This window comes from Labrys sp. ALF-8 (assembly GCF_059699065.1).
Genome location: NZ_AP048537.1, coordinates 2,589,202 through 2,646,872, shown reverse-complemented (window position 1 = coordinate 2,646,872; position 57,671 = coordinate 2,589,202). Strand labels below are relative to the sequence as shown.

Annotated in this window: 45 protein-coding genes (2 of these 45 only partly in view); 34 read left to right on the top strand and 11 right to left on the bottom strand. The window is 64.7% G+C overall.

Annotated elements, in window-relative coordinates:
* From AC6H34_RS12190 to AC6H34_RS12110, 17 genes are all read left to right on the top strand, one after another.
* Positions 1-1,241, top strand: partial view of an FGGY-family carbohydrate kinase gene (locus tag AC6H34_RS12190; RefSeq protein WP_497538983.1) — the 3' portion only. Its footprint begins 322 nt before the window's first position; only the last 1,241 of its 1,563 coding nucleotides appear in the window; its start codon lies beyond the left edge, outside the window; it ends in the stop codon at positions 1,239-1,241.
* Positions 1,238-2,743 carry a glycerol-3-phosphate dehydrogenase gene (locus tag AC6H34_RS12185; RefSeq protein WP_497538982.1) on the top strand — a complete coding sequence of 502 codons (1,506 nt, stop codon included), beginning with the start codon at positions 1,238-1,240 and terminating at the stop codon, positions 2,741-2,743. Before AC6H34_RS12190 ends, AC6H34_RS12185 begins: the two co-directional genes overlap by 4 nt.
* A 113-nt stretch (positions 2,744-2,856) precedes the next feature.
* Positions 2,857-3,789: a sugar phosphate isomerase/epimerase family protein gene (locus tag AC6H34_RS12180; protein ID WP_497538981.1), complete on the top strand. Its 933-nt coding sequence runs from the start codon at positions 2,857-2,859 to the stop codon at positions 3,787-3,789.
* A 259-nt stretch (positions 3,790-4,048) separates the two neighbouring features.
* On the top strand, positions 4,049-4,816 hold the full coding sequence (locus AC6H34_RS12175) for a triose-phosphate isomerase (protein ID WP_497538980.1): 768 nt from the start codon (positions 4,049-4,051) through the stop codon (positions 4,814-4,816).
* 39 nt (positions 4,817-4,855) lie between these two features.
* A complete protein-coding gene (gene derI / locus AC6H34_RS12170; RefSeq protein ID WP_448149723.1) occupies positions 4,856-5,308 on the top strand; it encodes a D-erythrulose-4-phosphate isomerase in 453 nt (150 codons plus the stop codon).
* Between the two features lie 518 nt (positions 5,309-5,826).
* Positions 5,827-6,483 (top strand): DUF2291 family protein, encoded by a 657-nt coding sequence (locus AC6H34_RS12165; protein WP_448149724.1) that lies wholly within the window; start codon positions 5,827-5,829, stop codon positions 6,481-6,483.
* Positions 6,480-8,021: a sugar ABC transporter ATP-binding protein gene (locus AC6H34_RS12160; RefSeq protein WP_497538979.1), complete on the top strand. Its 1,542-nt coding sequence runs from the start codon at positions 6,480-6,482 to the stop codon at positions 8,019-8,021. The genes AC6H34_RS12165 and AC6H34_RS12160 overlap by 4 nt, the downstream gene beginning before the upstream one ends.
* A gap of 22 nt (positions 8,022-8,043) precedes the next feature.
* The gene (locus tag AC6H34_RS12155) at positions 8,044-9,135 is read left to right on the top strand and encodes an ABC transporter permease (protein WP_448149726.1); all 1,092 of its coding nucleotides are present in this window, start codon (positions 8,044-8,046) and stop codon (positions 9,133-9,135) included.
* A 74-nt stretch (positions 9,136-9,209) separates the two neighbouring features.
* Entirely contained in the window at positions 9,210-10,163 is a 954-nt protein-coding gene (locus tag AC6H34_RS12150; RefSeq protein ID WP_497538978.1) for a D-ribose ABC transporter substrate-binding protein, read from the top strand.
* 282 nt (positions 10,164-10,445) lie between these two features.
* Positions 10,446-11,300 carry a DeoR/GlpR family DNA-binding transcription regulator gene (locus AC6H34_RS12145; RefSeq protein ID WP_448149728.1) on the top strand — a complete coding sequence of 285 codons (855 nt, stop codon included), beginning with the start codon at positions 10,446-10,448 and terminating at the stop codon, positions 11,298-11,300.
* Positions 11,301-11,552: 252 nt separating this feature from the next.
* A complete protein-coding gene (locus AC6H34_RS12140; protein WP_497538977.1) occupies positions 11,553-13,088 on the top strand; it encodes an FGGY-family carbohydrate kinase in 1,536 nt (511 codons plus the stop codon).
* Positions 13,085-13,861, top strand: a complete 777-nt coding sequence (locus AC6H34_RS12135) for a DeoR/GlpR family DNA-binding transcription regulator (RefSeq protein ID WP_448149730.1) — start codon at positions 13,085-13,087, stop codon at positions 13,859-13,861. Before AC6H34_RS12140 ends, AC6H34_RS12135 begins: the two co-directional genes overlap by 4 nt.
* A complete protein-coding gene (locus AC6H34_RS12130; RefSeq protein ID WP_497538976.1) occupies positions 13,858-15,576 on the top strand; it encodes a glycerol-3-phosphate dehydrogenase/oxidase in 1,719 nt (572 codons plus the stop codon). The genes AC6H34_RS12135 and AC6H34_RS12130 overlap by 4 nt, the downstream gene beginning before the upstream one ends.
* 174 nt (positions 15,577-15,750) lie before the next feature.
* The gene (locus AC6H34_RS12125; RefSeq protein WP_497538975.1) at positions 15,751-16,461 is read left to right on the top strand and encodes a ribonuclease activity regulator RraA; all 711 of its coding nucleotides are present in this window, start codon (positions 15,751-15,753) and stop codon (positions 16,459-16,461) included.
* Positions 16,462-16,579: 118 nt separating this feature from the next.
* The gene (tsaD, locus tag AC6H34_RS12120; RefSeq protein ID WP_448149733.1) at positions 16,580-17,674 is read left to right on the top strand and encodes a tRNA (adenosine(37)-N6)-threonylcarbamoyltransferase complex transferase subunit TsaD; all 1,095 of its coding nucleotides are present in this window, start codon (positions 16,580-16,582) and stop codon (positions 17,672-17,674) included.
* Between the two features lie 5 nt (positions 17,675-17,679).
* Positions 17,680-18,666 (top strand): NAD(P)H-dependent glycerol-3-phosphate dehydrogenase, encoded by a 987-nt coding sequence (locus AC6H34_RS12115; RefSeq protein WP_497539881.1) that lies wholly within the window; start codon positions 17,680-17,682, stop codon positions 18,664-18,666.
* A gap of 101 nt (positions 18,667-18,767) precedes the next feature.
* On the top strand, positions 18,768-19,118 hold the full coding sequence (locus AC6H34_RS12110; RefSeq protein ID WP_448149734.1) for a RidA family protein: 351 nt from the start codon (positions 18,768-18,770) through the stop codon (positions 19,116-19,118).
* Between the two features lie 172 nt (positions 19,119-19,290).
* On the opposite strand, the gene AC6H34_RS12105 is transcribed toward AC6H34_RS12110, so the two are convergent.
* Positions 19,291-20,247 (bottom strand): tyrosine recombinase XerC, encoded by a 957-nt coding sequence (locus tag AC6H34_RS12105; protein WP_497538974.1) that lies wholly within the window; start codon positions 20,245-20,247, stop codon positions 19,291-19,293.
* 183 nt (positions 20,248-20,430) lie between these two features.
* Positions 20,431-21,714, bottom strand: a complete 1,284-nt coding sequence (locus tag AC6H34_RS12100) for a multidrug effflux MFS transporter (protein ID WP_497538973.1) — start codon at positions 21,712-21,714, stop codon at positions 20,431-20,433.
* Positions 21,715-22,018: 304 nt separating this feature from the next.
* Between AC6H34_RS12100 and AC6H34_RS12095 the strand changes: the two genes are divergently transcribed.
* The 13 genes from AC6H34_RS12095 (at position 22,019) to AC6H34_RS12035 (ending at position 38,095) form a co-directional block, all read left to right on the top strand.
* Positions 22,019-23,734, top strand: a complete 1,716-nt coding sequence (locus tag AC6H34_RS12095) for a VanW family protein (protein ID WP_497538972.1) — start codon at positions 22,019-22,021, stop codon at positions 23,732-23,734.
* Positions 23,735-23,848: 114 nt separating this feature from the next.
* Entirely contained in the window at positions 23,849-24,031 is a 183-nt protein-coding gene (locus tag AC6H34_RS12090) for a hypothetical protein (protein ID WP_448149738.1), read from the top strand.
* A gap of 303 nt (positions 24,032-24,334) precedes the next feature.
* Positions 24,335-25,021 carry a response regulator gene (locus AC6H34_RS12085; protein WP_448149739.1) on the top strand — a complete coding sequence of 229 codons (687 nt, stop codon included), beginning with the start codon at positions 24,335-24,337 and terminating at the stop codon, positions 25,019-25,021.
* A gap of 802 nt (positions 25,022-25,823) precedes the next feature.
* Positions 25,824-26,342, top strand: a complete 519-nt coding sequence (gene tssB, locus AC6H34_RS12080; RefSeq protein ID WP_448149740.1) for a type VI secretion system contractile sheath small subunit — start codon at positions 25,824-25,826, stop codon at positions 26,340-26,342.
* A gap of 41 nt (positions 26,343-26,383) precedes the next feature.
* On the top strand, positions 26,384-27,880 hold the full coding sequence (gene tssC, locus AC6H34_RS12075) for a type VI secretion system contractile sheath large subunit (protein WP_448149741.1): 1,497 nt from the start codon (positions 26,384-26,386) through the stop codon (positions 27,878-27,880).
* A gap of 117 nt (positions 27,881-27,997) precedes the next feature.
* Entirely contained in the window at positions 27,998-28,486 is a 489-nt protein-coding gene (locus AC6H34_RS12070) for an Hcp family type VI secretion system effector (protein ID WP_448149742.1), read from the top strand.
* A 102-nt stretch (positions 28,487-28,588) separates the two neighbouring features.
* Complete coding sequence (gene tssE / locus AC6H34_RS12065; protein ID WP_497538971.1) at positions 28,589-29,143, top strand: type VI secretion system baseplate subunit TssE; 555 nt, start codon at positions 28,589-28,591, stop codon at positions 29,141-29,143.
* 4 nt (positions 29,144-29,147) lie between these two features.
* Positions 29,148-31,115, top strand: a complete 1,968-nt coding sequence (gene tssF / locus AC6H34_RS12060) for a type VI secretion system baseplate subunit TssF (protein WP_448149744.1) — start codon at positions 29,148-29,150, stop codon at positions 31,113-31,115.
* Complete coding sequence (gene tssG, locus AC6H34_RS12055; RefSeq protein ID WP_497538970.1) at positions 31,112-32,140, top strand: type VI secretion system baseplate subunit TssG; 1,029 nt, start codon at positions 31,112-31,114, stop codon at positions 32,138-32,140. The genes tssF and tssG overlap by 4 nt, the downstream gene beginning before the upstream one ends.
* A gap of 5 nt (positions 32,141-32,145) precedes the next feature.
* Positions 32,146-34,779: a type VI secretion system ATPase TssH gene (tssH, locus tag AC6H34_RS12050; protein WP_497538969.1), complete on the top strand. Its 2,634-nt coding sequence runs from the start codon at positions 32,146-32,148 to the stop codon at positions 34,777-34,779.
* Between the two features lie 128 nt (positions 34,780-34,907).
* Positions 34,908-36,242: a peptidoglycan-binding domain-containing protein gene (locus tag AC6H34_RS12045; RefSeq protein WP_497538968.1), complete on the top strand. Its 1,335-nt coding sequence runs from the start codon at positions 34,908-34,910 to the stop codon at positions 36,240-36,242.
* A 482-nt stretch (positions 36,243-36,724) separates the two neighbouring features.
* Positions 36,725-37,561 (top strand): peptidoglycan-binding domain-containing protein, encoded by an 837-nt coding sequence (locus AC6H34_RS12040; RefSeq protein WP_497538967.1) that lies wholly within the window; start codon positions 36,725-36,727, stop codon positions 37,559-37,561.
* Between the two features lie 243 nt (positions 37,562-37,804).
* A complete protein-coding gene (locus AC6H34_RS12035) occupies positions 37,805-38,095 on the top strand; it encodes a PAAR domain-containing protein (protein WP_448149749.1) in 291 nt (96 codons plus the stop codon).
* Positions 38,096-38,164: 69 nt separating this feature from the next.
* On the opposite strand, the gene AC6H34_RS12030 is transcribed toward AC6H34_RS12035, so the two are convergent.
* The 6 genes from AC6H34_RS12030 to tssK are packed head-to-tail and all read right to left on the bottom strand — an operon-like array spanning position 38,165 to position 48,411.
* Positions 38,165-40,573 carry a serine/threonine-protein kinase gene (locus AC6H34_RS12030; RefSeq protein WP_497538966.1) on the bottom strand — a complete coding sequence of 803 codons (2,409 nt, stop codon included), beginning with the start codon at positions 40,571-40,573 and terminating at the stop codon, positions 38,165-38,167.
* Between the two features lie 22 nt (positions 40,574-40,595).
* Positions 40,596-41,366 carry a PP2C family protein-serine/threonine phosphatase gene (locus AC6H34_RS12025; RefSeq protein ID WP_448149751.1) on the bottom strand — a complete coding sequence of 257 codons (771 nt, stop codon included), beginning with the start codon at positions 41,364-41,366 and terminating at the stop codon, positions 40,596-40,598.
* Positions 41,363-42,034, bottom strand: a complete 672-nt coding sequence (gene tagF, locus AC6H34_RS12020) for a type VI secretion system-associated protein TagF (RefSeq protein WP_448149752.1) — start codon at positions 42,032-42,034, stop codon at positions 41,363-41,365. The genes AC6H34_RS12025 and tagF overlap by 4 nt, the downstream gene beginning before the upstream one ends.
* 4 nt (positions 42,035-42,038) lie before the next feature.
* Positions 42,039-45,593, bottom strand: coding sequence for a type VI secretion system membrane subunit TssM (tssM, locus tag AC6H34_RS12015; protein WP_497538965.1), 3,555 nt, complete (start codon positions 45,591-45,593; stop codon positions 42,039-42,041).
* Positions 45,593-47,065, bottom strand: a complete 1,473-nt coding sequence (gene icmH / locus AC6H34_RS12010) for a type IVB secretion system protein IcmH/DotU (RefSeq protein ID WP_497538964.1) — start codon at positions 47,063-47,065, stop codon at positions 45,593-45,595. The genes tssM and icmH overlap by 1 nt, the downstream gene beginning before the upstream one ends.
* 11 nt (positions 47,066-47,076) lie before the next feature.
* Entirely contained in the window at positions 47,077-48,411 is a 1,335-nt protein-coding gene (tssK, locus tag AC6H34_RS12005; protein ID WP_448149755.1) for a type VI secretion system baseplate subunit TssK, read from the bottom strand.
* Between the two features lie 313 nt (positions 48,412-48,724).
* On the opposite strand from tssK, the gene AC6H34_RS12000 reads away from it, so the two are divergent.
* Positions 48,725-49,159, top strand: coding sequence for a DUF1036 domain-containing protein (locus AC6H34_RS12000; RefSeq protein ID WP_497538963.1), 435 nt, complete (start codon positions 48,725-48,727; stop codon positions 49,157-49,159).
* A gap of 19 nt (positions 49,160-49,178) precedes the next feature.
* Positions 49,179-51,614 carry a M23 family metallopeptidase gene (locus AC6H34_RS11995; RefSeq protein WP_497538962.1) on the top strand — a complete coding sequence of 812 codons (2,436 nt, stop codon included), beginning with the start codon at positions 49,179-49,181 and terminating at the stop codon, positions 51,612-51,614.
* Between the two features lie 54 nt (positions 51,615-51,668).
* Here AC6H34_RS11995 and tagH read toward each other — a convergent pair whose 3' ends face one another.
* The 3 genes from tagH to AC6H34_RS11980 all read right to left on the bottom strand — a co-directional run bounded on the left by tagH (position 51,669) and on the right by AC6H34_RS11980 (position 55,598).
* Positions 51,669-52,991, bottom strand: coding sequence for a type VI secretion system-associated FHA domain protein TagH (gene tagH, locus AC6H34_RS11990; RefSeq protein WP_448149758.1), 1,323 nt, complete (start codon positions 52,989-52,991; stop codon positions 51,669-51,671).
* Positions 52,992-53,039: 48 nt separating this feature from the next.
* Positions 53,040-53,594, bottom strand: coding sequence for a DUF6931 family protein (locus AC6H34_RS11985; protein WP_497538961.1), 555 nt, complete (start codon positions 53,592-53,594; stop codon positions 53,040-53,042).
* Positions 53,595-53,840: 246 nt separating this feature from the next.
* Complete coding sequence (locus AC6H34_RS11980; RefSeq protein ID WP_497538960.1) at positions 53,841-55,598, bottom strand: type VI secretion system Vgr family protein; 1,758 nt, start codon at positions 55,596-55,598, stop codon at positions 53,841-53,843.
* A gap of 281 nt (positions 55,599-55,879) precedes the next feature.
* On the opposite strand from AC6H34_RS11980, the gene AC6H34_RS11975 reads away from it, so the two are divergent.
* Both AC6H34_RS11975 and AC6H34_RS11970 read left to right on the top strand, forming a co-directional pair.
* The gene (locus tag AC6H34_RS11975; protein ID WP_497538959.1) at positions 55,880-57,253 is read left to right on the top strand and encodes a sensor histidine kinase; all 1,374 of its coding nucleotides are present in this window, start codon (positions 55,880-55,882) and stop codon (positions 57,251-57,253) included.
* 218 nt (positions 57,254-57,471) lie between these two features.
* Positions 57,472-57,671: the start of a type VI secretion system protein TssA gene (locus AC6H34_RS11970; RefSeq protein WP_497538958.1), read on the top strand. Its footprint extends 1,084 nt past the window's final position; 200 of the gene's 1,284 nt are visible here — the first part of the coding sequence; its start codon is at positions 57,472-57,474; its stop codon lies off the right edge, out of view.

The window sequence follows — 57,671 nt, the reverse complement described above, 5'->3', positions numbered from 1 at the left end:
GGGCGGCGCCCACCGTGCAGAGACTGAGGGCACTGCCTTCCGACCGGGCCCGCTTCGAGGCGACCGGCACGGGCCTCAACGCCTGCCAGCAGGGGACACAGCTCGCCCATATGGCGACCATCCTGCCGGACCTGCTGGAGAAGGCGGAAGTCGCCCTGCATTGCAAGGACTGGCTCTACCTCAATCTCACGGGCGTGCGCGCCACCGATCCCTCGGAGGCGAGCTTCACCTTCGGCAATTTCCGCACTCGCAGCTATGACGACGAGGTGATCGACGCCCTCGGGCTCGCGCCGGAGCGCCGCCTGCTGCCGCCGATCGTGGACGGTTCGCGCACCACCCATGCGCTGTCTGCCGAAGCGGCCTCCGCCACCGGCCTGCTCGCCGGCACTCCGGTGTCCCTCGGCTTCGTCGATATCGTCGCCACCGGCCTCGGCGCCGGCCTCTACACGGGCGAGGCCGCCGCAGCCTGCACCATCCTCGGCTCGACGGGCATGCATATGCGCGCCACCGCCGACGATGCCGTCTATCTCAATGCCGAGAACACCGGCTACGTGATCGCCCTGCCCATTCCCGGCATCGTGGCGCAGATCCAGTCGAACATGGCCGCGACCCTCAACATAGACTGGGCCCTGCGCCTGGCCGCCGATCTCCTGGCCGAGACGGGACAGCCGATGACGCATGCCCAGCTCGTCGCCCGCATCGACGGCTGGCTCGCGGCCAGCAGACCCGGCCGGCTGATCTACCATCCCTACATCTCCGAAGCCGGCGAACGCGGCCCCTTCGTCAATTCACATGCGCGGGCGGGCTTCATCGGGCTCAACGGCACCCATCGCTTCGCGGACCTGCTGCGGGCTGTCGTCGAGGGGCTCGGCATGGCCACGCGCGATTGCTACGAAGCCATGGGCGCCATGCCCTCCGAAATACGCCTGACCGGCGGCGCCGCCCGCTCTCCGGCCCTGCGCGCGGTCCTGGGATCTTGCGCCGGCGCCTCCATGCGGGTCTCCGCCCGTGAGGAAGCCGGAGCGGCCGGCGCGGCGATGATGGCGGCCGTCGCCGTGGGAGCCTACGGCTCGATGACCGATTGCATCGGCGAATGGGTCACGCCGCTGCTCGGCACCGCCGAGCCGCCCGACCCGGCGCTCACCGAAATCTACGACCACCTGTTCCCCGCCTACCAGACGGCGCGCCGCGCGCTCGAACCGGTGTGGGACATGATGCAGCAGCGAGAGGAGTTGGCATGACCGAAACCGTGGATCTCTTCATCATCGGCGGCGGCATCAACGGCGCCGGCATCGCGCGCGACGCCGCGGGCCGCGGCCTTTCCGTGATGCTGTGCGAAAAGGACGACCTGGCGCAGGGAACCTCGTCCCGCTCGGGCAAGCTCGTGCATGGCGGCCTGCGCTATCTCGAATATTACGAGTTCCGCCTGGTGCGGGAGGCTCTCATCGAGCGCGAGGTGCTGCTCGCCAGCGCCCCCCACATCATCTGGCCGATGCGCTTCGTGCTGCCGCACAGCCCGGAGGACCGGCCGGCATGGCTGGTCCGGCTCGGCCTCTTCCTCTACGACCACCTCGGCGGCCGCAAGCGCCTGCCCGGCACCCGTACGCTCGATCTTCGCCGCGATCCCGAAGGCGCGCCCATCGAGGACCAGTTCACCAAGGGCTTCGAATATTCGGACTGCTGGGTGGATGATGCGCGCCTGGTCGCCCTGAATGCGCTGGACGCGGCCGAGCGCGGGGCGCGGGTCTTCACCCGCACGACCTGCTCGAGCGCCCGGCGCGAAGGCGACCTGTGGCGGATCGAGATGACCGACACGCGCGACGGCTCGCGCCGCGCCGTGATGGCCCGGGCACTCGTGAACGCGGGCGGTCCCTGGGTCAACGACATCATCCACCGCGTGGCCGGCGCCAATTCGACCCGAAAGGTGCGCCTGGTGAAAGGCAGCCACATCATCACGCCGAAGTTCTGGGACGGCGCCAACGCCTACCTCGTGCAGAACCACGACAAGCGCGTGATCTTCATCAATCCCTATGAGGGCGACAAGGCGCTGATCGGCACCACCGACATCCCGTATGACGGCGCGCCGGAGAACGTGGCGATCGACGAGAACGAGATCGACTACCTCCTCAAGACGGTGAACCGCTACTTCAAGCAGAAGCTGCGGCGCGGCGACGTGCTGCACAGCTTCTCGGGCGTGCGCCCCCTCTACGACGACGGGCAAGGCAATCCCTCCGCCGTGACGCGCGATTACGTATTCGACCTCGACACGACCGGCGGCGCGCCGCTGCTGAACGTATTCGGCGGCAAGATCACCACTTTCCGCAAGCTGGCCGAGCACGCCCTTCAGCGCCTGCAGCCGACCTTTCCTCAGATGGGACCCGACTGGACATCCGCAGGCATCCTGCCGGGCGGCGACATCGAGAAGGGCGACCTGCCGCGTTTCCTCGATCGCCTGGCGGCGGACTATCCGTGGCTGCCGCGTGACCTCGCCCACTACTACGCCCGTACCTATGGCGCCCGCACCGCACGCCTGATCGCTGGCGCCGGCAGCCTGGCGGACCTGGGGCAGGCCTTCGGGCCGCGCCTTCATGAAGCGGAGGCCCGCTATCTCATGGCGCATGAATGGGCGGAGACGGCGGATGACATCCTCACTCGGCGCACCAAGCACGGCCTGCACATGACCGGGGACCAGAAGGCAGCCTTCGCCGCCTGGTTCGAGCGCCAGCCGGCACATGCGGCGTGAAGGGACATGCGAAACGCCGATCTATCGCCACTCGGAGTTCCGCGCCACCGCAATCCGGGCCGTAGCCCGGCGAGCGGCTTTCTTCCCCTCATGCTCGTGCCATCGGAGTCCCCATGGGCCTGACGCTCTCCCTCAACACCAATCCGCTCGTCAACCGCTTCGCGGAGCCCGATGACCTCGTCGACACCGTCGCGCACCGGCTGAGGATCCGCGACCTGCAGTTGACCCACGAGTTCATCAACCCCTCATGGCCGGCTCCCGTCATCCGCCGGCTCACGCGCGAGATGCAGGCTGCCCTCGCGCGCACGGGCGTGCGGGTTACCTCGGGCATGACCGGCCCCTATGGGCGGCTCAACCATTTCGGCCATCCGGACCGGGATGTCCGGCGCTATTACGTCGACTGGTTCAAGACCTTCGCCGACATCACCGCCGATCTCGGCGGCAGTTCGGTCGGCACGCAGTTCGCGATCTTCACCTATCGCGACTATGACGATCCGGCACGGCGTGAAGAGTTGATCCGCATCGCCATCGACTGCTGGGCCGAGGTTGCCGATCACGCCAAGGCGGCGGGCCTCTCCTATGTCTTCTGGGAGCCGATGTCGATCGGCCGCGAATTCGGCGAGACCATCGAGACCTGCCTCGCCCTGCAGAACCGGCTGACCGCCGCCGCGATGGCAGTGCCCATGTGGATGATGGCCGACATCGACCATGGCGACGTCACCAGTTCCAACCCGGACGACTACGACCCCTATGCCTGGGCCCGTGCCGTGCCGCCCGTCTCGCCGATCATCCATATCAAGCAATCGTTGATGGACAAGGGCGGGCACCGGCCCTTCACGGCGGAGTTCAATGCCAGGGGCCGGATCCACCCCGAGCCGCTGCTCGCCGCCTTCCGCGAGGGAGGAGCGGCGGACAATGAGATCTGCCTCGAGCTCTCCTTCAAGGAACGTGAGCCGAATGACCGGCAGGTCATAGAGCAGATCGCCGAATCCGTGGCCTTCTGGGCGCCCCATATCGATACGGGGGCGGCTTCGCTGAATCTGTGAAGGGGCGGAGGTCGCCCCCAAAGCCTGGCGTGCAGTGCGTCGTGAAATGCCGCCCCTTTTCATGAGACCCGTCGCTTTTTCGATTGCATATGTGATATAAAATGTTATTTATCACTCCATAGGCGTTGTTAATCACAACAAGAAACCAAACGCGCCGGTCGAGGAAGCGATGGCTCTGAAGATTGGATGTTGGGTGGTTGGTAGCCTGCGGGCGGGCGCGAAAATGCGCCTCGCATGCGTTTGACAGGAGCCCCCGAGCATGACGACATCTCCCTTCTGGGTCGGCACCAGCTGGAAAATGAACAAGACCCTTGCGGAGGCGGAGACCTTCGCCGAGGGGCTGCTCGCGGCGGAGGCGAAGGCCGATTCCCGCATCCAGCGTTTCGTGATTCCGCCCTTCACAGCCGTGCGCGAGGTGAAGCGACTGCTCGCATCGACCTCCGTGAAGGTCGGGGCCCAAAACATGCATTGGGCGGACCATGGGGCCTGGACCGGCGAGATCTCGCCCCTGATGCTTCTCGATTGCGGGCTTGACCTGGTCGAACTCGGGCATTCCGAGCGGCGCGAGCATTTCGGCGAGACGGACGAGACGGTCGGCCGGAAGGTGGCCGCGGCCGTCGGGCATGGCCTGATCCCGTTGATCTGCATCGGCGAGACGGCTGAGGACAAGGCAAGCGGGCGGGCGGACGAAGTGCTGGAGAAGGAAGTGCGCGGGGCGCTCGCCACCCTTTCTCCCAACCAGTTCGCTGCCCCCATCCTCCTCGCCTACGAACCGGTCTGGGCCATCGGCGAACACGGCGTCCCGGCGAGTGCCGACTACGCCGACGCCCGCCAGGCCCGCATCATCTCCGTGGCGCAATCCGTGCTCGGGCGCCGAATTCCCTGTCTCTATGGCGGCTCCGTAAACCCGGGCAATTGCGCTGAACTAGCCACTTCTCCCCATGTCGATGGCCTCTTTATCGGGCGATCGGCCTGGAACGTCGCCGGTTACCTCGACATCCTCGCCCGCGTCGGCGCGGTGCTCTGAACCCGGGTACAACCCATCTCCTCGTGAAAGGGACGTGTCATGAAACTCGCAATTGCCGGAGACAGCGCCGGAGCCGATCTCGCCCATACCCTGGCGGAGCACCTCAAGGGCCGCTTCCAGGTTTCGGAAGTCTCGAAGGCGCCGGACAACGCCAGCGAATTCTACGCCAATCTCTCCGATCGCGTCGCTTCAGGCGTGCTGAAGGGTGAGTACGACCGGGCGATCCTCATCTGCGGCACAGGCATCGGCGTGTCCATCTCCGCCAACAAGGTGCCGGGCATCCGCGCCGCGCTCTGCCACGACACCTACTCGGCCGAGCGCGCCGCGCTTTCCAACAATGCGCAGATCATCACCATGGGCGCGCGGGTCATCGGCCCCGAACTCGCGAAGTCGATCGCCGACGCCTATCTGGCCCAGACCTTCGACGAAAACGGCCGCAGCGCCTCGAACGTCGCCGCCATCAACGAACTGGATTCGAAGTATCACGGGTGACCGCAGGGTTGGAGGCGGTGGCGCGTCTCGGGCGCCGCCTCCGCCGCGTCGCCGACCGAAATATCGTGATTATCTCGTATCTCAGAAGATTGATAACACAATAATATCGCGGTCGATCCACACAATCGTGAAGGCCTCGAAAATGACGGCAGCTTCGCATCGGCAGGCCAAAGCCTGCATCGGACGAAGGCTTCCGGGACACAAGCCATGGGCGCTCTCACAGAGATTTCAGTCGGAATGGCTCCTATTTGGCCATTTCACTCCGGATTCCCCGATAACTTCACGTCGGGATCCTCAACATTGAAGAGTCTGTCCCAAGGCAGCGGCCGGCTTCACATGGGCGCATTCTCGTCCAGAGCGCCGCTTTCGGCCTTCTATCGCAAGTCTGAGATATCTAACGCAAGAAGCGAAAGAAGCCGGCCAAGAGCCGCAGAAATTGCATTCCCTGCTTCGAGGGCCGGCGCCGCATTCCCTTCCATCCCGCTGCCCCAGGGCTTTTCAGCACAGGTGGTCCTACCATGAGCGTTTCCGCAAGCACGTCACTCAAACCGCGCCGCCGGCCTGGACTGCGATGGGCGCTGGCCGCCGTCGCGGCACTTGTCCTCGTCGCCGCGATGGCGCTCGACACCAAGGTCGTCGTCATCGGTTCAGCGGCCGACGTACAGGCGGACGTCTTCTCGCCGGAGGCTTTCGGCACTTCCGAATTCCCGAAAATCCAGGCGGCCATCGTTGACAAGGCCGTCGCCGCCGACGTCTTCGCGGCCGCCGTCGCCGCCAACAAGGACGAGGCCGGCAAGAAATATGGGGTGCCCGGCAGCGTCGGGCCGGAAATCTCGATCAAGCTCACCGGCGTCGCCGGAGCCGGCAAATCCGGCATCTACACCATCACCGTGCCGGGCGTTCCCCCGGAAGTGGTGATCCGCGTGCAGACGGGCCCTGCGATCAACGGTACCGACATCCGCGACGCCACCGGGACGATCAGCTTCGGCCAGTTCACAAACCAGATCGAATACCAGAATGCCGGTTCGGCCCTGAACAAGGAGATGAAGAAGCAGGTCCTGTCGAAGATCGACAACTCCAACCTCACCGGCAAGACCCTCGACGTCGTCGGAGCCTTCCAGCTCATAAACCCCAAGAGCTGGCTCATCACGCCGGTGAAGCTGGAGGTCCAATGAGCGCCGTGGCCGAACAGCTGGCGGGCTCCGGCGAGACCGTTCTCGCGGCTCGCAACGTCACCAAGATCTATGGCAGCACGCACGCCCTCAAGGGGGTGAACTTCGATATTCATCGCGGCAAGGTCACCACCCTCTTCGGTGAGAACGGGGCCGGCAAATCCACGCTGATGAAGATCCTCTCGGGTGTCGTCTCGCCGACCTCCGGCAGCATCGTGCTCGACGGCCGGGAAGTCTCCTTCGCCTCCTCGACCGACGCACGTGACCAGGGCATTTCGATCATCCACCAGGAACTGAGCCTCGCGCCCAACCTGAGCGTGCGCGACAACATCTTCATGGGCCGCGAGATCGTCACGCCGACCGGCGTCGACTTCGCGGAGGAGGCGCGCCAGGTGCGTGTCCTCATGAAGGAACTGGCCGAGGACATCGATCCCCTGACCCGCGTGGAGGACCTGCGCCTCGGACAGCAGCAGATCGTCGAGATCGCCCGCGCGCTTTCGGTGAATTCGCGGATCCTGATCATGGACGAACCGACCTCTGCGCTGAGCGCCAGCGAGGTGGAGGTTCTGTTCAAGGTCATCCACGACCTCACCCTGCGCGGCGTCTCCATCGTCTACATCTCGCATCACCTTGAGGAAGCGCTGCAGATCACCGATTTCGCGGTGGTGCTGCGAGACGGCGCCATCACCGCCACGGCGCCGCGCAAGGACATCGACCTCGAATGGATCGTGCGCAACATGGTCGGCGAGAATTTCGACCTCGGTTCTCCCCCCACCGGCTATGCCTTCGGCGAGATCGCGCTTTCGATCCGCGACCTCTCGGTGGCCGACGCTTCGGGCGTCGGCTCGGTGGTGGACGGCATGTCGCTCGACGTGAAGGCCGGCGAGATCGTGTGCATCTACGGGCTGATGGGCGCGGGCCGCACCGAAATGCTCGAATGCGTCGCGGGACGCGTACCGAGAACGGGCGGCAGCGTGTTCCTGGAAGGTCAGGAGGTGTCCGACCTGAGCATCGCCGAGCGTATCGAGAGAGGCCTCGCCCTCGTGCCCGAGGATCGTCAGCGCGACGGCCTCGTGCAGACCATGACGGTAGGCTCCAACCTGTCGCTCGCCAGCATCGGCGACTTCGTGCGCGGCCTCCTGCTGTCCCCGGGGCGCGAGCAGGCGCTGATCGGCCAGTCGATCCGCGACACGCATATCAAGACAGCCGGCGGCGAGGCCGCCATCGGCTCGCTCTCCGGCGGCAACCAGCAGAAGGTGGTGATCGGCAAGATCCTCGCCACCCATCCGCATGTGATCCTGCTGGACGAACCCAGCCGAGGCATCGACATCGGCGCGAAGGCCGAGGTGTTCCGTATACTCGCCGAGCGGGCCAGCCAGGGCCTGGCGGTGGTGTTCTCCACCTCGGAAGTCGCCGAATGCCTCAGTATCGCGCACCGCATCATCGTGATGCGCCGCGGCAAGATATCCGCCGAATTCGGCTCCGACGTGACCAAGGAGCAGATCATGGCCGCCTCGGGCGAAGCCGTGGTCGTCGGCTGATCAAAAAGAACGGAGCCAGACCATGACCCAAGTCGGTCCTACTCTCAAATCCAACCAAGCGGCCTCCGTCTCCCAGGGATTCGACATCGGCCGCCTTCTGCTCGAAGGGCGCGCCTTCTTCGCGTTGATCGCGATCATCGTCGTGTTCTCCTTCCTGTCGCCCAACTACTTCACCGTCGCCAATTTCCTTACGATGGCCCAGCACGTCGCCATCTTCGGCATCCTGGCGGTCGGCATGCTGCTGGTGATCCTCAATGGCGGCATCGACCTCTCGGTCGGCTCGACCCTGGGCTTTGCCGGCGTGGTGGCGGGCTTCCTGATGCAGGGCGTCACGCTCACCTGGTTCGGCATCATTCTCTATCCGCCGGTATGGGCGGTCGCGGTGCTGTGCTGCGTCGTCGGCGCGGTGATCGGTCTCATCAACGGCGTGCTGATTGCCCGCTTCCGCGTTCCGGCCTTCGTCGCCACGCTCGGCGTGATGTATGTGGTGCGCGGCTTCGCGCTGCTGATGACCAACGGCCTCACCTACAACAATCTCGGCGGCAAGCCGGAGCTCGGCAACACTGGCTTCGACTGGCTGGGCTTCAACCGCCTGGCCGGCGTCCCGATCGGCGTCATCGTGCTCTGCGTGATCGCCCTGATCGTCAGCCTGGTGCTCAACCGCTCCCCCTTCGGCCGCTGGCTCTACGCCTCGGGCGGCAATGAGCGCGCCGCCGAACTGTCGGGCGTGCCCGTCAAGGCGGTGCAGATCACGGTCTACATGCTCTCGGGCATGTGCGCGGCCATCGGCGGGCTTATCCTCTCCTCGCAGCTCACCTCGGCCGGCCCCACCGCCGGCACCACCTACGAGCTGACCGCGATCGCCGCGGTCGTCATCGGCGGCGCGGCCCTTACCGGCGGACGCGGCAACATCCGCGGCACGCTGCTCGGCGCCTTCGTGATCGGCTTCCTCTCCGACGGCCTCGTCATCATCGGCATCTCGTCCTACTGGCAGACTGTCTTCACCGGCGCGGTCATCGTGCTCGCGGTGCTGCTCAATGCCATCCAGTATCGCCGCCGCACCAAGCGCCCAGCCGCCGGCGGCCAAACCACTTCTCCGAAACAAGGGGGTTAAGCCGACAAGTCATCCCTTGAGAGAAGACGAGCGTTAGCAACCGTATATCGCCACACTATAAGGAAATGTCCAAAATGACGAGCAAGACAAAGCTTCTGATGGCCGCAGCCTTCGCGCTGACGATGCCGCTGATGAGCGCGACCGGCGCCTGGGCCAGCGGCCTGATCTCGATCATCGTCAACGATCCGGCCAACCCCTACTGGCTGACCGAGGGCAATGTCGCCGCCGCCACGGCCAAGAAGCTCGGCTATGACGCCAATGTCGGCGCGCACAAGGGCGACACCAACGTCGAGAGCAACCTCATCGACACCGCCATCACCAACAAGTCCGTCGCCATCATTCTCGATCCGGCCAACGCCTCCGGCTCGATCGGCGCCGTGAAGAAGGCCGTGGCCGCGAACATCCCGGTGTTCCTGGTGAATGCCGAGATCAACCAGGAAGGCCTCGCCAAGGGTCAGCTCGTCTCCAACAACGCCCAGGGCGCGGCCCTCGGCGCGCAGGAATGGGTGAAGCTCGTCGGCGAGAAGGGCAACTATGCCGAACTGCTCGGCGCGCCCTCCGACAACAACGCCGCCACGCGCTCGAACGGCTACGAGACCGTCCTCACCCAGTATCCCGACCTCAACAAGGCCGCCTCGCAGGTTGCCAACTGGGACCGCACCCAGGGCCACGACAAGATGCAGAGCATGCTGCAGGCCAACCCGAACATCATCGGCGTGATCAGCGGCAATGACGAAATGGCCCTCGGCGCCATCGCCGCCCTGAAGGAAGCCGGCAAGCTCTCCAGCGTCAAGGTCGGCGGTTTCGACGGTTCGCCCGATGCGGTGGCCGCCATCAAGGCAGGCGACCTGCAGTACACCGTCCTGCAGCCGGTGGCCGTGTTCTCCGTGAAGGCTGTCGAGCAGGCCGATTCCTTCATCAAGACCGGCAAGACCGGCGCCGCCTCGGAGAAGCAGCTCTTCGACTGCGTCATCATCAACAAGGACAACATCGACAAGTACACGGCGGCCTTCACGCTGTCGAACTGACGATGCCGGGGAAGCGCGCCGAGCGCTTCCCCATTCGATTCCGAGGCCGATCGAGCTTTGGGCGGACGCGCAACTGAGGCGTCCCGATCGTTTTGGCCTGAACGGATGGGCGAATCCATCGCGAACATCACAGGGTGATGTCCATCGATACCGCGACCTCACGCGGGAAATCCGCGCCGCACGCGAAGCGATGCCCGATTGCGTTGGTGAAAGCCGGTCTCGCCCTTTGCGATCTCGATCACGGACGTGTTATCCCCTCCTTCCGGCAATGGTGCAGGCAAGATGAACACTCTGGACGACGATGATCAGAGCGACACCCCCCTCGGGCAGGAAGCCGTGCAGGGCGATTCCCGCCTCGCGCGACAGGTCGCGCGGCGCCAGTCGATCACGGAAACCGTGATGGCCGAAGGCTCGATGCGCATCGAGGACCTGGCCGAACGCTTCGGCATCAGCCTGATGACGGCACATCGCGACCTCGACGACCTGGTCAGCCGCGGCATCCTGCGCAAGACCCGCGGCACGGCCTCGGCCGCGCCGACCAGCCTGATCGAGTCCAGCGACGTCTACCGCTTCAGCCGGCAACTGGTTGAAAAGAAGGCGATCGCGCTGGCCGCGATGCGGTTCGTGGAACCGGGCCAGGCGATCTTCCTCGACGATTCCACCACCGTCCTTCAGATGGCCCGCCATTTCCCCTCTAAGGTGCCGCTGACGGTCATCACCAATTCGCTGACCCTGATGAACGAGCTCAGGGGCATGCGAGATCTCTCCCTGCTGGGTCTGGGCGGCCAATACTACAACTGGTGCAATGCCTTCATGGGGCGCATGACCTCGCACGAGACATCGTATCTGCGCGCCGACACGCTGTTCATGTCGATGTCCGCCATCACCGACGACATCGTGTTCCACCAATTCCTGGAAATGGTGGATACCAAGCGGGCCATGTTCGATTCGGCCTCGACGCGCATCCTGCTGGCCGATCACACCAAGTTCGACCGGCGCGCCCTGCACGGCTTCGGTCCGCTGACCGACTTCGACATCGTCATCGTCGACGACGGCACGCCGGCCGTGCATCTCGACCGCATGCGGGCGAAGGGCATCAACGTGGTGGTGGCCCCCACGAAGGGCGTGGAAACGTAACGCCGCTGCGGCGATCTCCCACGTTGCGGGCCAATCTGCCCAGGCCGTGAACGCCGTCCTTGCAGGACCAACGGCTCCTCTCGGCATTTGCCGCGCCATGAACCATGTTCACGGCGCCCGGCGCTTCGCGCCGTAGCGGCCACCGGCGAGAATGTTACAAGCGGAAAAATGTAACATTAATTATCGTGACATTCTCATTTCAATATGTTCACTTCTGCCTCACATATCATTCGCGAGAGGAAAGCGTCCGTCATGCCCAGCCTGCTCGGTATCGATAACGGCCTCACCGTCACCAAGGCGGTGATCTTCGACTTCGATGGCCGGCAACTCGCGGTGGCGCGCCGGCGCGTGCCCCAGTCGATGCCCGCCCCGCGATCGGTGGAGCGCGACATGGCAGGGCTGTGGCAGGCGACGGCGGAGGCGATCCGCGAGGCCATCGCGCTCAGCGGCAGGCCGGCGGACGACATCAAGGCCGTCGCCGCCACCGCCCATGGCGATGGCCTCTACCTTCTCGACGCGGAGCGCAAGCCGCTGGGGCCGGGCATCCTTTCGCTCGACAGCCGTGCCTGGGCGGTGGTCGACCGCTGGGAGAAGGAAGGCCTGTTCGACCCCGCTCTGGCGGAGACCGGGCAGATGCCGCATGCCTCCGCACCATCGGCCCTGCTGGCCTGGATCAGGGACAATCAGCCCGGGCGGTACGCCCGGATCGCTCACGTCCTCGCCTGCAAGGATTGGCTGCGCTTTTGCCTCACCGGCACCGTGGGCACCGACCGGACGGAGGCCAGCACCTCGTTCACCAATGTCCGCAGCCAAGAGTATTCGGCCGAGGCGCTGCGCCTCTACGGCCTCGAATCCCTGTCCGGCGCGCTGCCGTCGATCCGCCATTCCGCCGAGATCGTCGGGGAAGTCACGGCCGAGGCAGCGGCGCTTACCGGCCTCGGCCGGGGCACGCCGGTCGCCAGCGGTCTGCATGACGTAACCGCTTCCGCACTCGGCATCGGCGGCCACGAGGACGACGTGGTCAGCATCGTCGCCGGCACCTATTCGATCAACGAAGTGGTCTCCACGGCCCCGAAACTCGATGCGCGCTGGTTCTGCCGCAACGCCATCGCCCCGGGGCGCTGGAACAACATGTCGATCTCCCCGGCGTCGGCCGCGAACTACGACTGGTTCCTCGACACGCTTTGCGGAAAGGACCATGCCGAAGCGGCAGCCTCGGGAGAGTCCATCCATGCCATGCTGGCGAAGGAGATCGACGAAGCCCTCGGGCGTCCCTCGACGATCCTGTTCCATCCCTATCTGTTCGGCTCGCCCTTCGGCAATCTCGCCAGCGCCAGCTTCGTCGGCCTCCATGGCTGGCACGACCGCAGCGACATGCTGAAGGCGGTGCTCGAGGGAATCGTCTTCAACCACCGCTTCCATGTCGAGGCACTGCGGCAGGGCTTCCCCTGCCGGGAGGTTCGCTTGACCGGTGGAGTCTCGCGCAATGCCTCCTTTGCCCAGATGTTTGCCGATGCCCTGAACCTGCCGGTGACGGTGGCCGGCGTCGACGAGGCCGCTGCCTTCGGCGCGGCCCTGTGCGCGGGCGCGGCGGTCGGGCAGTTCGCATCGCCCCAGGACGGCGCACGCGCGCTCGTCGCGAGGGCTCGCGTCTTCGAGCCCGATCCGGCGCGCGCCAGGACCTACGATGAACGCTTCGCCGTCTATACCGGCATTGCCGAGGCACTCAAGCCGCATTGGGACAGGCTGGAAAGCCTCGGTGCGAAGCAGACCGGAAGCCCGGCATGAGCAAGGCGGAGGACAGGCGCCAGGATATCGCCGACTATGTGATGCGCTACGGCCAGATCCGCATCGAGGATCTGGTCAACCATTTCGGCGTGTCCCGCATGACGATCCACCGCCATGTCGACCAGCTGGCGCAACAGGGAATCGTGCGCAAGCTTCATGGCATGGTGACCGTGCTTCCCTCCGGGGTCTACGAGAGCACGTTCCGTTACCGCCAGAGCATCGGCCGGGCTGAAAAGGAGGCGCTGGCCCACGCCGTGCTGCCGCATGTCGAGGCCGGACAAGTGGTCATGCTGGACGATTCCTCGACGGCCGGAGCCGTCGCGCCGCTGCTGGCCGAGGTCAAGCCGCTGACCGTGATCACCAACAGCCTCCATGCCGGCACGGCGCTGGCGGAGGCAGGCGACGTCGACTACATCTGCCTTGGCGGCCAGTATCATTCCACCTACAATGCCTTCATCGGCCTGCTCTGCGAGAACGCCATCGCCCGGCTGCGCGCCAATCTCCTGATCTGTTCCGCCTCCGCCGTCTGCGACGGCACCGCCTATATCCAGGATCAGCATGTCGTGCGGGTCAAGCAGGCGATGATGCGCGCCTGCACCAAGCGGATCCTCCTGCTCGAGCACGCCAAATTCGGCAAGATCGCCCTGCACGCCCTCGACGACCTGACCGCGTTCGACGCCGTCCTCGTCACGGACGGCCTCGATGCGGCGGTCGCCAATCAACTTCGCGAAGCCGGGGTACGGCTTCAGATCGTCAAGACGGTGGCAGCATGACAGCGGATACGAAAATCAATCCCGGCGTCGCGGATCGCGTGGCCGCGATGGCGGGGAGCGGCACCGTCGATGTGGTCATCCTCGGCGCGGGCATCAACGGCGCCGGACTGTTCCGCGACCTCAGCGCCCAGGGCGTCAACTGCCTCATCATCGACAAGGGCGATTTCGGGTCCGGCACCAGCGCCGCTCCCTCACGCCTGATTCATGGCGGACTGAAATATCTCGAAACGGGCGAATTCGGCCTGGTGGCGCAGTCGACCCTTGAGCGCAACCTGCTGCTCAGGAACGCGCCGCATTGCGTCACCCCTCTGCCGACCGTCATCCCCATCTTCTCCTGGACGAAAGGCATCGGCGCGGCGCTTCGCACCCTGTTCGGTTCCAAGAGCGCCCCACGCAGCCGTGGCGCGCTGCTGATCAAGGCGGGGCTGGCCATCTACGACTACTATGGCTCGCGCAACCGGGTCATGCCGCGCCATCGCATGGTCGGCCGCCGCAAGGCCCTGGCCGAACTTCCCGCGCTCACTCCCTCGATCGTCGCGACTGGCACCTACTACGATGCCAAGGTCAGCCTGCCCGAACGCCTCGTCTACGAACTCGTGGCGGATGGTATGTCCACCAATCCGGGCTCGGCCGCACTCAACTACACCGACCTCGCCTCGTCGGCAGACGGCGTGCTCACCTTCCAGCCCCGGAACGGCGGCAGCCCCTTTTCCGTGCGGCCCAGGCTGGTGATCAATGCGGCCGGGCCGTGGATCGACCATGTCAACGCCAGCCTCGGCATGCCGTCGAAGATGATCGGCGGCACCAAGGGATCGCATATCCTGCTTCGACACGACGAACTGGTGAAGGCCCTCAAGGGGCAGATGATCTATTTCGAGGCTGACGATGGGCGCATCTGCCTGGTCTACGACTATCTCGGGCTGGCGCTCGTCGGCTCCACCGACATTCCCGCCGACAATCCGGATACGGTGAAGGCCGATGCGGCGGAGATCGACTATCTCATCGCCAGCATCCGCTCGCTGCTCCCCGGCCTGCAATTCGACCGATCGCAGATCGTCTACGCCTATGCCGGCATCCGGCCGCTGCCGGCGTCCAACGCGGCGATACCGGGGCTGATCAGCCGCGACCATTCCGCGCCCGTGCTTGAACCGGATGCGACTCGTCCGTTCCCCGTGATCTCCCTGGTCGGTGGCAAGTGGACGACATTCCGCGGCTTTGCCGAGGAAGTCGCCGACAGCGTGCTCAAGCGCCTCGGCCGGAGCAGGCAGGTCAGCACGAAAGACCTGCAGATCGGGGGCGGCAAGGATTTCCCGACCGATGGTGCCGCCCGCGCGGACTGGATCAGCAAGGCCGCCGCCGCCTCCGGCCTTCCGCAGGAGCGCCTGGAGCCGCTGCTCGCCCGCTATGGCACCACGGCGGCCGAGGTCGCGCGCCATCTCAGCGCCAGCGGCCGGCGGGACGAGAAGCTGGAAGCCAGTTCCTTCAGCCTGGCCGAGATCGAATACATCGCCCGCCGGGAGAACATCGGACATCTGGCCGATATCGTGATGCGCCGCACCGCGCTCGCCATAACGGGCGCGCTGAACCGCCATGACCTCGAAGCCATCGCCCGGGTGGCCGGCGAAGTCCTGGGCTGGGATTCCGCGCGCATCGCCACGGAAGTGGACGGTGTCGTAGCCCAGTTGGCCGAGAGGAACCTGCTGAAGATCGCCTAGCGCATTTCATCTTCGGATGAAGCCGTCATGAATCGCAGAATGCTCGTGATTTCCGCATGCCAGGCCGGACAGCCTGCTTCGGAGCGCCGATATGTGGCCGCCGCTCCAAAGAAAGCTGTCGCCAAGCGGGCGCCCGACGCGATATCTCCTTTCTCATCGCATTTCGAGGTTCCCATGCCGCTTGATCCTGCCCAGATCGAAACCCTTTCGCGAGTTTCCACCGCCACCTTGACCACGGTCCTGCTCAAGAAGGGCCTGCGCAACGTCTGGATGCGGGGCACCCGGCCGCTCAGGGCAGGCCAGAAGCGGATCGTCGGACCGGCCTTCACCCTGCGCTTCGTGCCGGCGCGCGAGGACCTCGCCACCCCCGCGGCCTGGGCGTCTCCCACCTCGACGCGCGCTGCCATCGAGGCGATGCCTGAAGGGGCCGTTGCCGTCGTCGACGCCATGGGTATTCAGGATGCCGGCATCTTCGGCGACATCCTCTGCGGCCGCATGCAGAAGCGCGGCGTCGCCGCCCTCATCACCGACGGCGTCATCCGGGATGCGGCGGGTGTGCTTCAGACGGAACTGCCGGTATGGTGCAGCGGCGTCGCGGCGCCGCCCTCGGTGGCCGGCCTCACCTTCGTCGGCTGGCAGCAGCCGATCGGATGCGGGGGCGTCGCCATATTCCCCGACGACGTGATCGTGACCGACGATGACGGCGCCGTGGTGATTCCGGCCGCCTTCCTCGACGAAGTCCTGTCGGACGCGCCGGAACAGGAGCGCGCCGAAGCGTGGATCATGCGCCAGGTCGACGAAGGCGCCGCGCTTCCCGGCCTCTATCCGATGAATGCGGAGACCAAGACGCGTTACGAACGGGCGAAGGAGGACGGCGAAGCATGAAAGGCCATCCTGCAGGGCGGAGCTCCGCTTGCGGTGCAACCCTGCCCTGAGTCCCTATTCCCCTCCCCATATCGTGCTATAGGGAGCCGATCCTTCTCACACGGTACACGTCCCTCCCATGCTCGTTCTCGGCATAGAAACCACCTGCGATGAAACGGCCGCCGCCATCGTATTGCGCAACCAGGATGGCGAAGGGCAGATTCTCTCCAATGTCGTGCTTTCGCAGATCGCCGAGCATGCCGCCTATGGCGGCGTGGTGCCCGAGATCGCCGCACGAGCCCATGCCGAGGTGATCGATCATATCATCGAGCAGGCGATGGAAGAGGCCGACGTGCGCTTCGACCATCTGGATGCCATCGCGGCGGCCGCGGGGCCGGGTCTGATCGGCGGCGTCATCGTCGGCCTCACCACGGCAAAGGCCCTTGCACTCTCGCTGGGCAAGCCGCTGATCGCCGTCAACCATCTCGAGGCCCACGCGCTGACGCCGCGCCTCACCGACAACGTCGCCTTCCCCTATCTGCTGCTGCTCGCCTCCGGCGGGCATACGCAGCTCGTCGCCGTACGGGGCCTCAACGACTATGTCCGTCTGGGCACCACCATCGACGATGCCATCGGAGAAGCCTTCGACAAAGTCTCCAAGATGCTCGGCCTGGGCTACCCGGGCGGACCGGCGGTGGAAGCGCAGGCGATGAGCGGGGATGCCGCGCGCTTCGCCTTTCCCCGCCCCCTGCAGGGCCGGCCCGATCCGAACTTTTCCCTCTCCGGCCTCAAGACCGCCGTGCGCCTGGAAGCGGAGAGACTGGCGCCTCTGGCCGCCAAGGACATCCGCGACATCTGCGCTTCATTCCAGGCAGCCGTGGTCGACATGGTGGTGGACCGCACCCGCGTGGGCCTGCGCCGCTTCCGCGACGTGGCCGGCGCTGCCCCGACCGCGCTCGTGATCGCGGGCGGCGTCGCCGCCAACCTTGCCATCCGCCGTGGCCTGCTGCGCCTCGGCGCGGAGGCGGGCCTGCGCATCGTCATGCCGCCGCCGGCACTGTGTACCGACAATGGCGCCATGATCGCCTGGGCCGGCGCCGAGCGCCTGTCGGCCGGCTTCACCGACGGGCTCGACACCAGTCCCCGCGCGCGCTGGCCGCTCGATCCCAATGCACCGGGCTCCGGCAAGGGAGGCCTTGGCCGCGAGGGAGTCGGCAAGGGAGCCAAGGCTTGACCGGCATCGCGGGAAAGACGGTCGGCGTCATCGGCGCGGGAGCGTTCGGCACCGCGCTGGCATGCGCCGCCGCGCGCGCTGGCCGCAATGTCCGCGTCTGGGGCCGGGACACCGCCGTCATGGCCGCCATGGACGCGACGCGCGAGTCGAGCAAACTGCCCGGCCTCGTCCTGCCCGAAGCCATACACGCCACCGCCGACCTCCCCGAAGCCGCTGGCAGCGAAGTCCTGATCGTCGCCGTTCCGACCCAGGCGTTGCGCGAGGTCTGCACCGGGCTCGCCCCGCTCGTCGCGAAGGGCACGCCGGTGATCCTCGCAGCCAAGGGCATCGAGCGTGCCAGCGGTGATTTCGTTTCCGACATCGCCCGCGAGACGCTGCCGGCCGCCCGTCCCGCCGTGCTCTCCGGCCCCGGATTCGCCGCCGACATCGCCAAGGCGTATCCGACCGCGCTCACCCTTGCCTGCGCCGACCCCGCATTGGGCGGACGCCTGGCCAGGACAATCGGTTCGCCCGCCTTCCGGCTCTATCATTCGACAGACCTGCGCGGCGTCGAGATCGGTGGTGCGGCCAAGAACGTATTGGCCATTGCCGCAGGCGTCGCCGCAGGGCGCGGCTTCGGAGAGAGCACGGTCGCGGCACTGCTCGCCCGGAGCTTCGCCGAGTTGACCCGATTCGGCCTTGCTTTCGGCGCGCGTGCGGAGACCCTAGCAGGCCTGTCGGGCCTGGGAGACCTCATCCTCACCGGTACGTCCTCACGCTCGCGCAACCGCCGCTTCGGAGAGGAACTCGGGAAAGGCATCGATGTCGAGACCGCCATCCGCGACGTCGGCCTCGCCGAAGGCGTGTGGACGGCACCGATTCTCTCCAGCATGGCCAGCGCAAAGGGCGTGGAGATGCCGGTCGCCGCCGCGGTGGCTGACCTGGTGGCGGGCAGGGCCAGCATCGACAAGGCCATCGAACGCCTGCTTTCGCGCCCGCTGAAGGCAGAGTGACGGCGTTCCTCCCCCGTTGCGGGAGAAGGAGGACGCATACCGGCTTGTGCATGGCAACCAGGCTGGCATAAGTGTCGCCCCCTCTATTCCAGGAGCCTCCCATGACCCTGAAACGTATCGGTGCCGGCAACCGTATGAGCGACGCGGTGATCCACGGCGACAAGATCTACCTCTCCGGCTATGTCGCCGAAACCGCCGTCGGCAAGTCTGTGAAGGAACAGACGCAGGATATCCTCGCCCAGATCGACGAGACACTGAAGGAAGCCGGCAGCGACAAGACCAAGGTGATCAAGGCCAATATCTGGCTTACTGACATCGGCACCTGGGCCCAGATGAACGAAGCCTGGGATGCCTGGGTCGTGCACGGCCAGGCCCCCGCCCGCGCCACCGTGGAAGCCAAGCTGGCAGGCCCGGGGCTCGATGTGGAAATCATGATGGAAGCGGCGCTGTAGCCGGAAGCGCGGGACGCATTCCCTGGGACCGCCGGCATCCGGCTGGCCCCATGGAGCCATCACAATGCAGGAAGGGCGCGATCTTGCAGGGTCGCGCCTTTTCTTTGCCGCAGCGGTTCAGGAGCCGGCAGGATGCCGGTGCTGCCTGGGAAGAGGCCCGCGCATGATCGGGTCACCCCCGCGCCCTCGGATGCGCCGCCTGGTAGACGCGCATCAGTTCGCTCGCATCGACCTTGGTGTAGATCTGCGTGGTCGAAAGGCTGGCATGGCCGAGCAGTTCCTGGATCGAACGCAAGTCGCCGCCGCGCCCCAGGAGATGCGTGGCGAAGGAATGACGCAGCGCATGCGGCGTGGCGCTGTCGGGCAGGCCGAGGACACCGCGCAGGTGCTGCATCGCCAACTGTATGATGCGCGGCGAGAGCGGCCCGCCACGGGCGCCGACGAAGAGCGGGCCGTCCGGATCCAGCTTGTACGGCACGAGCTTGAGATAGTCCTCCACCGCCTGCACGACAGGCGCTATCACGGGCACCGAACGCATCTTCCGGCCCTTGCCAACGACGGTGATGCTGTCGCGACCGCTCGCCGGCGCGTCCTTGCGCGTCAGGCCGAGCGCCTCGGAAATACGCAGCCCGCCGCCGTAGCACAACGCCAGCACGGCAGCATCGCGGGCAAGTATCCAGGGCTCGCGTGCCTCGCCGGCGCGGGTGGCGGCGGCTGCGACCTTGCGCGCCGCTTCGGGTGAGAGAGGCTTCGGCAGGCTCTGGGGCAGCTTGGGCCCGCGCACCGCCGTCAACGCCGCGCTGGCGCCATGGCCCTCGCGTTCCAGGAAGCGGGCAAAGGCGCGGGTGGCGGCCAACGCCCGCATCAGCGACCGGGGCTTCAGCCCATCCGCGCGGCGGGCGGCGAGGAAGGCGCGCACGTCGCGGGGGGCAAGTCCCTCGATGTCGTCGAGGCCGGGCGGCTCGCCGAAATGCCCGGTCAGAAAGCGCAGGAATCCTGTGACGTCGCGGTCATAGGCCTCTACCGTCTTGGGACTCATGCGTCGCTCGACGGCGAGATAAGCGAGCCAACGTCCCTTGGCGGCTGCCAGGTCGGACGCGGCGACGAGAATGGGAGGCGAAGCGTTCATACCGCTATTGTGGCGCGAAAAGATGAGGGAGTGGTTGCCAGCAGGAAGCCCCAGCGCGAACGCGGCATCGGCGGTATCCCGTGTCCGCATCGCCCCGGCCGCCCTGCCTGGGCCTACTGCGGCCTGAAATGCAAACGGCGCGCTCCCGGGAGCGCGCCGCCGCAAGTCGTTTCGTCGTAAATCCTATTCTCCCGCCACCATTACCGCGTCGCCACCGGGAACGGAGGACGCCATCTTGCGGCTCGACCACACCAGCACGAGGATGCACAGGCTCGACAGGCCGAGATAACCGCAGGCGAGCGGAACGATGGTGCCGTCATAGGCCTCGCCGATCAGGGCCCCCAGCAGCGCGCCCATCAGCGTGGTGACGCAGCCGATGAAGGAGGAGGCGGTACCGGCGATGTCGCCCACCGGCTCCATGGCCAGGGTGTTGAAGTTCGGCATGGTCAGGCTGAGCAGGAAATGAGCGACGCCCATGGCCAGGCCGAAGTAGAGCAGCGGCGGACGGCCGTTGTAGATCATGGCGAGGCCCAGCAGCACCAGCGCCATCAGCCAGAAGCCGACCATGCCGAAACGCGACAACGCGACCATGCCGAGCCGCTTCACCAGCCGCGAATTGGCGAAGGAGGCGGTGCCCATGCAGATGGCGATCAGGGCGAAGGCCAGCGGGAAATAGGGCCCGAGACCGTAGATGTCCGTCTCGAAGATCTGCTGGGCCTGGCCGAGATAGGTCATCAGGCAGCCCATGGCGAGCCCCATCGCCAGCGTATTGGCGATCGAGGCCGGCGTGGTGGCAACGCGACGGATGCCTGAGGCGACACCCGAGAACGAAAGGCGCCTGCGATATTCGGGATGCAGCGTCTCCGGCATGCGCAGGCCGAACCAGAACACCACCACCAGCACCAGGGCGAGCATGCTCATGAAGATGAAGCGCCAGCTTCCCAGTATCAGGAAGGCGCTCCCCGTGGCCGGGGCGACAACCGGCACGACAATGAAGATCATCATGGTCAGCGACATCACGCGCGCCATGTCGCGGCCGGTGTAGCGGTCGCGGATGATGGCGACGGAGAGCACGCGCGCCGCCGCGCCGCCGAGGCCTTGGATGGCACGGGCGGCGAGCAGCGTTTCGAAGCTGTGCGCGAAAATGGCGAGCAGCGTGCCGGCGGTATAGATGACGAGGCCGAGCATCAGCACCTTGCGGCGGCCGATCGCATCCGACACGGGTCCCCACACCATCTGCATGATGGCGAAGCCGCCCATGTAGGCGGTGAGGATGAGCTGCATGCGATTGGCGTCTGGTATGCCGAAATCGGAGCGGATGGCTTCGAAAGCGGGAAGCAGATTGTCGATCGACAACGAGATCAGCCCCATCATCAGGGCAATCACCAGGACGAATTCGACAAAAGACGGTTGAGGACCCTGCTTCAAAGCAGGATCCGAGGCCGGACCAGCGAGGGAACGGGACATGGTAATCTCAGAAATGCGAAAATCAAAAACTGGCGGGGCAATAGGGCGGCGCTCAGATATCGATTTACTAACACGGGAATCGTGACCAAAAGGTGATTTATTTGCCACATCGGGTGTGAATTCACGCAAGAATGGCTGAAAAATTTCATTGGCGCGCAAGCCCGGGCATCCCGGCCCCGCTTCCTGAGGCCGCCGACATCCGCAGGCCGGGCAGCAGCCCCAGGCCCCGTGCATCCCCGCACAGAATTCGCGACAGGCATTGCTTAACCTCTTCTCCAAGTTTGGAGCGAGAAGAGACCCAGCCATGGTTGCCATCCCCCAGCGCAGCGCACCCAGCCGCACCGACAGCCTTCTCTTCGAGGCCAAGGCAATCGTCCTCCGGGGCCTGAGCCTGGCCCGGGAGACCTTCGCAGCCGAGCGTGCCGTCAGGCACCAGCCGGCGGGACGATTGGCCGGCGCGCCGGTGCTGGCGCGTGTCTCCTCGCCCTTGTGGAACAATTTCACCGGCACCCGGGACCGCCAGCTCACGGCCGGCAAGGTACACAATCTGCGACAGGCCCTGAAGGGGCTGGACGGCATCGAAGTACCGGCCGGAGCGATTCTCAGCTTCTGGAAGCAGGTGGGCCGGGCAAGCCGCGCCCGCGGCTTCGTGCCCGGCCGCGAACTGCGAGAGGGCTGCCTCATCTCCAGCGTCGGCGGAGGGCTGTGCCAGCTCTCCAATGCGCTCTATGAGGCTGCGCTGGAGGCCGGTTTCGACATCGTGGAACGTCACGCGCACAGCCGCGTGGTGCCCGGCTCCCGCGCCCAGCTCGGCCGCGACGCGACGGTGTTCTGGAACTATGTCGATTTCCGCGTCCGCAGCCGCCACGCCTTCCGCGTCGAGGCGCGCATGAGCCGGGACCAGTTGGAGATCACCTTCCGAGGCTTCGTCGCCCAGACTGCCCAGGCGCTGCGGGAGCCTGACTCGCAGGCGAGGCCGACGGCGCATGACTGCACCCGGTGCGGCCGGCAGGATTGCCATCGCAACGATCCCGAGCGTTCCCTCCACAGCGGCCGTCCCACCGCCTGGCTGGTCGATGCCTGCTGGCCGGAATTCGCCTCCCTGTTCAAGGCGATGGCGACCAAGGAAGACGCTCTTCACCGGCCCGCCCGCCTGCCCGGTTCGCAGCGCTACGGCTGGCCCACGGGCGTGGCGGGCATCGACAGGAGCGCGCCGGTGGCGACGCTGCGCCGTTCGTTCGATCTGCGGGGCGCCTCCGGCGGCAGCCTGCAGTTGAAGGCGATGGCGGCCGACGCCCGCCTTGCCGCCGCCTATGCGGCGCGGCTGTCTCACCAGCATACCCACCTGGTGGTCTCGCAGAATCTCCTGCCGCATCTCTGGCATGAGGGCGCGCTCCAGGGCCGCAGCTTCGACGTGATGATGGAGCGCCTGCCCCTCAAGCTTCTGCAGGAGAGGCTGGATGCCGCCGTCCGTCATCATCCCGAAAGCCCGACGCTCGCGGATTTCCGCGCCTCGGACGCCATCGTCGCCGCCGAGACGGAGGCGCTGGCCGCCGCCGATCGCCTGTTCACGCCCCACACGGCGATCGCCGGGCTCGACCCCCGCACGACCCTGCTCGAGTGGGCGACGGCAAGGCCCCTCCGCGCCGCCCATGGCGGCCGAACCATCCTGTTCCCGGCTTCCGCCGTAGGTCGCAAAGGCGCCCATGCCCTGAGGGAGGCAATCCAGGACCTCGACATCGACCTTGCAATCAAGGGCCATGCCCGCGAATGCCCCGCTTTCTGGGGCACACTGCCCGCACGCCTGCTCCCCGATGGGGAAATGCCGGCCGAGATTGCCGCAGTGGTGCTGCCGGCCCTCGTCGAGCACCAGCCCCGTTCCCTGCTGGCCGCCCTCGCCGCGGGCATCCCGGTCATCGCAACGCCCGCATGCGGCCTCGTCCCCCGGCCAGGACTTATCCTGGTGCCGGAGGACGATGCGGCAGCGCTGCGTGCGGCCCTGAAGGCCGTCCTGGCATAACTGCACCCCGCTACCCCGGGGGAGGGCTATCAGCCCGCCAGTCTAACTGTCATCTAAGTTTCATCGTTCATAAGCCGTCGGCAATCTCTGCATTCCCCAGCATGGAGGGAACGTATGAACATGCCGAAATTGCCACCTGTCGCGCTCTGGACCCTGGCCGGAGCCTTCATCTGGGTGTTGTTCACCTTGATCTCCAACGACTGGAGCCAGCGGGCGCCAAGTATCGGCGTCGTGCTTCTCGCCGCAGCCGTCGGCGGCGTGTGGGGCACCTCGTTGAGCACGAGCGAAGACGACTGAGTCTGGTATTCCTTCTCGGGCCGAGCCCGGCGACAACGTCCTGGCAATCCACCTGAACTTGCCCCCGAAGCCGGGAGCGTGCTGGCTTGCCCGCCTCGCGGCCGCGGTAACGGCTTCCCGCAGAGCGCAATTCCCACCCGCCATGTCAGCGACAGTCCCACCATGCTCGACGCAAAAAGCGAGATGGGATAGGATTTGCGACGACCGACAATGATCGGTAAGCGCGGCGACGCCGGAGCGCCGCTGGCTGGCTTCGTCGGCCGGTTCCCTGCTGAGAAACATGCCGGAGCGGACCACCCAACCATGACAGACGCGACCGCTACAGAAACGCACCAGCCCATCATCCGCGTTGCGATCGTCGAAGACGACCCGACTGCCCTCGAACGCATCATGGCGGCGCTCGAGACGGCTCCCGACATTTCCGTCGTCGCGACGGCACCCAACGCCGCGAGGGGGAAGGCCCTCATCGACGGCTGCGCTTTCGACGTCCTGCTGTGTGACCTCGGCCTCCCCGACGGCTCCGGCGTGAACCTCATCCGGCACGCCGCGCAAAGATGCCCCACGGCCGACATCATGGTCATCACCATCTTCGCCGACCAGGATAAAGTCCTGGGAAGTATCAAGGCCGGTGCTCGCGGATACCTTCTGAAGGACGAGCGTTTCGACAGCTTTGCGGAGAGTATCAGGGAGGTCCGCCGCGGCGGCTCGCCTATCAGCCCCGTGATTGCACGCCAGCTGCTCAAGGAATTCCAGCCGCAGGAGCAGGACGCCGACAAGAAGGGCCTCGAACTTCTCTCGAAGCGCGAGCTGGAGGTGCTGAAGCTCCTTGCGCGCGGTTTCACATTCGTCGAGATAGGCGACATCCTCAAGATAGGGCGCAGTACGGTCGCAACCTATGTGAAGAATATATACCAAAAACTCGAAGTAAACTCTCGATCCGAGGCTGTTTTCGAAGCTTCGAGCCTGGGCGTCATCAATATGCCGCGCTAGGCACTTCGCTTCGGCTCGGAACGAATTCGACCGGACCTGTTACAGGCTCAATCGCTCGCTCCCACAAATCTTGTCGATCGCGCGTTCGGTCTTGAGCAGGTAAAAGAAGTTCTCTAGTGCCGCGTTTCCCCCGGACATTAACCGGCCGACTTGGCAAAGAGGTGTTCCGGTAGTCAGCGGACGGCGCGGGAACCTCTTGCCCATATACTGAGTCTATTCAAGAGCGCGTGCCTGAGGCTGATCTTGGTGACCGGAATCTACCTTGCTTTCTATACTGAGATAAGCGAGGATACTCCTGTTAAATGGCCCTGTCATTGGCGCTTGCTTCTTTAAGCACGGAGCGGGAGGCAGCCGTGGGGTCAGGTTTTCCGAAGTATAGCCGGCTCGTGGTCACACCGGGTCCGGCATCGGTCCATGTGAGTAAGGCGGGGCGCTCACAGGAGGACGATTTCCTTTCAAGCATGTCACGCCGGAATCACTTGGGTCGAGTAATCCGGAGATTGCTCAGGCCTCCATTCTGAATACTACCGCGGCGCGACCCATCATTGATTCATTGAAATGTCCGGCCGTTCGATCATTCGACGACAGCAAGAGGATCGCCAGCCGCCAGCCCCCCAAATAGGGGATTACCGAATGAGAAGTTTGACGCAAGATACAAGTCACCGAGGGAGTTGATGCATGCCCACCGGGCTTTGATCACGAACCTCAATTGAATTGAAGCGCGACGGTTAGGATTTTCCGCTGCAATGTCTTCGATAAGCGGGAATTCCTACTGTAACGTCGAAGGGAAAGGCAGAAGGTCATGGCTGACAGCGGACAGAAGTTCATCAAGCGTAACCGCCCTCCGCGGGTCCAAATTCAGTATGAGGATCCCTACAACGCGGAAAAACTTGTCGAAATCCCGTTCGTGATGGGGGTCATGTCGGATCTCTCCGGCAATGCCTCCGAGGTCGAGAAGCAGCCGATCGCCGAGCGCAAATATCTCGACATCGACATGGACAACTTCGACGACCGCATGAAGGCGATCAAGCCCGGCATCGCGTTCAAGGCGACCAACCGGCTTGGCGACGCCAAGGGCGACGAGAAGATGTCCGTCAAGCTCAGCTTCGAGAGGATGAGCGACTTCAATCCGGCCCAGGTCGTCCGCCAGGTACCCGCGCTCGCAAAACTGCTGAAGGCGCGTGAGCAGCTCGCCAATCTGCAGCGCTACATGGACGGCAAAGTGGCAGCGGAAGACCAGATCAAGGCGTTGCTGAAGGATCCCGAGCTCATGCGGCTGCTCAAGGAGCATAGCGAGCAGGCCAAGCCCGAAGAGAACTGACAGCTCCGTCCGCCAGCAGCCCCAGCCAGGAGTTCAGCCCTATGGCCGAAACAGCAGCCACCAATCAAGCCGGCACGGCGACCGAGACGACCCGTGATTTGGACACCTTTTCCAACCTGCTGCGGAAAAGCTTCAAGCCGCGCAACGACAGCGCCGCCACCGAAGTCGAGAACGCAGTGACGACCCTGGTCCGCCAGGCGCTCGAGGATACCTCGCTGGTCAAGGAAGACGTCCTCGATACCATCGATTCCATGATCGCCAGGCTCGACCAGCAGCTTTCGATCCAGCTCAACGAGATCATTCACACCCCGGAATTCCAGAAGCTGGAGAGCGCCTGGCGCGGCCTCAACTACCTGGTGTTCAATTCCGAGACCGACACGACCTTGAAGATCCGCTTCATGAACGTGTCGAAGGAAGAACTCTACCGCGAGTTCAAGGTCTATCCGGGCGCCCGGTGGGACCAGAGCCCGATATTCAAGAAGCTCTATGAAGCCGAATACGGCCAGCTGGGCGGCGATCCCTATGGCTGCATCGTGGGCGACTACTATTTCGACCACTCACCGCCCGACGTGCAATTGCTGCGAGACATCAGCAAGATCTCCGCCGCCGCACACGCTCCCTTCTTCGCCGCCGCGAATCCCGCCCTGTTCGGCATGGACAGCTGGAACGAGCTTTCCAATCCCCGGGACATCGGCAAGATCTTCGACACGCCGGACTATGCCGCGTTCCGCTCGCTCCGGGACCAGCCGGACTCGCGCTATGTGGGCCTCTGCATGCCGCGCGTCCTTGCCCGCCAGCCTTATGGCGCGAAATCGGAACCGGTCGAGGAGTTCGCCTTCGAAGAGGATACCGACGGCCATCACGGCGCGAAATATGCCTGGATGAACGCGGCCTATGCGATGGCCGCCAACGTCAACCGCGCCTTCAAGGAATATGGCTGGACGGTGCGCATTCGCGGCGTGCAATCGGGCGGCGAAGTCGTCAACCTGCCGACGCACACTTTCCCGACCGACGACGGCGGCATCGATCTCAAATGTCCGACCGAGATCGCGATCAGCGACCGGCGCGAGGCCGAGATCTCGAAATCGGGCCTGTTGCCGCTGATCCACCGCAAGAACACCGACAAGGCGGCATTCATCGGCGCCCAGTCGCTCTACAAGCCCAGGAAGATGGACACGGACGAGGCGACGGCCTCCGAGAACCTCTCCTCCCGCCTGCCCTACATGTTCGCGGTGTCGCGCTTCGCGCACTATCTCAAATGCATGGTGCGCGACAAGATCGGCGCCACGATGGAGCAGGACCAGCTCCAGAAATGGCTGCAGACCTGGATCAACCGTTATGTCGACGGCGATCCGAAGAATTCGACCGAGGCGATCAAGGCCAAGAAGCCCCTCGCAGCGGCCAAGGTCGAAGTGTTCCCGGACGAGGAGAACCCCGGCTACTACGCCGCAAGGTTCTATCTGCGCCCCCATTACCAGCTCGAAGGGATGGACATCGGCATCAGTCTCGTCTCGAGACTGCCCAACAGCCAGAAGTAAAGCACGAAATATTCGGAGTGCATCAACGCTCGAACGAGCGAACGATACTGCATGCCCGAATGAAGCCCACACGCGTACCAGGAAACAAGGCCTCCGGCCAATTCACAGGAGAGTAAAATGGCACAATCAGACGCACTACTTCAGATCGACGGCATCGAAGGCGAGACCCAGCAGGACGGCCTCGACGGCTATATGGAGCTCCTGAGCTGGAGCATCGGCGGCTCCAACTCCAGTACCTTCGGCAGCGGCACCGGCGGCGGCAAGGGCAAGTCCGTCCTGCAGGACCTGCACTGCACCAAGGCCGTCGACAAGGCTTCCACCAACATCTTCAAATATTGCGCCTTCGGCAATCACATCGACACCGTGAAGCTCGTCGCACGCAAGGCGGCCGGCGAGGACAAGCTCACCTACATCACCATCACTCTCACCAACTGCTTCATCACGAGCTACCAGAAAAGCGGTGGCTCCGACGGCGGGGCCATGGAGAGCTTCTCCATCACCTTCGAGCAGATCAACGACGAGTATCAGCCCCAGGACAAGAGCGGCGCCGCGGATGGCGGGTCGATCGAGTTCAAGTTCAACGTCGCCACGGGCAAGGACTCCTAACCACCGACGTCTGCCAGGCCGGGCGGTCTCCCCCGGGAGGTGCCGTCCGGCTTCACTCCGGACAAGTCTTGCGTCCACCCCGATCCAGTGCGGAATGTTGAAGTGAACCGGTCCCGACCCGCCAAGAGCGATCGTTTCGTGCCTCCCATCATGCACGCCTTCCGGGAGGCGTTTCGCATGCGTGATGCCGCCAAGCCCATCGACAACCGGAACGAGGCGGGCGAGCGCATCCTCGCGGGCCGGCGGACCTCGCCGCGATCCGCCGTGGGCGAAACCGCGCTGCGCTCCGAACTCGGAGAGGATCTGGCATCCCTCCTCAACACCGTGGAGCTGGCCGCCATCGAGGACATCTCCGATTTCGAGCAGGTGGGCGGATCCATCCTGAATTTCGGGATTCCGGACCTGACCGCCATCACCGCCAGTCCGGAAGCCTCGCGGCGGGTCGCGGTCCTCCTCAGGCAGCGGCTCGAACTCTACGAGTGCCGGCTGGTACCGGGCACCATCGCCGTCTCCGCCGAACCCCTGGACGATAGCGCCTCGGGTCAGTTGCGCTTTCACATCAATGCCGAAATGTATTCGACGCCCACCGACATTCCGGTAGAGTTCGTGGCGGACGTCGAGGTGGAGAGCGGCAAGATCAGGGTTTTCAGATTGTGATGCCATGAACCGTGAATTCCTCGAACTCTACAACCGCGAGCTCGGTATTCTGAAAGAGGACGCGAAGCAGTTCGCGGCCGAGTTTCCCGGCGTCGCGGAGCGTCTCGGAGGACTGCTGGAGAACAACACGGACCCGATGATCGGCGGGCTGCTCGAAGGCACCGCCTATCTCGCGTCGCGCGTGCAGCTCAAGCTCAAGCACGAATATGCAGAGTTCACGAACAACCTGCTCGACCAGCTCGTGCCGGACTATCTGGCCCCCGTGCCATCGGCGGCCCTGCTTCGGATCGAGCCGCCCTTTGGCGATCCGAACCTCAAGGATGGCCTGAAGATCCCCGCGGGCTCCTACGCCGATGCGCGGTTCGTCGAGCGCGAACGCCGGATTGCGTGCAAGTATCGCCTTGCCTCCGACGTCACCCTATGGCCGTTCGAGATCAGCCAGGCCGAATTCCTGGCCGGCGCGGCGGCACTGCAGGGCCTCGGCATCGAAGCCGCCCCGGGCAGCCAATCCGGCCTGCGGCTGTCGCTGCTGCGGCGCTCCGCAGCCGATCGGCAGGCGGAGCCGGCGGACGCGCAGGTGCCGCAAAAGGCCGACTGGTGGTTTGCCAATTGTCGCACCGACGAGTTGCCGTTTCACATCGTGGGCAACGAGGGCGACGCCGTCCGCCTTTATGAAAAACTGTTCGCGAACACGACCGGCATCTATTTCCGCTATCTCGACGAGGCGGGCGATCCCGTCATCATCCCTCTCCCGAAAACCTGTCTGGCCCAGATCGGCTTCGACATCGACCAGCCGCTCTTCCCGACCGAGAGGCGCGTCTTCAGGGGATTCGACCTGCTCCGCGAATATTTCGTACTGCCGGCTAAGTTTCTCGGGTTCAAGCTCACGGATCTGCGTCCCATCCTCTCCGCCATCAGAACCAATCGCCTGGATATCGTCATCTCGTTCGACCAGGGCGATACACGGCTTCAGTCCGTGGTGCGGGCCGACAGTTTCGCGTTGTACGCGGCATCCGCATCCAACCTGTTCGAGATGCAGCTGGCCCGGGTGCCGGTAAGGGACAACGAGCACGAGTATCACGTTGTCACGGACCGCTCGCGCCATCTCGATTTCGAGGCCCATCGGCTGCTCAAGATGTATGCCCACTTCACGGGCAGCGGTGAAAAGATCGAGGTCTTTCCGCTCTACGCCGCGCCGCCCCTCGGGGTCTCCGAGACCCAGACGATGTTCTATACCGTGCGGCGCAGACCCCGCCGCCGCTCGCAGGAGGAACGGCGCACGGGCCAGCCGACGCAGTATGTGGGCAGCGACATGTTCGTCATGCTGACCAACCATCGCGACAGGGACGACAAGCTCCATGTCGCCGAGCTGAGCCTGCGGGCGCTCTGCTCGAACCGCCACCTCACGGAGCATCTGCCCGTCGGACAGGGCGGCGCCGACTTCATTCTCGAGGACAGGACCACGCTGGAGGTCGAATGTGCCGTCGGGCCGACGTTGCCGCGCGACTCCATCGTGACCGATCCCGATGCGCGGACGCACCATTCCGCCGCGGGCGGAACATCGGCCTGGCGGCTCATCAACATGCTGAGCCTCAACCATCTGGGCCTTACCGGCTACGGAACGCAGGATTCGGCGGCGCCGCTCCGTGAAATCCTCTCGCTCTTCGCCAACAACAGCAACGCCGCCATCGAGCGGCGGATCCAGGGCATCCTCGCCGTCGACAGCAAGCCGATCAACCGGCGCGTCCGCCAGCGCAGCGGCGCGGGCGTGGTCCGGGGTCTCGAAATCACCGTCACCCTCGACGAGAAGCACTTCGAAGGCAGCGGCATCTTCATGCTGGGCGCCGTCCTTGACCGTTTCTTCGCCGAATATGTCGGCCTCAATACGGTCGTCGAGACCGTCGTCCGCTCGACGGAACGGGGCGAGATCAAGCGTTGGCCGGCGCAACTCGGCCGGCGGCATCCACTATGAGCGCCGCCGAGCGATTTCCGCGCGAGCCGGGGTCATACGACCTTCTCGACCTGCTGCGTCGCCTCGAGCATCTTGCCGCCGCCAAGCCGCGCATCGGCGAAAGCGGCTCGGCGTCCGAGACGGTGGCGAGTCTCGGCCAGCAGCCCCATATCGACTTTCCCGATTCCAATGTGAGCCGGGTTTCCGCCTCGGAGAACGGTGCCGTCGGGATCGAAACCCGCTTCCTCGGCATGCTCGGGCCTCAGGGAGCGCTCCCGCTTCACACGACGTACGAGGCGACCCACTGGGCCAATATGCGCGACGTGGCGTTCGCGCGTTTCCTGGACATCTTCAACAACCGATTCCAGCAATTGTTCTTTCGGGCCTGGGCGAATGCCCGACCGGTGGTGCAGGCTGACCGACCGGCGGAGAACCAGTTCCTCACCTATGTCGGCGCCATGATCGGAATCGGGACGCCGCCGATGCGTGAGCGCGGCCAGCTGCACGACTTCTCCAAACTGGCGCTCGCCGGCCTCATGGCGCCCGCCGTCAAGAGCGCCTCCCGCCTGGAGGGCATGATCAGCTGGCTATTCAATGTCGACGTGAAGGTGCGGGAGTTCGTGGGCGTCTGGCTTCGGCTCGAGCAGCGCGAGCAGGCGGTCCTGGCGGCGGGCAGCTGTGCGCTGGGCGTCGACAGCATCATCGGCCGGTCCGCGTACAGCCTGAAGGACAAGTTCAGGATCAGGCTGGAAGTCCGGGACTTGAACGAGCTGGAGACATTCCTGCCCGACGGCGTCCACTTCGAGCCGCTCGCGGACGCGGTGCGCTTCTACCTGGGCGACAGCTTCATCTACGATGTCGAATTCGGCTTGCGAGAAAGCAAGACGAGGCCCGTGCAGCTCGGCGGTTTTGGCCGCCTGGGCTGGACCTGCTGGATGGGCAAGCGGGGCGGTCCCGACGCCACATCCGACAGCGTTCGCTGGGATTGCCACTTCCATCCATCCGAAATCCGTAATTCATCGCGCCGCAAACCTTCCAGGGGGTAGCTTAAATGGCCGACGTCAGCCTCGAGGTGCTCACCGGAAAACTGAACCCGCTCGGCTATGAAACCTTCATGCAGGCCTTCCGCCTGGCGCAGGGAGCCGGCAATCGCAATCTGGAGCTGGCACATTGGCTCCAGACGGTCCTTCAATCGGATCGCAGCGACCTCGCCCTTACGGTTGCGCACTTCAAGCTCGATGGCGGAAGGCTGGCGACCGATCTGAGCGCGGTCACCGCGGGCTTCGCCATGAACAAGACCGAACTGCCGGGCTTCTCCGATGATATCTTCGACGCGCTGAGTCAGGGCTGGAACTACGCGACGCTGATGTTCGGCGAGACCCAGGTCAGGACCGGCCATATCCTCACCGCCATCTTGAAGGACGCCCGCCTCGCCCGGACGCTTCACGGCCTGTCGAAGCAGTTCCGCATGATCGATGCCGAACACCTGACCAACGAGCATCGCAAGATCTGGCAGCAGTCGGTGGAAGAAAACATGCGTCCCGTGGACGGCTCGGGTCCGGTCGCCAAGGGTGCCGGCGGAGAGGCCGGCACCACGGCCAAGGGCACGACCGCGCTCGACCGCTTCGCCATCGACCTGACGCAGCGCGCCGAGAGCGGCGAAATGGATCCGATCGTCGGCCGCGACGAGGAAATCCGCCAGGTCATCGACGTGCTCATGCGCCGCCGGCAGAACAATCCCATCCTCACCGGCGAGGCGGGGGTCGGCAAGACGGCCGTGGTGGAAGGCTTCGCCCAGCGCATCGCGGCCGGTGACGTGCCGCCGCCGCTCAAGGGCAGCAGGCTCTATGCGCTCGATGTCGGCCTGATGCAGGCCGGGGCCTCGATGAAGGGCGAATTCGAGCAGCGCCTTCGCTCGGTGATCGATCAGGTGCAGGCTGCGACGACGCCGACCATATTGTTCATCGACGAGGCCCATACGCTCATCGGCGCCGGGGGCGCGGCCGGGACGGGCGATGCCGCCAATCTTCTGAAGCCGGCGCTGGCTCGCGGCACGCTGAGGACCATCGCCGCCACGACCTGGTCGGAATACCGCCAGCATATCGAGAAGGATCCGGCCCTGACCCGCCGCTTCCAGTCGATCAATGTCGGGGAGCCCTCGGTCGCCCAGTGCTGCAACATGATGCGCGGCCTGCTGGCGCCGATGGAGAAGCATCACGGCGTTCATATCTCCGAGGACGCCGTCGTCGCCGCCGTGAAGCTGTCGAGCCGCTATATCCCCTCCCGGCAGCTGCCGGACAAGGCCGTCAGCCTGCTTGATACGGCGGCGGCGCGCGTCGCGGTATCACAGAGTTCGACGCCCGCGGCCGTCGAGGACGCCCGCGTGGCCATTGCCGCCAGCGAGCGCGAATTGCAGGCCCTGGAACGCGAGCGCGATGTCGGCAATGCCGACGAGAAGCGCATCGGAGCCGTGAAGGACGAGATTGCGCAGGCAAAGACACGGCTCGAGGCGATCGAGAAGGAGTGGGGGGACGAGAAGGCCCTTGTCGAGAAACTCATGGCGGCGCGCAGCGGGATCGCCGATGGCGGTCCGGAGGCAGACACGGCCCGGGAGGAACTCGCGCGCATCATCGGCGAACTGGCCGCGATCGATCCCGAAAAGCGGATGGTCTATCCCTATGTCGACGAGCAGTCGGTGGCTTCCGTGGTCTCGGACTGGACCGGCATTCCGGTCGGACGGATGGTCAAGGACGAAGTGCAGACCATCCTGGACCTTCCCGATATCCTGGCCAGGCGGGTGATCGGCCAGGACCATGGCCTGGAGATGATCGCAAGGCGCATCCAGACGAACCGGGCCAGGCTGGACAATCCCGACAAGCCCATCGGCGTCTTCATGCTGGCGGGCCCGTCCGGCGTCGGCAAGACGGAAACCGCGCTGGCGTTGGCGGAAGCCCTCTACGGCGGCGAGCAGAACATGATGACCATCAACATGTCCGAGTTCCAGGAGGCGCACACGGTATCCACGCTCAAGGGTGCGCCGCCCGGCTATGTCGGCTATGGCGAGGGCGGTCGCCTCACCGAGGCGGTGCGTCGCCGACCCTACAGCGTGGTGCTGCTCGACGAAGTCGAGAAGGCCCACCCCGATGTCCACGAGATCTTCTTCCAGGTCTTCGACAAGGGGGTGATGGAGGACGGCTCGGGTCGCAGGATCGACTTCAGGAATACACTGATCATCCTCACGACCAACGCCGGCACGGAGATGATCATGGATGCCGCGGCCCGCGGCGCGGAGAAGCCGGATCCCGAGCAACTCGCGGGAGACCTGAAGCCGTACCTCCTCCAGGTCTTCCCGCCGGCGCTCCTGGGCCGCATCGTCACGATCCCCTACTATCCGCTGTCGGGGAATATGCTGGGCGCCATCGTGCGGCTGCAGCTGGACCGTATCGGTAAGCGAATCCGCGACAATCACGGTGCGCAGTTCAGCTATGACGATGCCGTGGTGGAGAAGATCGTTTCCCTCTGCAACGATCCCGACTCGGGTGGACGAATGGTTGATAACATCGTCACCAATACGCTGCTGCCGGCATTGTCCCAGCAGATCCTGGGCAAGGCGATCGCCGGAAAGGAGATCCAGGAAGCGCGCGTGGGTATCGAGGACGACAAGTTCACATATGGAGTGAGTTGAAGCGGAAGGGAGGCAGGCGTGTTGACCCTCCATGGTTGCATTTTACCTCCCGGCGCAACCGAGTTGTTCGTCGGTCTTGAGTGACATATGGTTTCCCGGCTCAGCCATTACACGGATGCGACCTTCTGATGGCCCTTCAATCCAGCCTCTTTCGCGGCGACCCTCAGTTGGAGGCAGCGGCGCAGCTGGATTCCGCGCATGTGACTCCGGGCTCCCGCGGCCCCCATGTCGGCAAGATCCAGCGGGCGCTGATCGAACTCGAAGGTGCGAGGCTGACGCCTGACGAAGCCTATGGCCCGGCGACCGCGGCGGCGGTCCTGTCCTACAAGCAGAAGCGCAGCATCATCAATCCGGCCTATCAGACCCAAGCCGACAATATCGTCGGCAAGCTGACCATCGCGAGCCTGGATCGCGAAATGTTCGCGAGGGAAAACGTCCCTCCTCCCTTTCCTCCGCAGCCTCCCCCTCCTCCTCCCGAGCCGCCGGGGCCTGTTCCGCATCTCAATCTCAGCTTCGCGATGACCGATCCGTCGATCTACGTGACGATCGAAGGATCGGTCACGACCGGGACGGCACCGGCCCGAAAGGCGATAGATCCCGGCACGTTCCTGAGGCCTGGCAAGACGGCGTGGCTGGATCTCTCGCCGGTGACGGGAAAGACGGCGCGGTTCAAGGTCGAGAAGAAGGGATCGATCTTCTGGGTCATCGTGTTCGTGCCGGACGGGACGGCCATTTCCCACGTCCTTCACGTCTTCTTCCACCCGACACCGGTGCAGGTCTATCCTGACAAGAAGGGCCTCCCGCCCGTTCCTCACGTCATCGCAGACGATAAGACCTATGTCGGTTGGGGGAACGACTGGCGGGACCTTGCGCAAAGATACCTGAACGTCATGGCGCCCCAGCTCGGGGCGGCGAAGAAAATTCCGCTGCTCATTCCCATGATGCGGAACGCAGCCGCCCAAAGCTCCAATGCGTCCAACGACGTCTTCGCTGACCGTCCGCTGGAAACGCTCTATGAGATCATAAAGCTCGCACGGGAGAAGATGATGAACCTGCCGGCGGACGCCCCGGCACTTCCCCTGTCCATGCAGCACGTCAATATCGGAACGTCGAGCTTCAGCTCGGGCATTGCCTACCACGCTCATCTCTTCGATGCCATCCGGGGGCACGGCAGCTATCTCGAGGCGATCGACCTCGACAGCACATACATCACTATCGCGCACCCGGACATCTCCCAGGTGAAGGGAGGGCCGACGATCAAGAGGCATACCCAGCGCAACGGTCTTCCAAGCCTGCCGAATGCAGTCCATTTTCCGCCCCCGCGCTGGGACGCGAAGTCACCCATGGCACCCAGCGGCGTCGAAAAGATAGATTCGCCTCCTTCCACGGGTCGCGTTCATCATCTGATTGCCGAATACACCTTCTTCGGCGCCATTCAGAACAGCCTTCTCCCCACCCGCTGAAGCCTGCCCCCAGCGGATCCGCTTCACGCCCGGATAACGTGCATTCCGCTACTTGGTCGACGGTTCGGTTGGCGGCTTGCGGAGACGAGGGCCGCGCTGCTTCCATCGAATATCCGTGCGCGGCCCGTCACGTATCCCATCTTTGAGGGATGCACGGTGAGGCTTCTCAAGCATATCATCAAGTATTGACAGCGAGTTGGAGCAAAATTAGGCCAAAGCCGAACTATTTTCGCTTCCACTTCCTATCCAGGCAGGTATCGGCGCTTTCCGGGGAGCGCTTCCAAGGCAACCACACCGCGGGTGCCGATCCCGCTTGAACCCGGATTATTTCCGGATCGACGAAACAGGCAAACGAAGACTGGTTGACGGCAGTTCACGTTGCTGGATGTGGTCATCTCACATCCGGACCGGCCCCGACGCCGGTTCAGCGATGTCGGCCTTGCGTGTCATGGACCAGAACAGCCAGCAGGAAGGACCACAACATGCCTTTGACATCCCCTCGCTTCAAGAATGAACATGCGTTGCAACGTATCGAGGCGGGCCAGGACATCTTGAAGCGCGGGGCGTCCGGCCGCCACGTCCATCTGGTGCAGATGGCATTGATCGACCTTGGCTTTGCCATGCCGATCTCGACGGCAAGCAGCGATTACAGCCCCGATGGGGTGTACGGATTCGAGACCGAGTCCGTGGTAACCCAGTTCCAGCGCCGCAATCCGCCGCTGGCCGTCGACGGGCAGCTGGGCCAGAACACCATCCGGGAAATCGATCGCAAGATCGGCGGTTTCACCCATCGCGTTCGCCTTCATTTCCGCTCGCTGGCCCTGAGCGACGTTTCCTTCGACCAGATGCTTTCGAGCGCCCAGACCGTCTATGCCCAATACGGCATCGAGGTCTTCTTTGCCTCTGGCGAATCCCTGGGATTACCCCCCGACGAAGAGGCTCGCTTCAACGTGGTCGGCCAGAATTGCACCTGGACGATGGATTCCGGGGAGTTTGCGGCTCTTCACGCGCTGGGAACACCAGTGCCGACCAGCGACGTCAAGGTTTTCATCGTCAATAAGTTCCAGGAGGCGGATGTGCTGGGCTGCGGCGGCCACGCCACCGGGAAGCCGGCCTGCGCCGTCACGCATGACTGCTCGCGATGGGACATGGCGCATGAGGTCGGCCACGTGCTCCTGACGAGCACCTTTTCCCCGGTCCACTCTGGCAGCCCCCGCAACCTGATGTTCGCGAACTCCAGCAATGGTCCAACGCCGCTGGCGCTGACCGAAAAGCAACTGGCCAGGATGAGAAGCTCGCCGCTTTGCCGGGCTGTGTGAATGCAGCGCAGCCGGCGAGCAGTCGCGCATGACCGGCCGGGCGCAACGGCCCCGTGCCCTCTCCCGCCCCTTGCCAAGATCCCGGAAAATGACAGGATGGCGAAGAGCGTGAACTGGACGCCTCCGGACTATGAGACGTTCTCCGGCAAGGCGACATCATCGGGCATGGCATCGTAATGACGCCTGTGCCCGCTCCGGACTGGAACGATATCGCCGCCCCGAAGGACGGACAGGCAGGTACCAATGGGACAACCCGCTTCGCGCATGGGCGACATGCATCTTTGCCCGCAGGTGACGGTGCTGGTGCCGCATGTGGGCGGCCCGATCGTGATGGGCTCCATGAATGTCTTGACCGGCGGACAGCCGCAGGCGCGCGTCACGGATCTCTGTATTTGCGTCGGGCCCCCGGATGCCATCGCACTGGGGTCCACCACAGTCTATGTGAATGGCCTGATGGCGGCACGTATCGGCGATCTGACCATCCATGGCGGCACGATCGTGGGAATGTGCCCGACCGTACTGATCGGCGGATGACGGCGGTTTTCTCCGGATGGACAGGTTGTTCCGGAAGACTGCTTCAAGGGGAACCCATCTCGCCGCGCACTATTGGTCGCGCAGCTTCAGGAAGCCCACCGCCGTCGTCACATCGCGCGAGCCCGTGATCTCCTTCAGGAAAGGCGCGATGAAATCCTCGGCCTCGAAGGCATCCTGCGAATTGATGCTGATGAGCGGCCTTGGCGAGGCGACCGCAAAGACCAGCATCGGGTAGAAGGGCGGCCGGCTTTCGCCTTCGACCTTCGCCGGCGCGAAAAGACTGAGACCGGCTTCGATCTCCCCTGTCTTCATCGTGATGCACGACGCGCAAAGGCGATTGATGTTCTGCACGCCTCCTTTGTGATCCATCACGAACAGGTAGATGTTGCGCTCGCCGCCTCCGGTGACCGTGACGGTGAGCGGATCGCCGAGCGCACCGGTATCGGCATCGCCGCCACGAATCTCCGGCTTGCTCAAGACAATGTTGAGCGGTGCCGCACCGGAGACCGACATGCGCCGCAGCGAGCCTACGAATTCGCACTGCTGGGTGGAAACGGGATCGAGCGTCACCGATGGCGCGAACCCGGCCTTCTGCCGGAACGCATCGGTGAAACTCCGGCTCGCTTCCGCCGTGCCGAGTGCCGTGATGGCCGCGGACGTGGCCGTCACATTGTCCGCCATGGCAGCAAAGCAATTATCCGCGCCGAAGCTGGTGACGAAGTCCTTCATAACCGTCGTGGAAGGCGGCAGGACAGGCGGCAGGATGGGATTGGGAAGGGCGGCCTGCTGACTGGCGGAGCCACCCTGCGACTTGAGCTGCGTGACACCGGGGGAAACGCCCTGCGCCGCGGTTTCCGATGGCTTGATACCCGTCTGCTCGGGTATCGGTGGTTCGGCCTTCGCAACCAGCTTGCCGCCGCCAGAGATCTTCGCTCCCGCGCCTTGCGGCGAGCCGGCACCCAGCGGCGGTGCCTGGGGTTCCACCTTCGTTGCCTGCTCCTCATTGCCGGGGAGCTTGGATCCGGTCGTCTGCGGTGTGCCGCCGCCCGGTGGAGGCGATGTCTGCGGTTCGATCTTCGACGCCTGCCGGGCATCAGTGGCCGGCTTTGGCCCCGCCGTCTGCGGCGTGGCACCACCCGGCGGAGGCGATGTCTGCGGCTCGACTTTCGGCAACGGCCTGTCGTCCCCGGGCGGCTTCGGGCCTACGGCCTGCCCGGAATCGCCGGCAGGAGGGGTCGGCGTCTGGAGCTCGACTTTCGCCTGCCTGTCGTCAATCGTCGGCTTCGGCTCGGTGGCCTGGGACGTAGCGCCACCTGGCGGGGACGACGCCTGCGGCTCGGTCCTCGACGTCGGCGTTTCGCCGCCGGCCGGCTTCGGCCCGGTAGCCTGCTCGGAACCCCTGCCTGACGGCGGCGTCTGCGAATCGGCCGCCGGTGCCTTGCCGCCGTTCGAAGGCATGTCCCGCTGAGTGTATATCCAGCCGCCGAGCGCACCGAGACCCATGACCGAAACGACGGCGATGGCGAAAACACCGTTGCGCAGCGCATTGGAGGGTCTCGGCAGCGTGGTCTCGGCCACCTTGGAGACGACGGCCTTTGGCTTTTCCGCCTTGGACCGTGGCCCCGGCTGCACATCCGGCCAATCGCGGATGGCCGCCATATCCGCCGGCCGCTTGGCCGGATCGGGCAGCAGCATTGCCGAGAGGACGGGATGGAACTGTTTCGGCACGCCGGTGAGATCGGGCACGCTGCGACGCTTCTCGATCACGTCGACCTGCGAGCCGCCCATGTCGAGCGGCCGTCCGCGCATGGCGCCCGCCATCACCAGGGCAAGGCTATAGATGTCCGACTTGGGAGTGACCTCACCGCCATAGAGGCCAAGCTGTTCCGGCGATACGAAGTTGTATTTGCCGGCGAAGCTGCCGCCCAGAAGCGTCTCGCCGCCGACATTGGCGGAACGGGCGATGCCGAAGTCGATGATCTTGGCATTCTGGACCAGGCCGCCCGGCAGGATGACGTTGTCCGGCGAGATATCCCGGTGAATCACACCCGCCAGATGGGCCCTGTGCAGGCCATCGGCAAGCCGGCGCAGCAATGGCATGAATTCCGACGCGGCGAGCGCGGCGTTTCTTATATGCGCCGCGAGCGAAGGCCCGTCGACATACTCCATCGCCAGATAGGGCCGAGACAGGGTCGGGTCGATCGAGAACACATAGTAACGGACGATGGCCTCGTGATTGAGGTGATTGAGGATGCGGGCTTCCTTGCGGAACAGGTTGAGGATCGTCTCGTCCTGCGCGAACTCGGGCAGAACGATCTTGATCGCCACCGGATCGCCGGTCTGGATGTTGTGGCCCTTGAACACCTCCCCCATGCCGCCGACGCCGAGGAGTGAATCGATGCAGTAGGTCTGGTTCAGCTCGGTGCCGATGCTCACGGCCGAGCCGCGCACCGCGATGCGGGTCCTGTCGTCGTTCACATCCGGCTCCCGTCAGCGGCTGTCATCGCATCACGACCGTTGTCGCTTCCCTGGCGACGACGTTGACGACGACAACGGAGATGTTGTCCTTGCCCCCCCGCGCCAGGGCGAGCTCGAGAAGTTCATGGCTCGCCCGACTGGCGCTCAGTCCGCTGCTTCTCGCGAGGATTTCGTCATCGTTCACATGGCCGGTCAAGCCATCGCTGCACAGGACGAAGCGATCGCCGGATCTTACCACACCCGCGGCGTGCTCCAGCCGAAAATCGTCGATGGCGCCCACCGCCCGGGTGATCACGTTCCGGCGCGGCCAGCTCGCCGCTTCCTCCGGAGTGAGCACTCCACGGTCCAGCAACTCCTGGACCTCTGTATGATCATGGGAAAGCTGCTCCATGCGGCCATCCCGCACGAGATAGCAGCGGGAATCACCAGCCCAGAGGCAGCAGTAATTTGCATCCTGGATCAGGAGAGCCGCGACGGTCGAGCCGACGATGCGATGGGCCTGACCGCCGGACCTGGCCAGGAGATCTGCGTTGACGGCGTCGATACCGTCCCGGAAGGCCTCGGTCAGTTCCATGAGCGAACCCGTCCTGCGCATATCCTGCGCCGCCTTGGCGATCATCGCGCTGGCGACATTGCCGTCGCGATGCCCTCCCATGCCATCGGCCACCAGCCAGATGCCGCGCTCGTCATCGGCAAAGATGCTGTCCTCGTTGTGATGGCGTACCCGGCCGGGATGGGTGAGGGCGGCGGTTTCGAACGTGAGACCGTGGCGGAGCACCCGCGGTTCCATCATGCCAACTCCCCTGTCATGAGGAATGCCAGGAATTGAGCGGTGGGCTTGCCGTCGACGACCACGAGCCTCGCCTCGTGCTCACCGCCCCCGCCATTCGTCCACCAATAGCTTCGCCCGCCGTGGAGGGCTTCCCCGTCGGCCATGTCGAGCGAACGGAAGGCCTCGGAGACCGGCATGCCGCCATCAGGCCATACGAGGAGACCGCTGTCTCGCTGGGGCGGCGGCAGGCGCGCCGCGGCGGGTGGGAAGGGGAGCTGCGTCAGCAATTCGGAGGGCTCCCGCTCGAAGTGATCGTCCAGCATGTGCAGCAGGAAGCGCTCGCAGCCCTCATGCCACTGGTCCAGGCCGCGCGACGGGGGCGGTTCGAGATACATGTCCGGCGGCTCGCACGCGCAGATCGTCAGCGGAAAGTAGCGCCCGACCCCGTCGACGGAGGCCATCAAGGCCCCAGTCACGGCATTGCCGAAAATTCGGCGCCCGCACCAGAAACGCCAGATGGGAAAGCCGAGGAATATTTCCTGCCAGCGCTCCCCCAGCGAATGACGGCTGGCCGCGACCGCAGCCTGCAGCCAGGCTTCCCACTGGTCCAGGAAGGGCCGCTGCATGTTGTACGATACGAAGTCGCGCTTGGAGGGCAGTTTTCCGAACATGGCGCATGGTGTCATCATGTCGCTACAGATCCGAGGGGCAGGCGAATTTGAGCTGCGAGAGAATCGTGAAGGGATTGTCGAGCGTGTCGAAGGTCAGTTGGTAGGTGACCTCCCGGCCGCTGACCACGAAGCGTGCCGTCGCCTTGTTGCCAGACTGGCGGATGGCACCCTCCTTGAGGAGGCGATACAGGGCCCAGGCGCCGGTGAAGCGGAGCGCGGGCGTGGCGCCGTCGCTTTCCGGCATGGTGATCGAGGCGGTGCCGTCCGGCGAACTTCCCGGCCATTCGAAATCACCGCGCGAGACGACGCCGAAGGGACTCTCCAGCTTGGTGCCATTCACCTCGAACGTCACGGACGCCGTCTTCTGGCTCATCGTCTGCGCCAGGAGCGCGAATTTCACATTGGGCGCGCTGCCCTGGCCGCCGAAGAACGCCTCCTTGATGCGGGCGGCATTCTGGAACTGGTGCAATGACTGCGACGAAAGCGCCTGGCTGAACTTGGAGTTCTGCTTCCAGTCCCAGACGGCGCCCGAGGTATCGACCAGCCCCGCCAGCTTCTCGCGGTAGAACGTGTCGAAGATGCCGTTCGGCCCGAAGAGGCGGCCGAACTCCCCCATCGGCACTTCCTGCTTGCTGTTCGGCGAGAAGGGGTACTTGTTGTTGGTGATGTTGAGGCATTCGCGGGTCACCGAGCCGTTCAGGTCGCCCTTCAGGTCGGCCACCTTCTCCCCGATGATCTTCTGCTCGAACTCCGCCATGGCGTCCTTGAACATGGTATCGAAGGGCGTTTCGAGCCGTGACGAACTCGTGGCGATCGAGCCCAGGAACGTCTGCATGTTCTGCCGCGCCTGCACCGCCCTTTCGAAATCCTGTTCGTCGATCAGGCTCTGATAGAGGCCCTTCAACTGCTCCACGAGCAGGTCGATCTGGTTCTTGTCGCCCTTCTTGTCGGCAAGTTCGTGATAGCGGCGGAAATGTTCCTGGATGATGGCGCCCGGCACGAAGGGTGCGTCCACATTGCCGCCGCGCCCGGTGGACTTCTTGGCGGCGTCGAGGCCGATCGCCGCCATGTCGCCGAGCTTGCCCGCGGCCTTGGTAGCGGCCTTTCCTGCCGCGTCCATGAGCTTGCCAGCCACGTCGTTGCCCGATGACGGCCTGGCTTCCGTCAGCTTGGTCTCCGACGAGATCGACTCCAGCAGCAGCTTGATCGGCGATGCCGCACCGGTGGCGGCGCGCAGCGTCGCATAGGTCGGCTTGTCGGCTGCGAAACTGTTGAGCTTCAGCCGTCCGAGAGCCGCCGTCCAGGCCTTGATGAATTCCTGGTCGTAGATGCGGAAGAGATCGGGGCCGAGATTGGCGTATTGCTCGTCGAGGGCCTGGGTGCTCCCTGCCTCTCCCAGCACCCAGCGCTCGTTCTGCAGCAGCGACATCACCGCTTTCATCTTGTCGAGGAAGAGCGTGTAGAAGCCGTCGTAGGTGAACAGCGCCTGGATGCCGACACTCTCGACGGGGGTGCCGTCATTGGTGCCGAAGACCACCGCTGCGTCCGGACCGGCGTGGCCCGCAACGGTCCAATCCTTCACACTCTGGTCATGCGCTGTCGATCTGATGATCGCAAAGGCGCGCTCGGCCAGCGACAGCCGGGTCAGCGCGATCTGGCTCGATTTGACCAGATCGCCATCGAGAGCGATCGGGCGCGGGGGTACGCTCTCGATGTTGAGCATGGCGTCGAGATGCCGGCTCAGGCTGTCGCGGGCGGCCTTGTTGGGCTCACCGGGATAGAGGCTTTCCCAATCGCCCTGCATCCACCCCTCGATCAGGGCGGTATCGACCGGGATATTGGGGTCGCCGCCGAGCATCATGTAGACCTTGAGGGGCTCGTAGAGCTGTTCGGGCTTGTCCTGCAGATCGGCGAGGCGCTTTTCGAGATGGAAGAGGATGCGCGGGCGCAACAGCCGGTCCAGGCCGTCGCGGTAGGCCGCGACGCTCGCCGTTCCGATGCGCTTGTGCTGCCCGAGGCCCAATGTCTCGCTCGTCGGCGGATCGGTATCTACCTTGTCGTAGCCCCACGGAAAGCCGCGCAGCTTGTCCAGCGGCCCGATGATCCGCGCGAAATCGGCATCGTTGACGGGATCCTCGCTGAGCAGCGAAGCCGTGTCGCTCGCATAGGTGGCCGAAGCGGCATCCGTCCGCTCGGCCAGGGTCCTGTTGGAATAGAAGCTGGTGAACCACCCCGCGAGCGCCGCAAGCGTGAGGCCGGCCACGAGTACATAGCCCGACGTCTGCAGGAGAAGCTTGCGGCGCACCGCGGCCGCATTGGTGGAAACCCAGCCGGCCTCCCCGAACACCACCTTGGTCAGCAGATGTTCCAGGAAGAAGCTCTTGGCGCGCCCGGAATAGGCAATGCTGGCGCCGGCCTGCAGGCCGAGGTCCCGGGACAGCGAGCCCAGCAGCTGGTCGATCGGCGTCCCCTCCTGGGTGCCGGATGTGAAGTAGAAGCCACGGAGCGCGGCACTGGTCTGGTAGCGTGTCGGCTCGAATATCTGGTTGAGGAAGCGGGTAATCGTAGGCTTGAGGGTGGCGAGCTGGGACGGCAGGCCCGTGAGGCGCACGCGCGACACCGGATCGGCTTCGTCCTGCAGGCGGTCCGGCAGTTCCGCGGTAAGCCTGGAGATCAGGAGATCGATCTCCGGCCCAACGTCTCCGACGCGATTTTCCTTCTTGTTCCTGGTCTGGAAAGTCGCGCCCCAGACGGCCTTGCGTTCCTCAGGGTCCAGATTGCCGAAATATTCCATGAAGCCGGCGATGAGGTCGGCCTTGGTGAAGATGACGTAGACGGGAAAATCGACCTGAAGCCGGTTGTTGAGCTCGGCGAGGCGCTTGCGGATCGCCACCGCATGGGCCCCGAGTTCCGCCTCCTTCATGGCCAGCATGTCGCCGATGCTGATGGCGACCAGCACGCCGTTGATGGGCTGCCGTTCCCGATGGCGCTTCAGGAGATCGAGAAAGGCGAGCCAGCTCTTGCGATCCGACTCCGTATCGGAATCCTGCGTGGTGTAGCGGCCGGCGGTGTCGATGAAGACGGCGTCCTCCGTGAACCACCAGTCGCAGTAGCGCGTGCCGCCGCTGCCCGCGATCGGCCCGGCGTGAGCAGCCAGCGGGAACTTCAGGCCGCAATTCATGAGCGCGGTCGTCTTTCCCGCGCCGGGTGGCCCGACGATCAGATACCAGGGTAGTTCATAGAGGAAGTCGCCCTTGGCCTGCCGCGAGCCCTTGAGCGTCAGCAGGGCGTCCCGCATCTTGTCGGCGAGCACGACGGCGTCGGAACCGTCGTCCTCCGGCTCCTGCACGGCGATGTTCTCGGCGAGCGCCCGGGCGGATTGCCCGTGCTTGTAGATACGATAGGCGAGCCAGCCGAAATAGATCGCGAGGACCAGCCCCATCAGCGCAAGCCGCAGCCAGGGATTGTCGAAGGGCTCGATGCCAGCGACGGCGACGAGCGGCAGCACGAACCAGATCACGGCGCACAGCGCGATTACGGCCAGGATGCTGACGATGAGGATGATCCAGCGCTTCATCACATGTCCTCGCGCGGGATGAACACTTCGACACGCCGGTTCCTCGCCCTGCCCTCGGCCGTATTGCTCAGATCGATCGGAGCCGTGTCGGCGAGCCCCGATGTGGTCAGGCGCTGCGGATCGGATACGCTGGTGACGAGGATCTTCTCGACAGCCTGGGCACGCTGCTCGGAAAGCTGCTGGTTGTCCTTGTACCGCACGGTGGCGCGAACGGGCGTGCTGTCGGTATGGCCGACGATGCGGATCTGGCCAGGTTCCTTGTCCAGCGCGGCGGCGATATGCCCGATGACCGGAACGGCGTCGTCCCGCACCGTGGTGCTGCCTTTGTCGAACAGGGAATCGTTCAGCAGTCGTACGACGATATCCTTGCCCGAATAGTCCGCGGACGCCTTCTTGGCGGCGATATCGTCCTTCAGGCGCTCGCGGATGCGTTCGAGCTGGGTCGTGACCTTTATCGGGGGTGGCGGCGGTGGTGGCGCAGGGACGGTGCGGTAGAGATGAATGTCGCCCGTCGGGTGCAGCGCCAGCAACTCCGCGCTGGCCGTGTCGGACAGGTCGCCTAGCAGCCAGCGGAAGACCAGGAAGCAGAGCAGCAGCAGGCCGGCCGCGGTCGAAGTCACGGCCCAGAGCGGCACCGTCCGCCGCACATAGGCGGCAGCGATGTCCTGGCCTCGCCAGTGCGGCGAGATGTCGTCCGTGACACGTGCCTCGCGTGCGCGCAACGTCTCGTAGATATCCCGCCGGATCTGCTGATGCGGGACGTCGCCGCCCGCAACGCGGTACTTGCCTTCGAAGCCCAGCGACATGCAGGCATGCATGAGGCCGAGAAGATCATGGTTGATCTGCGGGTTCTGCCGCAGCTTGGCCAGTTCGTCGAAGAAGCCGACACCGCTGTCGCGCACCTGGAAATAGCGGCTCAGCATGCTGTACTGCGTCCAGAGGTTCCGGTCGGAGCTCGGCAGGTTCTGCACGATGTCGTCCGCGGTTGCGCAAAGGACATATTTGGCGGTGCGCACATGCGGCTCGGGAATGTTCTGCGCTTGGAGCGTGGCCTCGAACTTCTCGATTCCAAGCGCCACCGTGTTCATCATGGGCGCGACCTGGGGAACCTGCCGGGCGATGCGGATATTGCCGAGCAGAAGAAGCAGGGGCATGGCCGCTTCCAGGATCGGATTTGGACCGCCGGTCTGGTCGCTGGCGCCAAGCGAGCCGAGGTCGATGGCGGAAGGCCCCGGCGGCAAAGGCGCCTGCGGCTGCGGCGTGCCCAAAGGAGGATAGGGCGGCGGCGGGCTTCCGGAGCCGGCCGCGACTCGCGCGCCGCCCCAGATGTCCTGGGCAGGAGCCGGGCCTGGAGATGGCGTGCCGCCGCCGAAAGGCGCGGCGCGGCCGTCGCGGCGCCCGCCCGGATTCGGCTTGATGACCGTCTTCTCGGATTCCGGGTCAGACCCGAACGGGCCTTTGCCGCTCGTCATTTGCCCATATCCTACTTCGTATCTTCCTTCACGACCCAGAGATTGAGTTCAAGTCCGGGCCAGTCGCCTGAAAAGTGCATGCCGATACCGCTCGCCGTGCTGAATTCCGGCCATAGCGGCGACATGCGGTCGAGCGCGAAGTAGACATGGCTCGTGATCGCCCGGATCTGCGCCGGCGGCGTCGGCAGATGAATGAGCCCGATGCCCGGAAGGTGGGCATGCACGATTTCATTCATGCGCGTATTGGGGCCGACCTTGAACAGCGCCGGGAACTGCGTCTGCAATTCCGTGAGCGAGCGCTGCGCCGCCACTTCGAGCACGAAGGTCGAGGCCCGGAACAGGTTGCGGTCGGTGACGGTCGCGAGGAACGCGTTCGTGGCCTTCTCAACAATCTCAAGGCGGATTGCCCGGCTGATGTCGACGCTCAGGAAGCGCTGGATGTCCGCCAGGACGGGTGCGAAGGTGCCGCCCGGATTGTCGTGGTCATAGGCCGGATATTCATTGGCGCGCCGTTCCCTGGTAGAATAGGTGGCGAGTTCCCCGGCAAGGCGCAGCAGCTCGACATAGAGCCGTTCCGGATGCGTGTACTTGGAGCGCCGCATATGCCGCAATGCCGGAATTTCCCGGTTCAGCATCTGCAGGACGAAATAGTCCACGCTCTGCATGCTCGTACCCGAGCGCGGATCCGAAGCGAAGCGGGCCAGTTCGTCCAGCTTCGTTTCCACCCAGCCGATCACGCGATCCAGCCAGCCCGTGACGCTGGCATGCGCGGCGACCACCAGCACGGGGGGTGCGAAGCGTTCGTCGAAGACGATGGTCTTGTCGTTGACCTCGATGATCCGGGCGCACAGCATGTTGACGAAACCCGGCTTGGGGGTCTTGCGGATCTCGTAGCTGAAGCGCGGTACGGCGATGTCGATCTCTTCCTCGATCTGCAACGCGGAGGCCGCATCGACCAGGGTTTCGGAGCTGACCACGTAACGGCTGCCGCTTTCCGATTCCGGTTCATCCACCTCTCGGCCGTTGGGCTGCGCCATCGGCATGCTGAGCCAGACGAAAAGCCCGGCCGCGGCCTCCGGCACGGCGGCGGGCGGCGGCGACGGACAGTCACCCGGGAATCGGAACGGGGTTCCATCCGGCAGGATGCCCGCCGCGCGGCGCAAGCCGAACTTGCTCTGCTGCGCCAGGTCGCGGTCTATCTCGATCTCGCTGAAGCCCCAGGGATAGGGCGTGATCTGGCTGGTGCGGCTCTCGACCAGATGCTCGAGATAGCGATCGCCCTGCTGCAAGTGATGCGGCCGAAGGAACAAGCCCTCTGACCAAACGACTTTGCTATACCAGGACATTTATCAGCCGCCCGAAGAATTTGAATATGTGATTGCTAGGCCTGGCAACGCTGTCGCACGGCCTCGTCAAAAAAGCGATCGGCCGCTGCCCGAGCGAATTCTCACGGCTTATTATGAACTCTGCCATATGACCTGAGGAAGTCAAGCTGTTCACAGTTTTACATCCATCCCACTTTCGCACCTTAGAAGAGGCGACCGGCCATTTCCTCCCCCATTGTGAGGTAGACAGGCGCAAGCACTGCGGATACCAAGCTCTTTGGTCGCGTGGTACAGTCGATTGGTGCGCTTGAACCTGTTCCCTGGATGCAAGCTGTTGCGAAGGCTTGGCCTCGCCGTGTCTTTGTTCGGCTTGTTTCTTGGCCTGGACGATCCTGCCCGGGCGGCGTTCAGAGTGTGCAACCAGTCGGTGACCCTGTACAATGTGGCCATCGGTGCCGAAATCGACGAAAAGTTCACGACCGAAGGCTGGTGGACGCTGCCGGGAAACACCTGTGTCACGCCGATCAAGGATGATCTGGCCGCCCTCAAGCTCAGATATGTCTACATCTACGCGACCACTGCGACAGGCGACAGCGCGTTCGAAGGAAACTGGGACATGTGCGTCGACACCAAGCGGTTCAAGATCGAGAAGGTGCAGGACCAGCCCTGGGATTGTTGGGTGCGCGGCTTCGTCCAGGCCAAGTTCAAGGAGATCGACACCGGTAATACCGGTTCGTGGACGGTGTTCATTCGCGGCAGCACGCCCTAACTGACGGCATGCCCAGGCCATGGACGAGAAAACAGTCATAACTGGGCAGGCGTCCTCCGAACCTTCAAACGGCGCGAAGGATGCGACGCAGACCCCGCAGGCCGGAACGGGCCAGGAAGACAGCAACGCCACGATCATCGCGTCGGTGCGGCCGGCTGCGGCCCGCTCCCCCAGGAAGGCGGCGGGCAAGGCCCCCGAGCCCGCGGGAGCCGGCGGGAAGTCCGCCGAAAAGCCTCCGGCACCACCGCCTCGCCGCCCGGCGGGGGTCCTGGTCTACGCCGCCATGGTGGCGGCCCTCCTCTTCCTGGGCCTCGGCTCGGCGGTCACGACGATCTACCTGTTCTCGTCCGGCCGAGGCCAGCAACAGGCCGCGACGCCCGAGGACGACCTCCAGGCAAACCTCATCGCGGTCCAGGGCCAGGACAACGAGGCGGAAGACGAGGCGCTCATCAGGGCCGCGATCAAGCCGCGCATCATCGATTTGAGCGGTGATCCCGTGATCGTGCCTCAACTCGCCAGCGCGCCGCGCCAACTGATGAAGCTGGCCAGCGATCCGCAGCGCAAGGCAGCGGACAGCCTGGGCATCAAGAGCGACGTCTTCAGGCTGAAGGACGTACTTGACCTGCCGAGCCCTGAATCGCAGGTCGCGATCCTGGGCTCGCAGGAAGACATCGCCGTCGCACAGGATGCCCCGGCACAGACCTCCGCCAGCGGCGCGGACACCGGATCGGGACCGGACGACACGGAAGGCTCCTCCGTCGTCGGAGCTTCGAGCACGAGTTCAGGCGACAGGGTCGCCGATTTTGCCCAGACCGCGAAGTCGCAGATCAGCCTCCCGGAGGCTCTCAAGGGGCTTGGCCTCGACGCGCAGCAGGCCGCCGCCGCCGGGGAGGCATTCAACTCGTTCTATGGCCGCCCGAACCTGCAAGGGGACGACCGGTACGTTGTGCGCGCGGCCGCGATCGACGGGGATCCGAACCGGATGGAGCCGGTACAGGTGACGGTCTACAGCAAGACCGACCTCGTCGGCTCGATCGCCCTCAACGACGTCGGCACCTACGTGAAGTCCGAGGATCCGTGGTACCAGCGGGACCCCTTCGCGGCACCGTTGGCGCCGGCGCAGGTTGATCCGGAAGACCAGCCGCGCCTGCTCGACGCAATCTATGTCACGGCCCTTCGCAACAGGCTTCCGGCGCCCGTCATCGGCGAGGCGATCATGCTCCTGTCGCGGGCGCAGGATCTCGAACAGAAGGTCCAGGCCGGCGACACGATCACGATCCTCTACTCGCCCGTCGCCCGCGATTCGAAGCAGGGCCTGGGGCGCATCGTCTTCGTCAGCATCGGCCGCACGACCGGCAGTCTCGACTGCTACGTCATGCAATCGCAACCCGGCGCCCAATTCGAATGTGTGTCGTCCGCCGGGCAAGGCAGCGTGCCGGACGGCGGCATGGTCACCCCCGTCAACGGTGTGATCGTCGCCAGGTTCGGGCCTCAGGGCAGCACCGATACGACCGCTACCACCGCCTCGCCCATGAACTACGGCATCGACTGGACGGCGCCCGTCGGTTCGCCGGTGGTCGCGGCCTATGCGGGCCAGGTCACCGCAATCGGAAGCGAGGCCGGCCTCGGAACCGTGGTGCGGATGTCGCACGATGACGGCAAGACCTCGATGTACGGCTATCTCGCCCGCACGGCGTCGGGGCTGGCGGTCGGCAGCGCCGTCAAGGCTGGCCAGGTGATCGGCTATGTCGGAACGCCGCCCTCGAGCCGCGAGCCCCGCCTGCATTTCGAGGTCCGCCACAATGGCGTGCCGGTCGATCCGGTCGGGGACATCCAGGCGAATACCGGCACCAACAGCGCCGTGGACCAGTTCGTGAGCCGGATCATCTATATCGAGAGCGGCAACAAGTGTGGTGCCGCCAATCCGCTTTCGACGGCGGTGGGGCTAGGGCAGTTCATCGAATCCACCTGGATGACGACCATCCGGCTCCACCGTCCCGATCTCCTGGTCGGCCGCAGCCGCCAGGAGGTCCTGGCGATGCGCACCAACTGCGACCTGTCGCGGGCCATGACGACCGCGTTCACGCGCGACAATGCCGCCGTCGTCCGCCAGGCCGGTCATTCCGTGACGCCCGGAAACTTGTACCTGGCGCATTTTCTCGGCGTCGGCGGTGCGGTAAAAGTGCTCAACAGCCGCCAGGACCTCCAGATATCGGACGTCTTCGGCGCCGCGCATGTGCGCGCAAATCCGTTCGAACAGGGAAAGACCATCGGCTTCCTGGTATCGTGGGCCGCCAGGAAGATGGGCGCGGCGCCCTCCGGCGGCGGCGCGCCGCAGCCCCAGGACTCGGGGGGCACGGCGACAGCCGACAACAGCAACGAGCCTCTCGCCAAATTCGCCAGCGACCCCGCCTTCGCCATGCTCAAGACATCGGTGCTGGCGCTGCTGCAGTGATGTCCGGGCGCTGGGTGTACAGTTCCAGGCGAACCTGCCCGGACTCGCTTCGATTCAGGAATTCCTATTCCGAACCGATGCGCTCAGCTTGTCATATTGTTCGGCATAGAGATCGAGGAAGGCGCCGAGCATGCCATGCTCGCGCCGGCCGACCCTTGCGGCCCAGCGCTCGACATAGAGATCCCAGTACCGCCCCTTGCCGGACAGCAGCGATTTCTTCGCATCGGCTGCGTTCTTCACCGCATCGGGCGACAATTCATCGAAGAGTTCGGTCAGCGCCGCCTGCATCGAGGCCAGGAAGGCGACCTGGTGCATCTTGAGATCGCCGAAGGCTCCCTCCAATGCGGCCTTGCCGTCGAGATAGCCTCTGGTCCTGGGACCAAGCATCACCCGAAGGGCCTCCTCGGGCGTCGGCATGAATTTCAGCGGATTGTTGTCGTCGGCGCTGATCATCGTGCGATTGCCGCTGCGCGAAAGCGCCTTGGCCTCGGCCCGCGCGCGCAGCATCGCCATGACATGCAGGCAGGCGAGGTTCAGGAGCCGGCCGGCCTCCTCTGCCACGTCCCCGGCGTCGGCGCCCGCGAAGAGACCTTCGGGAATACCGGCGCCGGCGGCGAACCTGCGAACGAACTCGCGCGCTCCTTCCTCGGTGGCAGGCGGCAGCGCATTGGTCTCTTGTATCGGCGGCCTTTGACGCTCCACCAGCTCCTCCGCAGCAACGAAGGCCGGCGGAGCCTCAACGGCCGGCGGTTCCGCCCGGGATGGCCGGGCCGGCTGCTCGTCGTCGCCGCCCCAGACGCCGCCGGCCGGTATCGGCGAGGGAAAGGCGGGCATGGGCTTGCGTACAGGCTGCGGCTCCTCGAAAGGCGGCGGCACATAGGCTGCCTGGTGCAGGAAATCCGGAGCCTGGTCGGCCTGCCGCGCAGGAGGCAGCAGGTCGCTCGCATCGATGGGCGGCGGGGCTTCGCGCGGGCTGTCCCAGATATCCGAGCCGATCGGCGGCAGGCTCAGGCTCTGGACCTGCGGCGTCGAAGCCTGCTGCGAGGGGTGCGACGGAGCCGGCGCAAGCTTGACCGAAACGGCCAGCACATAGTCGCCGACCGACAGCCTGTCGCCATCGGCTAGGCGGTAGGGGCTCTGCAGGCGCTTGCTGCTGCCATTCAGGAAGGTGCCGTTCGTCGAGGTATCGGTCAGCCAATAGGCGCCGTCATAGAAACGGACCTCGCAATGCTTGCCGGAGATGACCCTGTTCCGGTCGGGCAATGTCCAATCGAGGTGCTGATCGCGCCCGAAGTCGAAACCGCGCTTGTCGATCGTGAACTCCAGAGGCCCGCCGTCGGGCAGGCGATCATAGTTCTCGATCCTGAGCGTCAGCATTGTCGTTGCGAAGTCCCATCACATCAAAATCAGACGAGCGAAAACCAATCAGGAACCGCCGCGGCGCAGCAGCGCCACCGCGTCGCCGACCAGCTCTTCCATCTTGCTACCCTGCTTCGGCAAGGGCACGCCTGCAACCAGAAGCGTGAGCCCTACATTCACGGCATGGCCCGTGAGATGCTGCGGGGGCGGAACAGGCTGTTCGGTGTTGGGCGAAAGATTGCCGCCGCTCCAGCCCGCCGCCAGCGCGGCCCAGGCCCAGGCCCCCTTGAGCGGGTCCTCCATCCCGCCGTCCAGGGCGGCCCGGCGCGTCTCCTCGACGGGCTTCTTCAGCCACTCCTCGACCAGTCGCGACAGCGCCGCGTCGGTCCCGCCCGGTTGCTGCGGCTGCTGGCGCAGCGCCTGGCACAGCCACTGGACGGCATCCCGGCGGGGCAGCACGAAGGCGCAGAACGCCATCGCCTGCCGGGTGCTGCCCTGCGCCATCAGACTGTCGACGAACGCGAACGGCTCAAGTTCGAGGTTGCATCCGGCAAACTCGCCACGGAGGTTCGGGAAGGCGTCGATCACTTGTCGGGCCGTCGAGAACCGAAGATGCTTCATCTCGTCTCCTTCGACCGCTCGAGCAAAATGCATTCAAACGGAAACATTTTTTGCTCTAACTCTTTGTTTAAACGTATTTTTGCAATTTCTATCGGTTTCGTCCAACCAAAAATGCTCCGGAATGTCTGCCCGGATTTCCGTTCTACTGAAAAACTGCACGTGAAATCATCACGTCTTTGGACCCCGCAGTGGGCGTCCTCGCGCCAGGGAGCCGGAGTGAAGATCGCGGCCCGATCCCGTTCCACCCTAGTTGATGAGGACCAGCGCACCCTGGATCATCAGGGGCGCGCCCGTCGTCACCTGCCCGAGCGCGCTCGACTGCAGCTTCATCAGGGCGTCGGCCTGCAGGGTAATCATCGTCGATTTGAGTGTGATTCCGACCGGCGTCATGGTGAATGTGCTGGTGCCTACGGTGAATTCGATCTTCTCGTTGGCCTTCACCGTCCAGGTCGACATGATGCTCTCATCGCGGCTGTTGCCGATATTCACCTTGACGTTCTGGCCGATGTCGCGGCGCTCGTCGTTCTCCACCTTGCCTTCGAGATCGTGCTGGGCATGGAACCGGATCAGCTCGCTTCCGGCCGTGTCGTCCATGATCAGCTCGTTGTAGCCGGAGCCGTTGAGCGTCTGCGTCTTCGTGCCCGATACGGCGTTGAGCTTGTCCTTTACATAGGGCGCGACATTCTCCCCGTTGTACACGCTGCCCGTCACGAGCGGATGGTCCGGGTCTCCCTCGAGGTAATTGACGACGACTTCCATGCCCACACGCGGAATCTTGACGTCGCCCCAGCCGTTCCCGGCCCAGGTCTGGGCGATGCGCACATAGCGCGAGTGGCTACTGTCGCGGTCCCAGAAGAACCGCACCTCGATGCGGCACTCGTCGTCAACGTCACTCACCACCACGCCGGTCTGTGGCCCGTGAATGACGGGCTTCGGCGTCGTGGCCGGCGCCCGGAACGGAATGTCGAGCGGCTGGAACTCGTAGCTGCCTGAATATCCCTCTTCGCCGGCAGCATCCGTCGAGCGATAGGCCTGAGCGCGGAAGAGATGATTGGCTCGCACCGTCAGGTATTTGGTGCCCTTGTTGGCCCGAGGGTTTCCGTCCAGCGTGATGGTGAACCCAGGGCAGCATGTGACGGCATCGCCGCTCGCCGTCGAACGCTTGTCGACAGCCTGCTCGGCTTCGAGCCTGACATTCGCAAGGGACGTCCCATCGCCCTTTTCCGTGTAGCGCCCCGGATAATCGTAGAGCTCCAGGTCGCCGTGCTCGTACCGCGCGCTGCCGGACTTTTCGGCCATCAGATCGGTGCTGGGTTTCTCATAGTCGTAGTCGTCGAGCGTGACCTTACCGGAACGCAGGCGCCGTCCTTCCGCCCACTCGTTCAGCCTGTCCTTGCCGACGATCTTGTCCAGGCCGACAGCCGCGAATTCGAGTGATGCTCCCCCGGGCTTCGGCTCGTGCGCCGAACTCGAGTCCGCCATGATGAGCTTGTGGTCGGACTCGTTGTGCTCGAAGTAATAGCAGATCCCGTACTCCTCCATGAGCCGGGACATGAAGGCAAAGTCGCTCTCGCGATACTGGACGCAATATTCTAGCTGCGGATAGCTTTCCGACAGGCGCTGCTCGAATTGTCCGAAGCCCCGCTGGTTCAGCACCTTGCTGAGGATCTCCGGAACGGTCATATTGCTGAAGATCTTGCAGTTGGTCGTCCTGGTGAAAAGCCACAGCCAGGGGCGGAGTACCAGGCGATAGTAGCGCAGATCCTGATCCCTGCCGAGCCACTGCGCTTCCACGAGCACGCCGGTGAAGTTGCGCTTGACGCCGTCGTGATGCGACTGGATATCCAGGCGGCATTTGGTCCCGAGGATCTTGTCGAAGTCGATGTCGTTGTCGTCGCTGACCACTTCGAGGCGATAGTCGAAAAGCTCGCTCAGGCCCTCCGAACCTTCAAAACGGGAGACGGCGAGCTTGTCCTTGCCAAGACTGCTCGAGAAGGACCCCATTCGCGTGTCTTGAGCCAATATTTGTGCCACAGCCTGCCCTCGTTCCGCCACCGTCGGCCGAATAAGGCTAGCTCTCTTCGAGTTCAGCGTCTACCGGGCGAGTGAAACGCGGCCTCCCATATTTAGGGGGTTCCTCCGCCATATCTGGCCGCACTCGACGCTGGCACAGTTCTACATTCTTGCTATTCTCAATCCTGGGATACCGCTGTGTATAAAGGCCCCGGTGCAACCGGCGAGCGGAGATCCTTTTCGGGCGGTGATGTTGCTTTGGGGACGAGGCTATGGACCCGGTTGCGGATGGCGTGAGGCAGTTGGGTCATCTGCTGGCCGCCGACACCCTGGCCGTGATATCCGCCATCGCCCTGATGGGGTGGCTCCTGCGCAGAAGTGAGAACGTGCTGGCCTGGCTGTCCTTCGCCGGCCTGGCCTGGTGTCTGTTCAGCCTCGACGGCCTGGCGTTCGTCGAGGGCTGGCCAATCGATCTTGCGGCCGGACAACCCGCGTTGCTCTATCCGCTGCTCCTTTCCACCCTAGGCCTGGCTGCCAGTTTTCTCGGCGTGACCGTCCCACGGCCCCTGGTCGTGGCGGCCTCGGTGGCCTGCCTGGTCCTTGCCGCGGCGGCGATCCCGCTCCACGAACTTGAAATCACCCGGATTGCCGGCCTGGCGAGCATCTGCGCATCGTTGCTGCTGCTTGGCCTCTTCGCGAAGACAGCCGGGTCGCAGACGGAGCCGTTCGACAAGGCTCTCCCGGCCTCGATATACGCGCTCGGCCTGTGCGCGGCCGCCTTCGACCTGCTCGCCGGGAAGATCTGGCCAGGCACGGGACCGCTGCTGTCACCCTATGCGGGAATCCTGCTGCTCGGCTTCACCGGTTTCACCGTCCTGCGTCGCATGCTGGCCGATGCCGACGCGCGCGAGAAACTCAACGAGGCGCTGGGCCAGCGCATCGAGACCACCAAGGCAAATCTTCTGGCGAGCGAAAGCGCGCGTCATTCCCTGGAGGTGGCCCATGCCGTCAAGCTCGAACGCGAAAGGCTGATGCGCGAGATCCACGATGGAATCGGTTCGAGCCTCGTCGCGGCCCTCGCCTCGGCCGAGCGGCAGGGAAAGGAAAGCACCACCGCCGTGGTGGCCTTGAAGGGAGCGCTGACCGACCTGCGGGTTGCAATCGACTCCCTCGAACCGGTGGAAGGCAACGTCGCAACGCTCCTGGCGAGCCTGCGCTACCGCTACGAGCCGGAACTGCGCAAATCGGGAATCGGCATCCGGTGGATGGTGGAGGACGTGCCGGAACTCGACTGGCTCGACGCGCCGAGTGCCCTGCATGTCCTGCGGATAATGCAGGAATCGATCAGCAATACGCTGGGCCACAGCAAGGCGACGCAGCTCAGCTTCAAATGCAAGATGGCCCTGCTGTCGGGAAGACCTGGCCTGCGTATCGAGGTTGTCGACAACGGTCATGGCTTCGATATCGCAGCACCCGTCCTGGGCCGCGGCCGCCGAAACATGGCCCAGCGCGCCGAGGCGCTCGGCGGCAAGCTGGAGATCCTGAGCAGACCGGGCGGAGGAACCACGACCATTCTCTGGCTTCCGCTGGTCCGGCGAAGCGAGCCCACCCTGGGAAGGCAGGCCATGCCCGATATAGACGAGTAGCCGGCAAAACGCCCGCCCTGGACGAGAAAACCGGACGGCCGCGCGCCATCGCGAGCATGTGGCGCATCCATCGCCCGCGTCACGTCTTCCAGGGTACATTCGTCACGCCGGCAATGCCCCTCCGGCCGGCCCGCAGCGACGGCTCCCACATATAGGGGGTTGCAGGCGGCTGCCTTGACCATCATCATTTTCGGGCGCGAACCAACAGGTTGACCAAGATGGCTGTCTATGCCGGCATCGAGAACGAGATTTCAGCCGAATTTCCTTGCGGGCCGGATCCGGAGGCCGATCCGGAAGTCCAGAACTTCCTGACGGTCGCCGAAGGACAACTGCCGGCCAGCTATCGCAGCTTCAACAGGAAGTCGTTCGAGGCCAAGCAGACGCTCTCCGCCCTGAAGGGCTATCTCGAAAAGTCACG

Coding starts and splice junctions, on each gene's coding strand:
- AC6H34_RS12185 (WP_497538982.1), top strand. CDS start 1,238: ATGACCGAAACCGTGGATCTCTTCATCATCGGCGGCGGCATCAACGGC.
- AC6H34_RS12180 (WP_497538981.1), top strand. CDS start 2,857: ATGGGCCTGACGCTCTCCCTCAACACCAATCCGCTCGTCAACCGCTTC.
- AC6H34_RS12175 (WP_497538980.1), top strand. CDS start 4,049: ATGACGACATCTCCCTTCTGGGTCGGCACCAGCTGGAAAATGAACAAG.
- derI (WP_448149723.1), top strand. CDS start 4,856: ATGAAACTCGCAATTGCCGGAGACAGCGCCGGAGCCGATCTCGCCCAT.
- AC6H34_RS12165 (WP_448149724.1), top strand. CDS start 5,827: ATGAGCGTTTCCGCAAGCACGTCACTCAAACCGCGCCGCCGGCCTGGA.
- AC6H34_RS12160 (WP_497538979.1), top strand. CDS start 6,480: ATGAGCGCCGTGGCCGAACAGCTGGCGGGCTCCGGCGAGACCGTTCTC.
- AC6H34_RS12155 (WP_448149726.1), top strand. CDS start 8,044: ATGACCCAAGTCGGTCCTACTCTCAAATCCAACCAAGCGGCCTCCGTC.
- AC6H34_RS12150 (WP_497538978.1), top strand. CDS start 9,210: ATGACGAGCAAGACAAAGCTTCTGATGGCCGCAGCCTTCGCGCTGACG.
- AC6H34_RS12145 (WP_448149728.1), top strand. CDS start 10,446: ATGAACACTCTGGACGACGATGATCAGAGCGACACCCCCCTCGGGCAG.
- AC6H34_RS12140 (WP_497538977.1), top strand. CDS start 11,553: ATGCCCAGCCTGCTCGGTATCGATAACGGCCTCACCGTCACCAAGGCG.
- AC6H34_RS12135 (WP_448149730.1), top strand. CDS start 13,085: ATGAGCAAGGCGGAGGACAGGCGCCAGGATATCGCCGACTATGTGATG.
- AC6H34_RS12130 (WP_497538976.1), top strand. CDS start 13,858: ATGACAGCGGATACGAAAATCAATCCCGGCGTCGCGGATCGCGTGGCC.
- AC6H34_RS12125 (WP_497538975.1), top strand. CDS start 15,751: ATGCCGCTTGATCCTGCCCAGATCGAAACCCTTTCGCGAGTTTCCACC.
- tsaD (WP_448149733.1), top strand. CDS start 16,580: ATGCTCGTTCTCGGCATAGAAACCACCTGCGATGAAACGGCCGCCGCC.
- AC6H34_RS12110 (WP_448149734.1), top strand. CDS start 18,768: ATGACCCTGAAACGTATCGGTGCCGGCAACCGTATGAGCGACGCGGTG.
- AC6H34_RS12105 (WP_497538974.1), bottom strand. CDS start 20,247: ATGAACGCTTCGCCTCCCATTCTCGTCGCCGCGTCCGACCTGGCAGCC.
- AC6H34_RS12100 (WP_497538973.1), bottom strand. CDS start 21,714: ATGTCCCGTTCCCTCGCTGGTCCGGCCTCGGATCCTGCTTTGAAGCAG.
- AC6H34_RS12095 (WP_497538972.1), top strand. CDS start 22,019: ATGGTTGCCATCCCCCAGCGCAGCGCACCCAGCCGCACCGACAGCCTT.
- AC6H34_RS12090 (WP_448149738.1), top strand. CDS start 23,849: ATGAACATGCCGAAATTGCCACCTGTCGCGCTCTGGACCCTGGCCGGA.
- AC6H34_RS12085 (WP_448149739.1), top strand. CDS start 24,335: ATGACAGACGCGACCGCTACAGAAACGCACCAGCCCATCATCCGCGTT.
- tssB (WP_448149740.1), top strand. CDS start 25,824: ATGGCTGACAGCGGACAGAAGTTCATCAAGCGTAACCGCCCTCCGCGG.
- tssC (WP_448149741.1), top strand. CDS start 26,384: ATGGCCGAAACAGCAGCCACCAATCAAGCCGGCACGGCGACCGAGACG.
- AC6H34_RS12070 (WP_448149742.1), top strand. CDS start 27,998: ATGGCACAATCAGACGCACTACTTCAGATCGACGGCATCGAAGGCGAG.
- tssF (WP_448149744.1), top strand. CDS start 29,148: ATGAACCGTGAATTCCTCGAACTCTACAACCGCGAGCTCGGTATTCTG.
- tssG (WP_497538970.1), top strand. CDS start 31,112: ATGAGCGCCGCCGAGCGATTTCCGCGCGAGCCGGGGTCATACGACCTT.
- tssH (WP_497538969.1), top strand. CDS start 32,146: ATGGCCGACGTCAGCCTCGAGGTGCTCACCGGAAAACTGAACCCGCTC.
- AC6H34_RS12045 (WP_497538968.1), top strand. CDS start 34,908: ATGGCCCTTCAATCCAGCCTCTTTCGCGGCGACCCTCAGTTGGAGGCA.
- AC6H34_RS12040 (WP_497538967.1), top strand. CDS start 36,725: ATGCCTTTGACATCCCCTCGCTTCAAGAATGAACATGCGTTGCAACGT.
- AC6H34_RS12035 (WP_448149749.1), top strand. CDS start 37,805: ATGGGACAACCCGCTTCGCGCATGGGCGACATGCATCTTTGCCCGCAG.
- AC6H34_RS12025 (WP_448149751.1), bottom strand. CDS start 41,366: ATGATGGAACCGCGGGTGCTCCGCCACGGTCTCACGTTCGAAACCGCC.
- tagF (WP_448149752.1), bottom strand. CDS start 42,034: ATGATGACACCATGCGCCATGTTCGGAAAACTGCCCTCCAAGCGCGAC.
- tssM (WP_497538965.1), bottom strand. CDS start 45,593: ATGAAGCGCTGGATCATCCTCATCGTCAGCATCCTGGCCGTAATCGCG.
- icmH (WP_497538964.1), bottom strand. CDS start 47,065: ATGACGAGCGGCAAAGGCCCGTTCGGGTCTGACCCGGAATCCGAGAAG.
- tssK (WP_448149755.1), bottom strand. CDS start 48,411: ATGTCCTGGTATAGCAAAGTCGTTTGGTCAGAGGGCTTGTTCCTTCGG.
- AC6H34_RS11995 (WP_497538962.1), top strand. CDS start 49,179: ATGGACGAGAAAACAGTCATAACTGGGCAGGCGTCCTCCGAACCTTCA.
- tagH (WP_448149758.1), bottom strand. CDS start 52,991: ATGCTGACGCTCAGGATCGAGAACTATGATCGCCTGCCCGACGGCGGG.
- AC6H34_RS11985 (WP_497538961.1), bottom strand. CDS start 53,594: ATGAAGCATCTTCGGTTCTCGACGGCCCGACAAGTGATCGACGCCTTC.
- AC6H34_RS11980 (WP_497538960.1), bottom strand. CDS start 55,598: ATGGGGTCCTTCTCGAGCAGTCTTGGCAAGGACAAGCTCGCCGTCTCC.
- AC6H34_RS11975 (WP_497538959.1), top strand. CDS start 55,880: ATGGACCCGGTTGCGGATGGCGTGAGGCAGTTGGGTCATCTGCTGGCC.